The organism is Roseateles sp. (assembly GCF_052436255.1).
Classification (GTDB): Bacteria; Pseudomonadota; Gammaproteobacteria; order Burkholderiales; family Burkholderiaceae_C; genus Pelomonas.
The window spans coordinates 1-50,924 of sequence record NZ_JBQVNP010000020.1; the positions used below are offsets into that span (position 1 = coordinate 1).

The following is a 50,924-nucleotide window of genomic DNA, read 5'->3' on the forward strand; positions in this document are numbered from 1 at the left end:
CTTCCCGGCGCTGGACGAAGGCCTGCAGCGCCGGGAAGTCTGGAATGCAGATGTTGCGGCGGCTGCGCTCGTTGAAGGCAATCAGCCGTTCGCGCACGAGCTTGGACAACACGCGGCTGACCGTCTCCAGCGTCAGCCCGAGGTAGTTGCCGATCTCGGCGCGCGTCAGGCGCAGGCTGAACTGGTCGGCGCGCAGGCCGCGCACGGCCAGCGCGTCGCCCCAGTAGTGCAGGAAGGCCACCACGCGGGCGTCGGCCGGCAGCGTGCAGATCGAGGTGACCGAATCGCGGTCGCGCATGATCTGGCTGCTCATCGCCTCGTGCACGATCTCCAGCAGCGCAGGATGCTTGGCGCAGGCGCGCAGCAGCTCGTCGTAGCGAACGGCCCACACTTCGGCCGTGTCCATGGCGACGGCGTCGCAGGCATAGGCGTTGCGGGAGATGGCGCCGAAGCCCAGCCAGTCGCCGCGGAACTTCAGGCCCACCACTTGCTCGCGGCCCTCGGCCGACACACTGATCAACTTGAAGAAGCCGGAGTTCAACACGTAGAGGTGCGAGAAGGCCTCGCCCGAACGATAGATCACGTCGCCTGCATGCACGATGCGGCGCGTGGGGCTCAGCACCGCCTCCAGCAGCCGTAGCCGGTCGGCAATGCGCTGGCCCCCGCCAACGCCCATGCCCGGCGCCGCTGCGGCAGCGACGATGACGTTGTCATGCGGCTTGGTGAAGGGAGCGGCATGAGGGGCTGCGGTCGTGTGCATGGTGTATTCCGTGAGAGCTGTGGCTGGATGCAGCCATGCTAGGAAGGCCCTGGCAACGCAGTGGCAATGCCGCCGCTCGTTGCGTCGCGGTGCGTAACACTGCGTGAACGGACGGTCGCATGTGTTCCCTCGCCGGTCATGGTGGGCTCACCCCCGCCCAGGTAGACCAGCGTGACGTTCACGACATAGGCCGCCACCAGCCCGACGCTGACCCAGCTGACCACGCGCAGCCTCCGGCCGTGCGGCCGCATCACCAGCCCGATGATGACCATGCCCGTCATCACCAACGCCGTCACCGCGGTACTGGCATGCACGCCCGCCGCTTCGGCCAGCAGCGGACCGCGCGCGTAGAAGGCATCGTCCACCGCGAGGATCGTGATGTTGAACAGGTTGCTGCCCAGCAGGTTGCCGATGGCCATGTCGAGCGCGCCCAGGCGCAAGGCACCGAGGGTCACGGCCATCTCCGGCAATGTGGTCACGATGGCCATGAAGACGGTACCGGCGAAGCTGCGCGAGATGCCCAGCGCCTGTGCCAGTCCGTCGGCCACGCTGGGCAGCCAGCTGCCGGCCGCCAACACCAGCAGCGCGGCCAGGCCGAAACGGCGCCATTCGCGCCGGCACTGTGGCGGCGCGGCGGCTGTCCCCGCCCCGGCCGGGGCGGTTGCGGCTGCCATGGCGCGGCGTTCGTGCCCATGCACGTTCTTCAGCGCCAGCAGGTACAGCGCCAGCAGGATCGGGCTGTAGACACCGACATGCAGCACCGCCGGGGCGCGTGCACCGGCAAGCAGGCTCACGGCGACAAACCCCAGCATCACGACCCCGAAGCCGGCCGACAGCAGGTGCGTCGCGCTGGCCTCGCGGTACATCGGCTGCCGGCGCTGAAGCGCGTCGACGACGACAAGGAACAACAAGTTCACCAGGCAGGCGCCGAGTGCGTTGCCCACGGCCAGGTTGGGTGCGTCGACGAAGGCCACCGCGCTGATGCCCGAGGCCAGTTCGGGCAGTGAGGTCACGGTGGCCAGCAGCGCCAGCCCGACCCAGCCGCGCCCCCAGCCATAGGCGCCGGCAAGGGCGTCGGCGCTGCGGCTGAGCACGTAGCCCGCCCGCGCAATCAGCACCGCACAGACGGCGAACTGAACCAGCTGCCAAACCGGCGTCATGGCCGAGCGCGGCGCCTGGCACGCACCCACAGCTTGCGCAGCTCCTCGGCCCACAGCACCACGCTGGCCAGCGCCAGCAGCGGCAGCAGCGAGGCCGGTGGCAGCGGCACGGTGTGGAACAGCGCGTTCAGCGGCGGCGCGTAGAGCACGAGTGCCTGCAGCAGCATCGACAGCGCCAGCCCACCCAGCAGCCAGCGGTTGAGCAGGATGCGCGGGCCCAGCGCGGAGGCGCTGGCCGACTGGCAGTTGAGCACGTTGAACCACTGGCACATCGCCAGCACGGTGAAGGTCTCTGTGCGCACCAACTCCAGCGCCGCGCCCTGGCCCAGCCGCCAAGCGAACCAACCGAAGGTCACGGCCGCGATCAGCGGTGTCATGAGCGCCACGCGGCGCAGCATGTCGGCGCCAAGCAGTCGGTCGTCACGCGGCACCGGCGCGCGCCGCATCTCGTCGCCGTCGGCCGGGTCCATCACCAGGTTCACCGTCACCGTGCCTTCGGTGACGATGTTGATCCAGAGGATCTGCACCGCCACCAGCGGCAGCGGGAAGCCGCCGACCAGCGCCAGCAGCAGCACCAGCACCTCGGCCATCGACGTAGCGAAGAGATACAGGATCACCTTCTTCAGGTTGGCGTAGACCATGCGCCCCTGCTGCACGGCGCCCACGATGGTCGAGAAGTTGTCGTCGGTGATGACGATCTTGGCCGCGCTCTTGGCCACCTCGGTGCCGGTGATGCCCATCGCCACGCCGACATCGGCACGCGCCAGCGCCGGTGCATCGTTGACGCCGTCGCCGGTCATCGCGACGACCTCCCCACGGGCCTGCAGCGCCTGCACGATGCGCAGCTTCTGCGCCGGCTGCACGCGGGCGAAAACGGCGATCGAGGGCAGTTCGTGGCACAACGCGGCCTCGCCCATGCGTTCGAGTTCGGGGCCGTCGACGGCGCGTTCGCCGTCGCGCGCGATGCCGAGTTCGCGCGCGATCGCCAGGCCGGTCAGCTTGTGGTCACCGGTGACCATGATCGGGCGGATGCCGGCGGCGCGGCAGGCGGCGACCGCGACCTTGACCTCCTCGCGGGGTGGATCGATCTGGCCGACCAGGCCGAGCAGGCGTGTCCGACCGGCCAGCGCGTCGAAACCGGCGGAGGCCTCCAGCGGGTCATCGTCGAGCGTGGCGAAGGCGAGCACACGCAGGGCCCGCGTGGCCATGGCTTCGGCGGCCCGGCATGCGTCCAGAAGCACGGCCAGCTCAGGGGCGCTGCCCTGGACCGTGCACAGCCGCAGCACCGCCTCGGGTGCGCCCTTGATCCACACGCGGCGCGGCGCGTCGGCCGCGGCGTGGCGCGTGGCCATCAGCTTGGTGTCGGCGTCGAAGGGCAACTCCGCTTCGCGCGGCGCGGTGCGGCGCAGCGCCTCGGCCATGAGGCCGGCCTTGCGCACCAGCACCAGCAGCGCGCCTTCAGTCGGGTCACCCAGCACCGTCCAGCCGGTTCTTTCATCCTCCGGCGGCAACAGTTCGGCGTCGTTGCACAACGCCGCCGCGACGAGCAGTTCGCGCAGCGCGGGATCGGCGTCGTCAGCGGGGGCTCCACCCTCCACCAGCGCCCCTTCGGGCACGTAGCCGATCCCGCCCACGGCAATCTCGCGACCGCCGGGCAGCCAAACGGCCACGGCCGTCATCTCGTTGCGGGTCAGGGTGCCGGTCTTGTCGCTGCAGATGACGGTGGTGGAACCCAGCGTCTCCACCGCCGACAGGCGCCGGATGATCGCGCCGCGCCCGGCCATGCGCTGCATGCCGACCGCCAGCGCGATCGTCATGGCCACCGGCAGGCCTTCGGGCACCATCGAGACCATCTGGCTGATGGCCACCATCAGCACCTCGGCCAGCGGCAGCTCACGCCACAGCCCCAGCAGCACGACCAGCACGAACAGGCCCAGCGCCGCGGCCACCAGGGCGCGGCCGAACTGTTCAAGGCGAAGCTCGAGCGGTGTCTTCGGTTCCTGGGCCCGTTCGGTCAGTCCGGCGATGTGGCCCACCTCGGTGCGCACACCGGTGGCGACCACCACCGCACGCGCACGGCCGGCGGTGACATGGGTGCCCGAATACACCATGCAGCGGCGGTCGGCCAGGCCGGTCGTCTCGGGCACTGCGGCCACCGACTTCGACACCGGCACCGACTCGCCCGTGAGCGCTGCCTCGGCCACCTGCAGCTGGACCTCCTCGATCAGGCGCGCATCGGCTGCGACCGCATCGCCCGCGGCCAGCAGCACGGTGTCGCCGGGCACCAGCTCACGCGCCTCGACCACCATCTCGCCGCCGTCGCGCAGCACGCGCACGCGCAGTGCCGCGAGGCGCCGCAGCGCCGCCATCGACCGCTCGGCCCGGCCTTCCTGAAAGCTGCCGATCAAGGCGTTCACCAGCACCACCGCGAGGATGACCATCGCATCGCCGTGATGCGCCAGCGCCACCGCGAGCACCGCCGCAACGAAGAGGATGTAGATCAGCGGGCTCTTGAACTGGCCGGCAAAGACACGCCACAGCGGCCTGGGTGGGGCTTCGGGCAGCGCGTTGGGGCCGTGCCGGGCCTGCGCCTGCTGCACCTCGCCGGCCGAAAGCCCCCCGTGCCCCTCCAGCCTGAAATGCTGCAGCACCTGCTCGGCGGGCAGCGCGTGCCACACCGGCTCGGCACCGTGGTCGGTCAGGCCCGCAAGCGGGCTGGCCTGCGGCCCCGGTCCGCAGCGCAACGCATCATTCACCGCGAACGACCAGCGTGTCGCAGTCGAGGTTGTGAAGCAGGTCCTCTGCCGTGCTGCCCAGCAGGGCCCGGGCAATGCCGCTGCGCCCGTGCGATCCCAGCACGACCAGGTCGACATCGCTGGCGGCGACATAGTCCGGCAGCAGGGTTTCGGGCTGCCCGCGCTCGATGACACGCTGCAGGGCGGCCACGATCGCCTCGGGCAGGTTGGCCCTGGCCAGGTGCGCAGCGCATTCCTCCATCACCACCGCACGCCAGGAGTCGTCGGCACCAGTGCCCGTGGTCAGCGTGGAGCCCGGCGGCGTGTAGGCGTGGAAAAGCGTCAGGCGGGCGCCCTCGAACCACCGCGCGGCAAGGCGCAGCGCCCGCAACGACGGCTCTGAGAAGTCGGTCGTCACCACCACATGGCGATAGGCAGTGTTGACGCGACCCCGCACATTCAGCACCGGTACGCGCGCGTGTCGCACCAGCGCGTCCACGGTGCTGCCCAGCTGGATACGGTCCATCCGCGCGTCCTTGGCGATCCCGAGCACGACCAGCCCGGCGTCGTCGTCCGTGACGGCTTGCTGCACCGCCTCTGCCGGCGAGCCCACCACCACGCGCGGCGTCGCCGTGATGCCCACTGTTTCGAGGTCGGTCCGCAGCCCCTGCAGCAATGTCTGCTCCCAGGAGGCGGGGCGGCGCCACGAGGGCGCGGCGGCCGTGAAGCGGTCACGGCGAGCCATTTCGGCGGCTTGAACGACATGTGCCACGATGAGCTGGCTGCGCCACGCGCCAGCCAGCTGCGCCGCCCTGGCAAGGGCGCGGTCGCACCGCGCACTGAGGTCGGTGGCAAGGAAGATTCGTGTCGGAAGGGCGGATTTGGTCATCGGGTCATGTCCTTCGGGCGACGCACGGTGAATGCGGATGCAGTCGGTGCAGACGCCGCGCGCCGGCTGGTGCACGGCGTCGCGCGGCAAACGCAGGTTAACGATGCGCACCCGAGCCCGGCTTGACGCCGATCAACGCAGGCAGGCGGGCACCGGCGATCCGGTGCAGGCTCCTGGCCCACAGGTCGCGCAAGAACGCCGCAATGCCAGCGCACTGCGGCTCGGCACCGCTCTGGCGCCGGACTCCCGTCGCGCCGATGCCCCCAACGCAGGCCCGCTCCACCGAGGTGTCCATGACGTCTCCGATCCGGCCCCTGTTGCAGGACCGGGGTACCGTCATGGGGTCAGACGGTATCGCCGCAGACCTGCCAGCAAGGTGTCCAGATACCGTCAGGTCGGATTCAGTGGGGAATGTCGCGACACCAAGGCCTTGTCCCTACGCAAAAATCAGATCTTCCGATCTTGGCTCATTCCCACTCGATCGTCGCCGGCGGCTTGCTGCTGACGTCGTAGGTGACCCGGTTGATGCCGCGCACCTCGTTGATGATGCGGCCGGACACCTTCTTCAGCAGCGCATAGGGCAGCTCGGCCCAGTCGGCGGTCATGAAGTCGCTGGTCTGCACGGCACGCAGCGCGACGACGTAGTCATAGGTGCGGCCGTCGCCCATGACGCCGACGCTCTTGACCGGCAAGAAGACAGCGAAGGCCTGGCTGGTCAAGGCGTACCAGCTCTTGCCGGTGATCGGGTCGAGCGTGCCGCGCAACTCCTCGATGAAGATCGCATCGGCACGGCGCAGCAGGTCGGCAAAGTCCTTCCTCACTTCGCCCAGGATGCGCACGCCCAGGCCGGGGCCCGGGAAAGGATGGCGGTAGACCATGTCGGGCGGCAGGCCCAATGCCACGCCAAGCGCCCTCACCTCGTCCTTGAATAGCTCGCGCAGCGGCTCCAGCAGCTTCAGGCCCAGCGTCTCGGGCAGGCCGCCGACGTTGTGGTGGCTCTTGATCGTCGTGGCCTTCTTGGTCTTGGTGCCGCCGCTCTCCACCACGTCGGGGTAGATGGTGCCTTGCGCCAGCCACTTGGCGTTCTTGAGCTTGCTGGCCTCGGCCTGGAAGACCTCGACGAACTCGGCGCCGATGATCTTGCGCTTGCGCTCGGGGTCGGTCACGCCGGCCAGCTTGCCGAGGAAGGCATCGCTGGCGTCGACGCGGATCACCTTGGCATGCAGGCGGCCGACGAACATGTCCATCACCATCTGGCCCTCGTTCAGGCGCAGCAGGCCGTGGTCGACGAAGACGCAGGTGAGCTGGTCGCCGATGGCGCGGTGAATGAGCGCCGCGGCCACGCTGGAGTCGACGCCGCCGGACAGGCCGAGGATGACCTCCTCGTCGCCGACCTGCTCGCGGATGCGGGCGACGGCCTCGTCGATGTAGCTACCCATGACCCAGTCGCCCTTGCAGCCGGCGATGTCGCGCACGAAGCGGGTCAGGATGGCGGCGCCCTGCAGGGTGTGTGTGACCTCGGGGTGGAACTGGAAGGCGTAGAAGCCGCGCGCCTCGTCGGCCATGCCGGCGATGGGGCAGCTGGGCGTCGAGGCCATCAGCGTGAAGCCCGGTGGCAGCACGGTGACCTTGTCGCCATGGCTCATCCAGACCTTGAGCATGCCGTGCTTCTCGGGCGTCTCGAAGTCCTGGATCGCCTCCAGCAGCTTGGTGTGGCCGTGGGCCCGCACCTCGGCATAGCCGAACTCGCGGTGGTCGCTCCACTCGACCTTGCCGCCCAGCTGCACGGCCATGGTCTGCATGCCGTAGCAGATGCCCAGCACCGGCACGCCGGCATCCCACACGGCCTGCGGTGCGCGCAGCTCGTGGTCCTCGTAGGTGGACGCGTGGCTGCCGCTCAAGATGATGGCCTTGGGCGCGAACGACTTGATGAAGTCGTCCGAGACGTCGTTCGGATGGATCTCGCAGTAGACGGCCGCCTCGCGCACGCGGCGCGCGATGAGCTGGGTGACCTGGGAGCCGAAGTCGAGGATGAGGACTTTGTCGTGTTGCATGGGGTTCTCAGGCGGTTTGCAAGGCGAGGCGCTGGCGATGGAAGAAGCGGTAGGCGAGGACCAGGCCGATCAGTTGCAGCGCGGCGCAGGTGAAGAAGGGCAGGCCCATGCGCGGATCGTCGGCGGGCAGATGCGAGACCCAGCCGAGCAGGCTCAGGCCGATGACCGGGGCGAGCACGGCCGTGACGCTGTTCAGCGATGACACGGCGCCCATGGCCTGGCCCTGGTGGTTGGCGCCCGCGGCGTTGGAGATGATGCTCTGCACAGCAGCGGCCGCGACGCCACCCAGCAGGTTGAAGCTGATGACGGCGTACATCATCCAGCCCTCGGTGGCCAGGCCGAAACCCAGATAGGCCAGCGACGCCGAACCCATGCCGATGAGGGCCAGGCGCTGGGGGCTGAAGCGGGCCAGCAGCGGCTTGAGCAGCACGCCCTGGCTGATGACCGAGACGATACCGACGGCGAACAGCGACCAGCTCACCTCGAGCGGGCCCCAGCCGAACTTGAACTTGGTATAGAGCACCCAGGTCATGTGCAACATGAACTGGGCCAGCGAGGCCAGCGCGATGACGACGACGAGCGAGCCGACGCCCTTGAGCGCCGCCAGGCCACGCAAGGCGCTGACCGGGTTGGCCTTGCGCCAGTTGAAGTCCGTGCGCCTTTCCTTGGGCAAGGATTCGGGCAGCACGAAAAAGCCATAGCACCAGTTCAGCACGGCCATGCAGCCGGCGGCAATGAACGGCCAGCGCACGTCGAAGTGCCCGAGCCAGCCGCCGATGACAGGCCCGAGGATGAAGCCGACGCCGAACATGGCGCCCAGTTGGCCGAAGCGACGCGCGCGGTCCTCAGCCGGCGTGATGTCGGCAACGTAGGCGTTGGCGATCGCGATGTTGGCCTGCATCGCACCCGAAAACAGCCGCACCACCACCAGCATCCACAGGGCTGTCGCCATCGCCGTCACGAAGAAGCTCAGGCCCAGGCCGGCAAAGCCGATCAGCAGCACCGGGCGGCGGCCATGGCGGTCCGACAGCGCGCCGAGGATGGGCGAACCGACGAAGTTGGCGATGCCGAAGGCGGTGGTCACCCAGAGCAGCGCCGCGGTCTGCTGGTCGTTGCTCGACGTGAACGTGCCCACGATGTGCGGCAGCACCGGCACCATCAGCCCGATGGAGATCATGTCGATCAACACGGCCGCCATGATGAAGCCCATGGCCGGGGTGCGTTGCGGGGATGGGCTCATCGCGTCTTCATTTGCGTCTCTGAAAAGCGAAACGGGGCGACTGGCATCGCCCCGTTTGGCTGTGGTCCGCTCACTCGCTGCGGTAGTTGGGTGCTTCCTTCGTGATCTGCACGTCGTGGACATGACTCTCGCGCATGCCCGCCGTCGTGATCTCGACGAACTCAGCCTTCTCCTGCATGTCGGCGATGGAGCCGCAGCCGCAGTAGTGCATCGACGCCTTCAGGCCGCCGGCCATCTGGAAGATGACCTGCACGACCGAGCCCTTGTAGGGCACCTGGCCCTCGATGCCTTCGGGCACCAGCTTGGAGGTGTTGGGATTGTTGGCCGAGGTGTCCTGGAAATAGCGGTCGGCACTGCCCTTGGCCATCGCGCCCATGGAGCCCATGCCGCGGTAGCTCTTGAAGGTGCGGCCCTGGTAGAGGATGACCTCGCCGGGTGCCTCCTCGGTGCCGGCGAAGGCGCCGCCCATCATCACGCAGTCCGCGCCCGCAGCGATGGCCTTGGCCAGGTCGCCCGAGTAGCGCACCCCGCCATCGGCGATGACCGGCACGCCGGTGCCCTTGAGCGCCGTGACGACGTTGTCGATGGCGGTGATCTGCGGCACGCCGACACCCGCGACGATGCGGGTGGTGCAGATGGAGCCAGGGCCGATACCGACCTTGACGCCGTCGGCGCCGGCTTCCACCAGCGCCAGCGCTGCGGCGCCGGTGGCGATGTTGCCGCCGATGACATCGACACTCGGATAGTTGCTCTTGACCCAGCGCACGCGCTCCAGCACGCCGGCGCTGTGGCCGTGGGCGGTGTCGACGATGAGGGCATCGACGCCGGCCTTGACCAGCAGTTCGACGCGCTGCTCGGTGTCGTCGCCGAAGCCGACCGCTGCGCCGACGCGCAGCTTGCCGTGGCTGTCGCGCGCCGCGTTCGGGAAGCTGGTCTGCTTGGTGATGTCCTTGGTGGTCATCAGGCCGCGCAGCTCGAAGGCGTCGTTGACGACGACGACGCGCTCCAGCTTGTGCTTGTGCATCAGCGCCTTGGCTTCATCGGTGGACGCGCCGTCCGTGACGGTGATGAGCTTTTCGGCGGGCGTCATGATCTCGCTGACGCGCGCCTCCATGCGGGTCTCGAAGCGCAGGTCGCGCCCGGTGACGATGCCGATGACGCGCTTGCCCTCGACGACCGGGAAGCCCGAAAAGCCGTGCAGGCGGGTCAGCTCCATCGCCTCACGCACGGTGGCGTTGGGGCCGATGGTCAGCGGCTCGCGCACGACACCGCTTTCATAGCGCTTGACCCGCGCCACTTCACGCGCCTGCGCTTCGGCACTGTGGTTCTTGTGCACGATGCCGATGCCGCCTTCCTGGGCGATGGCGATCGCAAGGCGGGCTTCGGTCACGGTGTCCATCGCGGCGGACACCAGCGGCAGGTTCAGGGGGATGTTGCGCGACAGTCGGGTCGCAAGGCTGGTGTCGCGGGGCAACACCTGGGAGAACGCTGGCACCAACAGAACGTCGTCGAAGGTGAGCGCTTTGCCGAGAAGGCGCATGATGGAGAAGCTCCAGACGCAAAGCGGCATTATACGGAGGGGCCCACGGCTACACTGGCCGCATGCGTTCCAAGCCCCTCTTCATCGCGCTGATTGGCCTGGCTCTGGCCGCGTCCGCCCAGGCCCAATGGAAGTGGCGCGACGCGCGCGGCAACGTGCAGTACAGCGACCTGCCGCCGCCGCCCGGCACACCTGACAAAGACATCCTGCAGCGCCCCCAGGCGCCCAACCGCCCGACCATCGTCGTTGCGCCGCCCGGCCAGCAGGGGGTTGCCGCCTCGGCACCCAAGCCGGCCGCCAGCGGGCCGACCAAGGCCGAGCAGGAAGCGGCCGCGCGCCAGAAGCAGGAGCAGGACAGCGAGGCCGCCAAGCGCAAGGAAGAAGAGCGCCGCATCGCCGCCCAGCGCCGCGAGAACTGCACGCGGGCTCAGGCCAATCTGCGCGACCTGCAGAGCGGCCAGCGCATCACGCGCACCAATGACAAGGGCGAGCGCGTCTTCATGGACGAGGCTCAGCTCGCGGTCGAGGTCGCGCGTGCGCGTGACGTCATCACCAGCGAGTGCCGCTGAGCGGAATCAGCCCGAGTGCTTGGGCCGGTGGCGCGACACGATGCGCTCGCCGCGCTTGGCATAGCGCAGCCGCCGCGCCTCCATCGGGTCGACGGTGAGCGGGCGATAGACCTCGATGCGGTCGCGCTCGCGCAATGCGGTCTGCAGTGGTCGCATGCGGCCCCAGATCCCGATGCGCAACGCGTCGAGCGGCTGGCCGGTGGCCAATCCGTAGGCGGCCATGAAGTCGGCGCAGCCCTGCAACGCGGACTCCAGCGTCGCGCCCTCCTCCACCTCCAGCCAGCGTTGCTGCACATCGCCTGCTGCCAGGCTCCAGACCAGCTCAACGCGCACCGTAGAGGCTTTCCGCGCGCTGTACGAAGCTGTCGACAAAGGTGTTGGCGATGCGGTCGAACACCGGACTGACGACGGCTTCGAGTGCGCCGCTGCTGAAGGCGTACTTCAGCTCGAAGACGATCTTGCAGGCGGTCGGCTCGCCTTCGGTGCCGGGCTTGTTCAGTGGGACGAACTGCCAGAGCCCGTCGAGGTGCGAGAAGGGGCCGTCGACCAGCTCCATGTCGACGCTGAGCGCCGCCTCGTCATTGCGATTGCGCGTGGTGAAGGCATGGCGCACGCCTGCATAGGCCAGGTGCAACCGGGCCGTGACCGCGTCGCCATCCCGCCCCAGCACATCGACCTTGTCGCACCAGGGCAGGAACTCGGGATATCGCGCCACCGCGGTGACCAGCTCGTACATCTCGCGCGGCGTGTACCAGAGCAGAACTGACTTTTTGACCTGCTTCATAGAATCCACAAATTGTATTGAGGGGCATCGCCCCCATTTGCGACCCCATGTCCATCGCCGAGAACCGCCGCGCCCGTTACGACTACCACATCGAAGAACAGTTCGAGGCCGGCGTCGTGCTCTCGGGCTGGGAGATCAAGGCCATTCGCGCCGGCCAGGTCCAGCTGACCGACGGCTACGTGATGATCAAGAACGGTGAGCTGTTCCTGATCGGCTGCCGCATCAACGCGCTGCGCAGCGCCTCGACCCACGTCACGCCCGAGGCCGACCGCACCAAAAAGCTGCTGATGCACAAGGCCGAGATCAAGCGCCTGGTGGGCAAGGTCGAGCAGCGTGGCTTCACCCTGGTGCCGCTGAACCTGCACTACAAGGGCGGCCGCGTGAAGGCCGACATCGCGCTGGCCAAGGGCAAGGCCGAGCACGACAAGCGCAACACCGAGAAGCAGCGCGACTGGGAAAGAGAGCGCGGCCAGCTCATGCGGCACAAGGTGTCAAACAAGAGCTGACAGCGCCTGCTCGATGTCGGCCATGAGGTCGGCGGCGTCTTCCAGGCCAATCGCAAAGCGCACCAGCGTGCCGCCGTCGAACGGCAGCGGCAGGTCGCGGCTGCGGCTCATGTCATAGGGAACCGCCAGGCTCATCGGGCCGGCCCATGAATAGCCGATGCCGAACAGCTGCAACGCGTCCACGAAGTCATCCACCTGGGCCGCGGTGTATTCCGGCTTGAAGACGGCCGAGAACAGGCAGGCAGCGCCGGCGCCGCCCACCGCCAGCCAGTGCTCGTGGCCGGGAGAGTCCGGCAGCGCCGGGTGGAAGACCCGGGCCACTTCCGCCCTGCCGGCCATCCAGCTCGCCAGCCGGCGCGTCACGCGGTCCTGGGCCTCGTAGCGCAGCTGCAGCGTCGGCAGGCCGCGCAACACCAGCTCCACATCGTTCTGGCCCAGGCCGTAACCCAGGTGTTCATGCGCATGGTTGAGCTTGTCGTGCAAGCGACGGTCACGCGTACAGACCGAGCCCATCAGCACGTCGGCACCGCCGCTGGGGTACTTGGTCAGCGCCTGCATGACGATGTCGGCGCCCAGGCCCGGGTGGGTTCCCGGCGCCGGTTCGAAGCCGTTGAAGGCCAGGCCCGCGCCCCAGGTGTTGTCGAGTGCGGTTGTCACGCCGCGCGCCCGGCAGGCGGCCAGCGTGCCGAGCAGGTCGGGGAACTCCAGCGTGATGGAGCCCGCCGCTTCCAGCCAGACCAGTTTGGTGTTGTCACGCAGTTCGGGCACGGTCAGCGGGTCGTAGAAGCGGTGCGTGACGCCCCACTGCGGCAGCCAGGATTCGGTCAGATAGCGGTTCTGGCCGTAGACGTTGTCCGGCACCAGCACCTCGTCCCCGGGGCGCAGCACGGCCAGCGAAGGCAGCGTCACGGCCGCCAGACCGCTGGGCACGAGCAGGCAGTGCTCGGCGTGCTCCAGCGTCGCAATGCGGGCGGCCAGTGTGTAGCTGGTCGGCGTGCCATGCAGGCCGTAGCGGTAGGTCAGGCCATCGCGAGGACGCGGCTTGTGCAGGTCGGCCGTGTCCTTGAACAGCACGGTCGAGGCCTTGGCCACGGGCACGGGCACCGCGTCCCAGCCTTCGGGCGCGCGGTAGGGGTGGTGGATCAGCTCGGTCGCCGGCCTACGCTTCATAGCAGCGAGGCGACAAGGTCGTGCCCATCGGCGGCAACGACGCGGGCGCGCACGAAGTCGCCCACCTTCATCGTCTTGCTGGCCTTCTCGGGCGGCAGGATCTTGACGGTGCCATCGATCTCGGGTGCGTCGGCGTAGGAGCGGCCCACGCCACCCTTGCGGCCCAGGCCCGGCGCGGAGTCGACCAGCACCTGCAGCGTCTGGCCGACACGGCTCTGCAGCTTGGCGGCTGACACCTGTTCAGCCACCGCCATGAAGCGCGCGCGGCGCTCTTCGCGGACTTCGGTGGGCAGCGCGCCCGGAATGTCGTTGGCGCTGGCGCCTTCCACCGGCGAATAGGCGAAACACCCCGCGCGGTCGATCTTCGCTTCCTGCATGAAATCCAGCAGATGCTGGAACTCCGCCTCGGTCTCGCCGGGGAAGCCGGCGATGAAGGTCGAGCGGATGACCAGCTCCGGGCAACTCTCGCGCCAGCGCAGGATGCGCTCCATGTTCTTTTCGCCGTTGGCCGGGCGCTTCATGCGCTTGAGCACGTCCGGGTGGGAGTGCTGGAAGGGCACGTCGAGGTAGGGCAGCACGAGGCCCTCGGCCATCATCGGCAGCACCTCGTCCACATGCGGATAGGGGTAGACGTAGTGCAACCGCACCCAGGCGCCAAAGGGCTTGGCGATCTCGCCGAGCTGGGCGACCAGATCCAGCATGCGGGTCTTGACCGGCTTGCCGTCCCAGAAGCCCATGCGGTACTTCACGTCAACGCCATAGGCCGAGGTGTCCTGGCTGATGACGAGCAATTCCTTCACGCCGCTCTCGAACAGCGCACGGGCCTCGTTGAGCACATCGCCGATGGGGCGAGACACCAGGTCGCCGCGCATGCTCGGGATGATGCAGAACGAACAGCGGTGGTTGCAGCCCTCGCTGATCTTGAGATAGGCGTAGTGCTTGGGCGTCAGCTTGACGCCGTAGCTGGGCACCAGGTCGACGAAGGGATCGTGGGGCTTGGGCACATGGATATGCACCGCGTCCATGACCTCCTGGGTCGCATGCGGGCCGGTGACGGCCAGCACGCTGGGGTGCATCTCGCGCACCAGACTGCCGGCATCGCTGCTGCCGGCACCGGCCTTGGCGCCCAGGCAGCCGGTGACGATGACCTTGCCATTCTTGGCCAGGGCCTCGCCGATGGTGTCCAGGCTTTCCTTGACGGCGTCGTCGATGAAGCCGCAGGTGTTGACGATCACCAGGTCGGCGCCGGCAAAGGTCTTGGAGGTCTCGTAGCCCTCGGCGCGGAGCTGGGTGAGGATCAGTTCGCTGTCGGTCAGGGCCTTGGGGCAGCCGAGCGAAACAAAGCCGATCTTCGGCGCGGTGGCCGGCGCGACGGCGAGGGTGACAGGTTCATTCATCGCCGCATTTTCGGCGATGTCACCGCATCAGGGCTTTTTGGTGCCCGGCGGCGCGACGAAAGGAAAGATCACGCCGGCATTTTTCAGCTGTTCCTGCCACTGCGTCATCAGCGACTTGCTCTGCTCGGCATAGCCGCCCATCAGGCCCGTCCAGGCCTCGGGCGTGAAGGGCATGCCCGGCGTCTGCTCGGTGAAGCGCTGCTGCATGTCGGTGAAAGCCTGCATCTGGCGCTCCAGCAGGCCGCCCATGACGCCCTGCATCGCATGGCCGTACAGGCGGATGATCTGCGCCAGCGAATTGGCCGAGAACATCGGTACGCCGCCGGTCTCTTCTTCCAGGATGATCTGCAGCAGGATGGCGCGGGTCAGGTCTTCCTGCGTCTTGGCGTCGTGCACCTCGAAGGCGGTGCCGTCCAGCACCATCGTCTTCACGTCGGCGAGCGTGATGTAGCTGCTGGTCTGCGTGTCGTAGAGGCGGCGATTGGGGTATTTCTTGAGGATGCGCAGGCCGGGCGTGGCATCGCCGGCTTGGTCAGTCGTCGTTGCCGCTTTCTTGCGGGCAGTCGCCATGCGGAAATCTCCTGTGCAGTGCAGCAAATTCTGGCAGACGCCTGGTCCCACTGTCGGACGGGTTTACCTTGAGCCTAGGGGGCCAAGGGCGATTGCGGCCGGCCGCTGCGCTCGCGGGCAATGCCCTGCAGCGGCAGCCGCACGCGCGCATCGAGGCCGGCGACGCGGCTGCCGTCGATGCGATTGCTCAGATCGATCTGCCCCCCCAGCGAATGCACCAGCGCCTGGCAGATGGCCAGCCCCAGCCCGGAGCCGCCGCCCGCCTCCCCGGTGGAAAACGGCAGGAAGAGCCGGTCGCGCTGCTGCGGCGTCAGCCCCGGTCCGCCATCGGCGATGACCAGCCGCGCCCAGCCGGCTTCCGCGGTGAGCGCAATGTCCAGGCGCCCTCCCGCCGGCGTGTGCTGGATGGCGTTGTGCAGCAGGTTGCGGGTCAGCTCGCGCAGCGCCCATTCATGACTGGCGATGGCCGCCGGCTCGGTGCGGATGTCGAAGTCCAGGCCCTGCTTGGCGATCAGCGGCGCCAGGTCCAGCGCCACCGCCCGCGTCAAGGCGGCCCAGTCCTGCGTGGGCATGGCCTGGCCGGGCTGGCGCATCTGCTCGGCGCGCGCCAGGGCCAGCATCTGGTTGGCAAGCTGCGTGGCGCGAGCCACCGTGGTGTCGATCTCTGCCAGCGCCTGCATGGGTTCGACGTCGCCCTGGCGTGCCGACTGCACCTGCACCTTCAGCACGGCCAGCGGCGTGCGCAGCTGGTGGGAGGCGTCGCGCACGAAGCGCTTCTGGTGCTCCAGCAGCCGCGCCTGGCGGGCCAGCGCGTCGTTGGTGGCGGCGATCAGCGGCGTCAGCTCCGCCGGCATCTCGGGCGCCTGCAAAGGGCTGAGGTCGTCGGCGTCGCGTGCCTGCAGCGCCGCGCTGAGCTCGCGCACCGGCCGTGTCGCGCGCTGCTCCACGGCCCAGACGACGATGGCGATGACCGCGAGCAGCGCCGCCTGCCGCCACAAGGTGTCCAGCAGCACCTGGCGCGCCAGGCCGCGGCGCAGGTCGAGCGTCTCGGCCACCTGGATGGTGGCCAGGCCCATGCCGGTCTGCCCCGACACGGGCTGCAACAGCACGGCCATGCGCACCGGCTCGCCGCGGAACCGGTCGTCGTAGAAGTCGACGAGGGCCGCATAGGCGCTCTGGTCGGGCAGCTTGCCCTGCCAGTCGGGCAGGTCTTCGTAACCCGAGACCATCTCGCCCTTGAAGCCCCGTACCTTGAAGTAGAGGCGGCTGCGGCTGTCGGTCTCGAAGGCCTCCAGCGCGGCGTAAGGCACGGCCGCCATCAGCCGCGCCTGCTCGCCGTCGCCCTGCACGCCCAGCAGCTCTCCGATGGCCTTGGCCGACGCCAGCAGCGTGCGGTCGTAGGCGGTGTCGACGGCGCGCAGCGTCTCGCGGTAGAGGCTGATGGTGTTGATGGCCACGAGCAGGCCCACGGGCAGCAGGATGCCCCACAGCAGGCGGCTGCGCATCGACAGCCCCGACAGGCGCCTGGCCAGCTCAGTCATCGGGCTGCAACAGATAGCCCAGGCCGCGCAGCGTGACGAGCTTGGCGCCCGTCGACGCGAGCCGCTTGCGCGGGCGGTAGGCCACCACCTCGATGGCGTCGGGCTGGGCGTCGGCGGCATCGGCAAACACCAGGTCGAACAGCTTGTCCTTGGCGACCGCCTGGCCCGGCCGCGCCAGCAGGGCACGCAGCAGCGCGGCCTCGCGCGGCGGCAGGTCCAGTGGCTGGCCGTGGTGGTAGACGGCGCCGCTCTCCAGGTCGGCGCGCAGGCCGCAGAAGCTGGGCGCCTCCGGCGGCTTGAAGCCCTCGCTCGCCTGCCCCTGCCGGCGCACCAGGGCACGGATGCGCGCCTCCAGCTCGTCGAGGTCGAAGGGCTTGGGGAGGTAGTCGTCGGCGCCGGTGTTCAGGCCCAGGATGCGGTCGCCGAGCGTGCCGCGCGCCGTGATGATGATGACCGGCGTCGTCAGGCCTTCGGCGCGTGCCAGGCCGAGCACATCCAGGCCGTCCAGCCCGGGCATGGACAGGTCGAGCAGCACGACGTCCGGCACGCTGGCGCGCCAGCGGCTCAGCGCCTTGGCGCCGTCGTCGCAGATGACGATGCGAAAGCCACGCCGCTCGAAGGAGCGCTGCAGCGTGGTCTGCATCGCGGCGTTGTCTTCGATGACCAACAGCTTCATGGGCCGGCAGGCTAGCACCGGCGCGGGCCACCGCCGTGGCTGAGGTTTACCCCGACGGATTCGACAGCCGATTGACAGCCTGGCTTCCGAGCATCGGCATTCCAACCCATAAGACAGGAGACAACCATGAACTTCACAGTGAAGCCGCTCGCCGCTGTCGCCCTGGCCGGCGCCTCGGCGCTGGCCGCCGCCCAGACCTCCGGCGTGACCCTCTTCGGCGTGCTCGACGTGGGCGTGCAGCGCCTGAAGAACGGCAGCAAGACCCTGAACCTCGAAAGCATCGACGGCATGCAGACCAGCCGCATCGGCTTTCGCGGCCGCGAGGACCTGGGCAACGGCCTGAGCGCCAGCTTCCATCTCGAAGGCGCCATCGGCCCGGACGTCGGCGCGGGGGGCGACTGGCGCCGCCGCGCGACGGTCAGCCTGGCCAGCAAGGCCGCGGGCGAGCTGAGGCTCGGCCGCGACTACACGCCGACGTTCTGGAGCATCAGCCGCTTCAACGCCTTCGGCACCAACGGCGTCGGCGCGGCCAGCAACCTGGTCTATGGCTTCGACGGCGTGTCGGGCACGTCCAAGACGGTGATCCGCTCGGACAACTCGGTGGGCTACTTCCTGCCCGACGGCCTGGGCGGTGTCTACGGCCAGGCCATGGTCGCCGCCGGCGAGGGCACCACCGGCCGCTACGTCGGCGGCCGCATCGGCTATGCCGGCAGCGGCGTCGACGTCGCCCTGGCGGTGTCGGAGACGGTCAACACGAATGCCGGCGACAAGTTCAAGGTCACCAATCTCGGCGGCAGCTACACGCTCGGCGCCTTGAAGCTGCTGGGGCTGGTGCATATCAGCAAGCTGACGACGCGCGAGCAGAAGAACTATGTCGTCGGCGCCCATTACGCCGTCGGCGCCGGCCTGATCCGCGCCAGCTTCGTCAACGCGCAGTCCACCAACAGCGCCAACGGCGAGAACTACACGGGCAAGCTGTTGGCGATCGGCTATGTGCACAACCTGTCCAAGCGCACCTCGCTCTACACGACGCTGTCGCAGGTCAACAATAGCCGCACGGGCCGCTTCCTGATTCCTGGCGGCTCGGCGATTGCGCGGGGTGAGGATTCCAGCGGCGTCGAGGCCGGCATCTATCACTCGTTCTGAGCTGACAAGACCAAGGAGACAACCATGCGTCGCGACACCTTCCTCAAGACCATCGCGGCCCTGGCCGCTACCGGCACCTTCCCGCTGGCGGCGCAGGCCGCCGGCGTGCCGATGAAAATGATGATCCCCGCCAACCCCGGCGGCGGCTGGGACACCACCGGCCGCGCCTTCGGCAAGGCGCTGCAGGACGCGGGCGCCGCGTCGTCGGTGCAGTACGAGAACAAGGGCGGCGCCGCCGGGGCCCTGGGGCTGGCCCAGTTCGTCAACGCCAGCAAGGGCGACCCGCATGCGCTGCTCGTCATGGGCGCCGTCATGCTGGGCGGCATCATCACCGGCAAGCCACCGGTCAGCCTGTCGCAGGCCACACCGATCGCGCGGCTGATCAGCGAATACAACGTCTTCGTCGTGCACGCGGCCTCGCCGCTGAAGACGATGAAGGACGTCGTCGAGCAGCTCAAGAAAGACCCCGGCAGCGTCAAGTGGGGCGGCGGCTCGCGCGGCGCCACCGAACACATCGCCGCAGCCATGATCGCCCGCGACGTGGGCGTGGACGCCGCCAAGATCAACTACGTGCCCTTCCGCGGCGGCGGCGAGGCCACCGCCGCCATCCTGGGCGGCAACGTCACCATCGGCGGCAGCGGCTTCAGCGAGTTCCAGCCCTACCTGCAGAGTGGCAAGATGCGCGCGATTGCCGTTACCGCGCCGTCCCGCATCAAGGGGCTGAACGCGCCGACGCTCAAGGAGCTGGGCATCAATGTCGAGATCGGCAATTGGCGTGGCCTGTATGCGCCGCCCGGCATCAGCGCCGAGCAGCGCAAGGCGCTGACCGAGATTGTCGTGCAGGCGACCAAGAGCAAGAGCTGGGCTGAGTCCATCGAAAAGAACGGGTGGACACCGGCCCTGCTGGCGGGCGCGGAGTTCGACAGCTTCGTCGACCGCGAGTTCGCCACATTGCGCGCCATCATGGTCAAGTCCGGGATGATCTGAAGCCCCTCGCCCAGTCTTGCTTCGGCTGAACGCCGGCAAGCCTGATCGGTCCCCCGAGGGGACGGCAATGCTTGGCGGATCGACCGCCAAGCAAATCGCCAGACGGCCCGGCTTGGGGCGGCCCGGCGCTCGGCCCGAAACCAAATACGGAGGCGGCTCCATGAGCAGCAGCAATCCTTTCTCCTTCGGCCAGACGCTGGTCGGCATCGGCGTGCTGCTCGTCGGCGCCGTGATGGCCTGGGGCGCCACCTTCATTTCGTCCGAGGCGGGGTATGCCGGCGTCGGCCCCAACGCGCTGCCCTGGCTGGTGTCGGTCGTGCTGATGGTCTGCGGCGCCTGGCTGGTGTGGGAGGCGCGCAGCGGCGGCTACCGTGAGATGGACGCGCCCTCGGGCGCGCCCAGCGGCGACTGGCGGGCGGTGGCCTGGGTGGTGGCCGGCGTGGTGGCCAACGCCAGCCTCATCACGACCATCGGCTTCATCCTGTCCTGCGGGCTGTGCTTTGCGCTCGCGGTACGGGGCCTGCGCATGGCGGAGGGCGAGGCCGGCGGTGGGTTGAGGCGCAGCCTCACCGACTTGCTGACCGGGGTTGCGATCTCGGCCCCGGTGTTCTGGATGTTCAGCAAGCTGCTGGCCATCAACCTGCCCGGGCTGATGACGACCGGCTGGCTGTAAACAAGGCACCCCCATGATGGATCTCTGGAACCAACTGATGGGCGGCTTTGCCACCGCCGGCACGCCCGTCAACCTGCTGTGGGCCTTCCTCGGCTGCGTCATCGGCACCGCCATCGGCGTGCTGCCCGGCCTGGGCCCGGCGGTGACGGTGGCCATGCTGCTGCCCATCACGTCGCAGGTCGAGCCGACGGCCTCGATGATCTTCTTCGCCGGCATCTATTACGGCGCGATGTACGGTGGCTCGACCACTTCCATCCTGCTCAACACCCCCGGCGAAACCGGCACCATGGTGACGGCGCTGGAGGGCTTCAAGATGGCCAAGAGCGGCCGCGCAGGTGCGGCGCTGGCGACGGCGGCCATCGGCTCCTTTGTCGCCGGCACCATCGCGACCGTGCTGGTCACGCTGTTCGCGCCCGTGGTCGCAGACTTCGCCGTCACGCTGGGCCCGCCGGAGTACTTCCTGCTGATGCTGCTGGCCTTCACCACCGTCAGCGCGGTGCTGGGCAAGAGCACGCTGCGCGGCATGACCTCGCTCTTCATCGGCCTGGCCCTGGGCCTGGTCGGGCTGGACCAGATCACGGCCCAAGTGCGCTACACGGCCGGCGTGCCGGAGTTCATGGACGGCATCGAGACCGTGCTGGTCGCCGTGGGCCTGTTCGCCGTCGGCGAGACGCTCTACATGGCGCTCTACGAGGGCCGCAGCAAGGCAGAGGTCAACAAGCTCAGCAGCGTGCACATGACGAAGAAGGAATGGAAGCGCTCCATCCCTGCCTGGCTGCGCGGCACGGTCATCGGCTTCCCCTTCGGCACCATTCCGGCGGGCGGCTCCGAGATCCCGACCTTCCTCAGCTACGCGACGGAGCGCAAGCTCAGCGACCACAAGGAAGAGTTCGGCACCACCGGTGCCATCGAGGGCGTGGCCGGCCCGGAGGCCGCGAACAACGCCGCCGTGACGGCCACGCTGGTGCCGCTGCTGACACTCGGCATCCCGACCTCGGTGACGGCGGCCATCCTGCTCAGCGCGCTGCAGAACTACGGCATCCAGGCCGGGCCACAGCTGTTCACGACCTCGTCGACGCTGGTCTGGGCGCTGATCGCCTCGCTCTACATCGGCAACGTGATGCTGCTGGTGCTGAACCTGCCGCTGGTGGGCCTGTGGGTGAAGCTGCTGAAGATCCCCAAGCCGCAGCTCTACGCCGGCATCCTGATCTTCGCGACCGTCGGCGTCTACGGCATGCGCCAAAGCGCCTTCGACCTTTTCCTGATGCTGGGGCTGGGGTTGATGGGCGTCGTCATGCGGCGTTTCGACTTCCCGACCGCGCCCGTCGTCGTCGGCATGATCCTGGGGCCGCTGGCCGAGGCACAGGGGCGCAACGCGCTGTCCATCGGCAGCGGCCACTGGGGCGTGTTCGTCGAGCGGCCGCTGTCGCTGGGCCTGCTGGTAGTGCTGGCTGCCGTGCTGGCGCTGCCGCGCCTGTGGCGCTGGCGCAAGGCGGCTCGCATCTAACCGCCAGTCAGCGGGCAGCGGCGGAAACCACCCCCTCCGGCGCGCCGTGCAGTCCGACGGTATGACGTCGCCCTCGTTCACCGATGGAGGTGGCCAATGGCAGCCCCGCCAGCCAGTCCTTCGCCGTCGCGTGGGGCAGCGGCGTCGTCCAGGCGCCGAGCTGAGCCGGGCCGGCTTTGTCGAATTTTTGTCGGCTCCCCGCCATAACAGGTTTTGGCTCGCCGTGCGGCCTCGGCGCAGCAGATCACCCGCCAATGTTCTTCGCCCGAACCGTGGGCAAGTCTGTTGATAACTGCGCTGACTGGCGGGTAAGCCCTTGTTCTCAAAGGCCAGTCATCTCAGTGCCATAAAACGAGGCAGGCCGCCGACCCGAACCGCGGGGCACCCGCGCTGGCGTCAGCCAGAGGCCCGGATCAGGTTCACCGGCAGCGGCTGGCGTCCATCCAGGATGTCCGTCGTCACTTCACGCAGCACGATGACGGCGTGTTGTCGCTGCCAGGACGCCCACAGGGCCGCCACTTCGCTGTCGACGCCGGGTGCGCCGCTGAACGCATAGGTGCGGCCGGTCTTGGTGGTCACTTCCTCGGTGTCGGCGTGCACGAAGGCAACCGCCGACGACACCTTGGCGCAGTGCTCTTCGGCCAGGTAGCCCACCAGATGCCAGGTCGGCGCGTCGTAGTTCGGCACCTGGACCTCCCAGGCCCGCCATCGCACCAGGATGATCCTGGGCTCCTGGGAGAACGGCGTGGAAATCCAGAAGCTCATGCCTGCCCCGCCGGATCGCGCCAGGGCTCAGCCAACCTTGGGCTGGGCATGGCTCGGCGCACGGGGGCAGAACCATGACGCACGTGTGCGTCCCACGGCGCGACGCCACAGCGGACGCGGCACGGCGCGCTGGCCGACCACGCCGGAGTCCGACTCACCGAACCAGTTCGGCACTGCAAATCTGAAGGGAAATCTCATACCAGCGGCTCGACTCGCACGACCGTGTGCGCCAACGCAACGATGCAATGACGCTGCAGCCGAAAATGTAGGACGTTGTCCCGCTTACATGCCCGTCGCCGTGAATCTGGACGAGGTAAAGAATTCCGTCCCGCCATGCTGTTACGGCCAGCCGCCGCCTGCGGTGGCCCGCTGATTGCCCGCACACTGGCGCACCGCTCATGGCAGAGGCTCCCATGCAAAGTTTCGGCTTCGACAACACCTACGCCCGCGAACTGCCGGGTACCTACGCACCGGTCAAGCCCGCCACGGCGCCCGCGCCGCGCCTGCTGTTCGCCAACCTGCCGTTGGCCCAGGAGCTGGGCCTGCCGGCGGCTGTGCTGCAGGGCGCTGACGCCGCGGCGCTGTTTGTCGGCAACCTGCTGCCGCCCGACGCCGAGCCCATCGCCCAGGCCTATGCCGGACATCAGTTCGGCGGCTTCTCGCCGCAGCTCGGCGACGGTCGCGCGCTACTGCTAGGTGAGCTGGTCGACCGTGCCGGCCGGCGCCGCGACATCGCCTACAAGGGCTCAGGCCGGACCCCCTTCTCGCGCGGTGGCGACGGCAAGGCCGCCGTCGGCCCGATGCTGCGCGAGGTGCTGATGGGCGAGGCCATGCACGCCCTGGGCATTCCCACGACGCGGGCGCTGGCTGTGGCGGCCACTGGTGAGCTGGTGCGCCGCGACACAGTGCTGCCGGGCGCCGTGCTGACCCGCGTGGCTGCCAGCCACCTGCGGGTGGGCAGCTTCCAGTTTTTCGCGGCGCGCGGCGAGCTGGAGATGCTCAGCCGCCTGGCTGACTACACCATCGCGCGCCACGACCCCGGTCTCATCGGAGCGCGCGACCGCCACCTGGGGTTGCTGCGCGCGGTGGCCGAGCGCCAGGCGCTGCTGGTGGCGCAATGGCTGAACGTGGGCTTCATCCACGGCGTGATGAACACCGACAACATGGCGCTGTCGGGCGAAACCATCGACTACGGCCCCTGTGCCTTCATGGAGGCCTACGACCCGGCGGCCGTCTTCAGCAGCATCGACCACAACGGCCGCTACGCCTATGCCAACCAGCCCGCCATCGCCCGCTGGAACCTCGCGCGCTTCGCCGAAACCCTGCTGCCGCTGATGGCAGACGCCGACGACGAGCCGGCCATCGAGCGTGCGGTGGCGGACGCAATGGCCGTCATCGACGCCTTCCCGGCGGCGCTGGACGGCGCGCTGCTCGCAGGCCAGCAACACAAGCTCGGCCTCACCGACGCCGGAACGGCCGACGACGCGGCCGACGCCGCCCTGGCAGCCGACTGGCTCACGCTGCTGCACACCCAGGCGGTGGACTTCACCTTGGCCTGGCGCCACCTGGCGTCGGCAGCCGAAGGCCGGCCCGAGCCACTGCGGGACCGCTTCGCCGACCGGGCCGCGCTGGACGCGTGGCTGGCGCGCTGGCAGGCGCGCTGCGCCCGCTATGGTCTGCCGGGCGCCGAGCGCGCGCAGCGCATGCGCCGCGCCAGCCCGGCCGTCATCCCGCGCAACCACCTCGTCGAAGAAGCCCTGACTGCCGCCACCGCAGGCGACCTGGCGCCTTTCGACGTGCTGCTGGCCGCGCTGCGCCAGCCCTGGGACGAGGCCGCGCTGTCGACCCGCTTTGCCGAGCCCGCCGCCACGGACGTGACCGCGGGCTACCGCACCTTCTGCGGCACTTGAGCTGCCGGATACGGTGGGAGAGTCGTCAGACGGCGGCTTCGTCCGTCTCGCCGGTACGGATGCGCACGACCTGCTCGACCGGCAGTACGAAGATCTTGCCGTCGCCGATCTTGCCGGTCTTGGCAGCCTTCAGGATGGCGTCGATGCAGCGGTCAACCTCATCGTCCTTCACGACGACCTCGACCTTGACCTTGGGCAGGAAGTCGACGACATACTCGGCGCCACGGTAAAGCTCGGTGTGGCCCTTCTGGCGGCCAAAACCCTTGACTTCGGTGACCGTCAGTCCCGAAGCGCCCACCTCGGCCAGCGCCTCGCGCACCTCGTCGAGCTTGAAGGGTTTGATGATGGCGGTGATCTGCTTCATGGGGGCTCCGGTTGACTGGCTTCGAGTTTACGCACGGAACTTGGAGGTGATGGGGTAACGCCAATCCCTGCCAAAGCCGCGGTGGGTGATGCGGATGCCCACCGGGGCCTGGCGCCGCTTGTATTCATTGACCTTGATCAGGTGCGTGACGCGCTCGACGTCCTCGGGCTTGAAGCCAGCCGCGACGATCTCCGCGATGGACTGGTCCTGCTCCATATAGCGCGCCAGGATGGCATCGAGCACGGCGTAGGGCGGCAGGCTGTCCTCGTCCTTCTGGTCGGGGCGCAGTTCGGCCGAGGGCGGGCGCGTGATGATGCGCTCAGGAATGATTTCCCGGCCCTGCGCGTTGCGCCAGCGGGCGAGGCGAAAGACCAGGGTCTTGGCGACATCCTTGATGACCGCGAAGCCGCCCGCCATGTCGCCATAGAGCGTGCAATAGCCGGTGGCCATCTCGCTCTTGTTGCCGGTCGTCAGCACGATGCTGCCGAACTTGTTGGACAGCGCCATCAGCAGCGTGCCGCGGATGCGCGCCTGGATGTTCTCCTCGGTCGCGTCGAGCGGCAGCCCCTTGAAGTCCTCGGCCAGGGTCGCGTTGAAGGCATCGAACTCCGGCACGATGGACAGCTCGTCGTAGCGCACGCCCAGGCGCTCGGCCATGTCGCGCGCGTCGATCCAGGAAATGTCGGCCGTGTAGGGGGAAGGCATCATGACCGTCCTCACCCTGTCCGCGCCGAGCGCATCCACAGCGATGGCCAGCACCAGCGCCGAATCGATGCCGCCGGACAGGCCGATGATGGCGCCGGGGAAACCGTTCTTGCCGAGGTAGTCCCGCACGCCGACGACCAGGGCCTGCCAGACCTGGGCCTCGAATGACAGCTCGGGGGCGACGGAGCCGCTGAGGCGCCTGCTCGCAACGTCGATCTCGACGACCGTCAGCGCTTCCTCGAACATCGGTGCGCGTGCGGCCAGCGTGCCATCGGCCTGCATCGCGAAAGAGGCACCGTCGAAGACCACCTCGTCCTGGCCGCCCACGAGATGGGCATAGAACAGCGGCAGGCCCGACGAGCGCGCGCGCTCGGCCATGCGCTGCTCGCGCTCCTCGAGCTTGCCGACGTGAAAGGGCGAGGCGTTGATGACGCAAAGCACTTCAGCGCCGGCGGCCTTGGTGGCCAGCGCGGGCTCGTCGAACCAGGCGTCTTCACAGATCAGCAGGCCAAACCTGACCCCGCGAACGTCGAAGACAACAGGCCCCAGCCCGGCGTCGCGGCCGGAGTAGAAATAGCGGCGCTCGTCGAAGACCTGGTAGTTGGGCAGCTCGCGCTTGACATAGGTGTGCCGGACATGGCCGCCGGCCAGCACCGAGGCCGCGTTCAAACAAGGTGGCAGCGCCCAGCTGCGTTCACGCACGATGCCGTCCTCGCGCATCATCGGGTGGCCGACGACCACATGCAGGCCGTCGCAGCCCGCCAGTTCGGTGGCGATGCGCATCAGCTGCACGCCACAGGCGGCCAGGAAGGCTGGGCGCAGCAGCAGGTCCTCGGGCGGGTAGCCGCACAGCGCCAGCTCCGGCGTCAGCAGCAGATCAACCCCAGCCGCGTGCGCCTGGCGTGCTTGCGCAATGATGCGGTCCGCATTGCCCTGCAGGTCGCCGACGACGACATTGATCTGGGCCAGCGCGACTTTGACGGACGGCGATTGCATGGGATTCACTTCAAGCGGAGCGGAAAAAAATTATGTCATCCGGGTCGATGCCGACCCGGCAGCATTGCCTCTGGCCGCGTGGGACGCGCTGCTGGCCCGCCAGGCTCGGCCGACGCCCTTCATGCGCATGGCCTATCTGCGGGCGCTGCACGACTCGGGCAGCGCGGTGCCAAAGACCGGTTGGCAGCCGCAGTTCGTGTCGATCTGGGCGGGCGCGGAGCTGGTCGCGGCCTGCCCGGCCTACCTCAAGTCGCACAGCTATGGCGAATACGTCTTCGACTGGGCCTGGGCCGACGCCTACCGTCGGCATGGGCTGAGCTACTACCCCAAGCTGCTGGTGGCCGTACCGTTCACGCCGGTGCCGGGCAGCAGGCTGTTGGCCGTCGATGACGAAGCGAGGCTGTTGCTGGCGCAGGCGCTGCGCGCGCTGGCCAGCCAAACGCAGGCCTCGTCGCTGCACGCGCTGTTCGGCGACGAGGCCGACCAGCGGGCGCTCGCCGCGACCGGCTGCACGGCGCGCGCGGGCGTGCAGTTCCACTGGACGGCTGAAGGCGACGCCGACTTCAGCGGCTTCCTCGCACGGCTGCAGCGCGACAAGCGCAAGAAGATCCAGCAGGAGCAGCGTCGCGTTCGAGAGGCGGGCGTTGTCTTCGAGGCGCTCCCGGGCCGGGACATCGGCGCGGATGACTGGACCTTCTTCTACCGCTGCTATCAGCAGACCTATCGCGAACATCACAGCACGCCCTACCTCAGCCGGGACTTCTTTGCGCGCATGGCAAGCGACATGCCCCAGCACTGGCTGATGTTCACGGCGCGTCGCGCGGGTGAGCGCATCGCCACATCGTTGATCGCGCTCGACCCCGAACGCCGCGCCGCCTTCGGCCGCTACTGGGGCGCCACCGAGCACATCCCCAACCTGCACTTCGACGCCTGCTACTACCAGCCGCTGGCCTGGTGCATTGCCAACGGCTACCGGCGTTTCGAGGGCGGCGCCCAGGGCGAGCACAAGATGGCGCGTGGCCTGATGCCCACGCCGACCGCGTCCAGCCACTGGCTGGCGCATCCATCCTTTGCCGACGCGGTGAACGACTTCCTGGCCCGCGAGGGCGAGGCTATCGCCGGCTATGTCGATGCGCTCGGAGAACACGCGCCCTTCAAGCAAAACAGCCGCAGCGGTGAGACTGCGGCTGCTGGCGGTTCAGGCGACTGAGGGGTCAGGCCTTGACGAAGTTCGCCATGCCCTCGGTGATTTCGGACTTGGCCTTGTCCGGACCTTCCCAGCCCTTGACCTTGACCCACTTGCCCTTTTCCAGGTCCTTGTAGTGCTCGAAGAAGTGCTGGATGGCCGCCAGGCGCGCCGGGTTCACGTCCTCGATCTTCTGCCAGTGGTCGTACATCGGCAGGATCTTGCTGGTCGGCACGGCCAGCAGCTTGGCGTCGCCACCCGCCTCGTCGTCCATCATCAGCACGCCCAGCGGCCGGCAAGTCACGACGACACCCGGCGTCAGCGCGAAGGGGGTGATGACCAGCACGTCCACCGGGTCGCCGTCATCCGCCAGCGTCCTGGGGATGTACCCGTAATTGCACGGGTAGTACATAGGCGTCGTCAGGAAGCGGTCCACGAAGATGGCACCGCTCTCCTTGTCAACTTCGTACTTGATCGGGTCGGCATTCATCGGAATTTCGATGATGACGTTGAACTCGTCGGGCACCTTGGCGCCGGGGGTCACGTTGTGCAGGCTCATGGTCGATTTTTGTGTGATGGAAAACCCGCATTCTAGGTTTCCCGAACACCACTGGTAAACGCGCAACCGGCGTGTCGAGGCGGCCCGTAAGCTCCGCCGCGCAAAGCCCGCCAGCAGTCCGCACGGGCCTCAGCTGACACGCTAAACAGGAGACTCATACATGTCGACGGAAATGGCGCTGTATTTCGCGCTGGCCTGCGGCCTCGCGGCCGTTCTCTATGGCTTCATCCAACGAAGCTGGATCCTGAGCCAAGACGCGGGCAATGCCCGCATGCAGGAGATCGCCGCGGCGATCCAGCAAGGTGCCGCCGCCTACCTCGGCAGGCAGTACCGCACCATCGGCATGGTCGGCGTCGTGCTTGCCATCGCGATTGCCGTGGTGCCGGGGCTCGGCATGACGACGGCCATCGGCTTTGTCATCGGCGCGCTGCTGTCGGGTATCTGCGGCTTCATCGGCATGAACATCTCGGTGCGCGCCAACGTGCGTACCGCGCAGGCCGCTTCCAAGGGCATCGGCCCGGCGCTGGACGTGGCCTTCAAGGGCGGCGCCATCACCGGCATGCTGGTGGTGGGCCTGGGCCTGCTGGGCGTCGGCGGCTTCTATCTCGCCATCGGCGGCGGGCATGACAGCACCGCGCTCAAGCCCATGCTCGGCCTGGCCTTCGGCTCGTCACTGATCTCCATCTTCGCGCGCCTGGGCGGCGGCATCTTCACCAAGGGCGCCGACGTCGGCGCCGACCTGGTGGGCAAGGTCGAGGCCGGCATCCCCGAGGACGATCCGCGCAATCCGGCCGTTATCGCGGACAACGTCGGCGACAACGTCGGCGACTGCGCCGGCATGGCGGCCGACCTGTTCGAGACCTATGCGGTCACGCTGATCGCCGCAATGGCACTCGGCGCGCTGATGATCACCGGCAGCAACGCACTGGCCGGCGTCGTCTACCCGCTGGCGCTGGGCGGCGTGTCCATCATCGCGTCCATCATCGGCTGCTACTTCGTCAAGGCCAGCCCCGGCATGAAGAACGTGATGCCGGCGCTGTACAAGGGGCTGATCGTGGCCGGCGTGCTGAGCCTGATTGCCTTCTTCTTCGTCACCAAGGCGATGTTCCCCGGCACCATCGAGCTGACCGGCGGCGGAACGACCAACGCGATGGCCCTGTTCGGCGCCTGCGCGATCGGCCTGGTGCTGACGGCCGCCATGGTCTGGATCACCGAGTACTACACCGGCACCCAGTACCACCCCGTGCAGCACGTGGCGCAGGCGTCCACCACCGGCCATGGCACCAACGTGATCGCCGGCCTGGGCGTGTCGATGAAGTCCACCGCCTGGCCGGTGCTGTTCGTCTGCGCGGCCATCTGGTCGGCCTTCGAGATGGCGGGGCTGTACGGCATCGCCGTCGCGGCGACTTCCATGCTGAGCATGGCCGGCATCGTCGTGGCGCTGGACGCCTACGGTCCCATCACCGACAACGCCGGCGGCATCGCCGAGATGGCCGAGCTGCCTGAGAGCGTGCGCGACGTCACCGACCCGCTGGATGCGGTGGGCAACACGACCAAGGCCGTGACCAAAGGCTATGCCATCGGCTCGGCCGGTCTGGCGGCGCTGGTCCTGTTTGCCGACTACACGCATGCGCTGGAAGCGCGCGGCATGCACGAGGTGTTCTCGCTGTCCGACCACAAGGTCATCCTGGGCCTGTTCCTCGGCGGCCTGATTCCCTTCTTGTTCGCCGCCATGGCGATGGAAGCCGTGGGCCGCGCCGCAGGCGCGGTGGTCGTGGAAGTGCGCAAGCAGTTCGCCGACGGCGCCATCATGGCCGGGCTGCGCAAGCCCGACTACAGCGCGGCCGTCGACATGCTGACCACGGCGGCCATCAAGGAAATGATCGTGCCGTCGCTGCTGCCGGTGGTGGCCCCCATCCTCGTGGGGCTGATCCTCGGCCCGGCAGCGCTCGGCGGCCTCTTGATGGGCACCATCGTCACCGGCCTGTTCGTCGGCATCTCCATGTGCACGGGCGGCGGCGCATGGGACAACGCCAAGAAGCTGATCGAAGAAGGCTTCACCGACAGCAACGGCGTGCTGCACAAGAAGGGATCGGAGGCGCACAAGGCCGCCGTCACCGGCGACACCGTGGGCGACCCCTACAAGGACACCGCCGGCCCGGCCGTCAACCCGCTGATCAAGATCATCAACATCGTCGCCCTGCTCATCGTGCCGCTGCTGCCGATACCGGCCGGCAGCCAGGCGCCCGAGCCCACCCAGGCCGCCGCGGTAGCCCCGGCTGCGAGCGTCGCGGAGACGCCAGCCTCGGCGGCTTCCCAGTAACCTGGGGAAGTCCCCGGTACGACGGCCCGAGAAATCAGACTTCTCGGGCCGTTTGCACATCTGGCGCACGGCAGAATCGCAGCTCATGGCGAGCATGGCGATCACGAGGCACGAACTCACGCGGCGACGCGAGCAATTGCAGGATCTGCAGCGCTATCTCGCCGTGCTGGAAGCCGACCACGACGGCGCGCGCGCCAAGCTGCTGGGATTTCGCCAGCGCTACCTCGAAGCGCTAGGTCCGCTGATGCGCGAGCTCGACGAGCTCGAAGCCCAGCTCCACCAGGCCACGGCCCTGCTGTCCGATGCGCTCAAGCGCCAGGGCGTTGATGCGCCATTGCCTGCAACGCCCGCTGCCAAGCCCTGGCCCGACATCGCCGCTCTGCCCAGCGCTACACCGCTGCCGCCCGAGCCCGTCGGCCCGACGATGGACCTGCCGCCGCCCAGCCTGAAGACCTTGTACCGGCGCGCTGCCATGCGCTTCCACCCCGACCTGGCCCCGCACGGCCCGGAGCGCGAGGTCTGCGAGCAGCGCATGATGATCGTCAACGACGCCTATGCCAGCGCCGACCGCCACAAGCTCGAGAGCATGCTGCTGGCCGCCGGTGAAGCGCCCGAGAAGGTCATCGGCGGCCCCGCCGACGCCGTGCGCGCCTGGCTGGGCCTGTGCGAGCACCTGGTGCAGGGCCGCATCCGCGTTGTGCAGGCGCAGACCGCCCTGCTGCATTCCCTGCAGATGCATCAGTTGCGCATCGCCATCGAGCGCGCCGAGGCCGGTGGCATGCGGCCGCTGGACATCATGGCCGCGCGGCTGCGCGCCCAGATCTCGGAACGCCGCCAGGAGCTCTACATCGGCGAACGCGTCGGTGGCGATGTCAGCCTGGCCGCCGACTTTCTGCGCAAGCGTTATCAGCGCGTGACGGGCCGCTGACGGCCTGAGCCTGCCGCTCGGCGCAGGCCGCCATCCAGCAGCCGAGCAACGCCGGCCAGCCAGCTGCTCAACCCCGCCACGCCCAGCATCGGACAGGCGCGGGAGGTGGTGTCAGCGGCTCGCATGGCCCTTGCAGATCAGCAGCCTTGTACCGAAGCCCCGCCCAACGCTTACAAAGTATTCCTAGTAGATTCCAAGTGGATGGTTGATGATGCGGCATGCCTGCCACCCCACTGCTGTCGCCCAAAGCCGCCAAGCCGGTCGATGAGAAGCTGACCCTCAATATCGGCTGCGTCGACCTGGGCCAGATCGACCTCCTCGTGCAGGAAGGCTTCTATGCCAACCGCAGCGACCTGATCCGCACGGCCATCCGCAACCAGATTGCCACGCATGCCGACGTCGTCAGGCAGGTGGTCACGCGCAAGAGCATCGTGCTGGGCATCCAGCAGTTCAGCGTGGCGGACCTCGAACAGGTCCGCGCGGCGGGGCAGAAGCTGCAGATCCGCGTGCTCGGCCTGGCCGTCATCGCGGCCGACGTGACGCCCGAATTGGCGCTGGAGAGCATCGAGTCCCTGACGGTGCTCGGCGCCCTCCATGCCAGTCCCGCCGTGAAGACGGCCCTCGTTGGACGGCTGTTGTAGCCCCCCACGACCATGAAAGCCTCCATGTATCCACAGTTCGGTCAGCTGATGAAAGACGCCACGGCGCACACGCGCGCCGGTGATCTCGACGCCGCCATGGCGGCGCTTCGTCAGGCGCTCCAGCACACCGCCGACGCCGCCGCACCGGCCGCGCAGAACGCCGACCTGGTCATCGACATTGACGCACGCGTCGTCGACAGCGACGCGCCGCCCCAGCCCACCGCAGGGCAGGCACAGCACGCCCCCGCGCAGTTCGTCTCCGGCCACTTCGTGCATCGGGCCGGCGCACGCGACTACCGCCTCTTCACGCCGTCGGCGCGAGCCGAGCCGCCACGCGCCCTGGTCCTCATGCTGCACGGCTGCACGCAGGACCCCGACGACTTCGCCAGGGGCACGCGCATGAACGCACTGGCGGAGGTGCACAACGTCGTGGTGCTCTACCCGGCCCAGTCGCGGCAGATGAACGCCCAGGGCTGCTGGAACTGGTTCAAGCACAACCACCAACGCCGCGACAAGGGCGAGCCGGCCATCCTGGCAGACATGGCCCGGCAGATCGCCCACCGTCAGGGTGTCGACCCGGCACAGGTCTACGTCGCCGGCCTGTCGGCGGGCGGTGCGATGGCGGCCATCCTGGCAACCACCTATCCAGATGTCTTTGCCGCAGCCGGCGTGCACTCGGGGCTGCCCGCCGGCGCGGCGCGCGACCTGCCGGGTGCGTTGGCGGCGATGCAGGGCAATGGCCAGCGCGCCACAGTGGCGGCCTCGCCGAGCACGCGCGTCATCGTCTTCCATGGCGATGCCGACGCCACCGTCCACCCCAGCAATGCCGACCACGTGGCCGACACCCACCGCGCCGGCACCGCGTCCCGGCAGGAGACGCTGGACAGCGGCGGGCGCCGCTGCACGCGGCGTGTCCACAAGGACGGCAACGGCCGGGTCGTGACCGAGCAATGGGTCATCCACGGCGCCGGCCATGCCTGGTCGGGCGCCAATGCTGCGGGCTCATACGCAGACGCCAAAGGACCGGACGCGAGCGCGGAGATGCTGCGCTTCTTCTTCAGCTGAGGATCGAAGGCGATAAACGGCCCGCTGGCCCGGCTATGACGAGTCCGGACCGGTCGCGCCCGGCGCGCGCTCCGGCGAAGGGGTCTGCGTCGTGATGTTCTGGTCGATCGCATAGCGCACCAGCTCCGCCAGGTTTGCACAGCCGAGCTTGCTCAGCACGTGCGTCTTGTGCGTGCTGACGGTCTTGACGCTCAGGTGCAGCTGCTGGGCGATGGCTGACACCGACTCACCATTCACCAGCGCATGCATCACCTGGAACTCGCGATCGGACAAGCTCCGGTAGGCCGGCTTGTCCGTGTGGGGCTGCACCTCCTGCGCCAGCAGCTCGGCCACGCTGTCGCCGATGAAACGCCCACCCGACGCCAGGCGCCGCAGCGCCTGTTGCAACACTTCGGCGCGGCTGCCCTTGGTCAGGTAGGCCGAAGCACCGGCAGCCAACGCCCGGACCGCGTACTGGTCCTCGGCATGCATGGACAACACCAGCACCGGCAGCGCAGGCCGTTCGGTCTTGACCTGCCGGACGAGATCGACGCCGCTGCGGCCGGGCATGGCCAGGTCGAGGATCAGCACGTCGAAGACCTGCATGCGCACGCAGTGCATGGTCTCGGCGGCGCTGCCGGCCTCGCCGACCACCTCAAACTCGCCGCTGCGCGTGAGCAACTGGCGCAGCCCCTCGCGGAACAGCTGATGGTCGTCGGCGATCACCAGGCGCGTCACGCGCGATCCCCCTCGCGTGCGGCCTGCACCACGCCCGTTACGGGCAGGCGTACTCGCACCGATGTGCCCCCGCCCTCGCGAGGTCCGATGGCGGCATGCCCGCCAAGCAGCCTTGCCCGCTCTTCGATTCCCATCAGACCGAGGCCGTGGTGCACCGCACCGGCGTCGAGGCCACGGCCGTCGTCGCTGACGCTCAGCGTCACGCCCTGGCCGTCAATCACGAGACGGATCCCGACCCGGCTGGCCCGAGCATGGCGCATCACGTTGGTCATGCTTTCCTGCGCGATGCGAAACAGCGCCGTGGCCAGCTCGTCGGGCATCGCGCTCGCATCACCCTCCAACTCGAGCTGGCCCTCGATTCGGCAACGTGAACGGGCCTGGGCCAGCAGCCACTGCAGCGCCGCAGCCAGACCCAGGTCGTCCAGCACCAGGGGGCGGAGGTCGCCGGCGATGCGGCGCGTCATCTCCAGCGCCGAGTCCACATGCGCTCGCATTGCGGCTATGCGCTCGCGCACGCCCGTCGGGGCGGTGCCCAGCTCGTCGGCGAGCATCTCGACGTCCATCTGCTGCACCGTCAGCATCTGGCCGAGTTCATCGTGCAGTTCGCGCGCGATGCGGATCTTCTCGCGCTCACGCGCCGCCTCCGACGCCAGCGCCAGCGTTTCGAGCTTGCGGCGGTTCGCGTCGAGTTCATCCTGCAGGCGCTTGCGTGCGCTGATGTCGCGCACCAGCACATGGAAGCCACGCGGCTGTTCATCCTCGTCGGCCAGTGGCGACAGCACCAGGTGCGCCCAGAAGCGGCCGCCCTCCGTGCGACGACACCAGCCCTCGCGATCCTGCGGCGCCTGGGCGGCGCGCGCCTGGCGCAGCATGCGCATCGGCTCGTCCCTGGCGGTGGCATCGAGCGTGAACAGCGTGCCCAGCGGGCGGCCGAGCAAGTCGAGGCGGCGGCCCAGCACGACCTGACTGGTGATGGGCTTGACGTCTTCGATCACACCGTCCATGTCGAGCAGCAGGAAGGCGCAGTCGGGCGCACCTTCGACCATCAGCCGGTAGCGCTCCTCGCTGTCGCGCAAGCGGCGATGCGCCTGCTTGCGTGCGGAGATGTCGCGCACCACGATCTGCAGCGAGTCGTCATCGCCCGGCGCACCGTCGGCAATCACGGTCTCCACCTCGATCGAGCCGCCGCCGACGGGGTGCAGCCAGTGCTCCACGCTGATGGCGCGGCCTGGCGGCGGGCCGTCGAACTCGTCGGTGGCATGGCGCGCGGTATTGCCACCCAGCAGCGTGTCGACGCGGCGGCCCACCAGCTGCGAGGCGTTGCCCACCTGTGCCAACCGGGTGATCGCGGCATTCGCGTACTCGATGACGCCGCCGCGCGCGATCAGGATGCCGTCGGGGCTGCTCTCCACCAGCGAGCGGTAGCGCGCCGTCGACGCGCCGAGTGAACGCGACAGGCCGCGCGTGCGGCGCAGCGCGCCCGCACCAAGCCAGGACAACCCCATCACGCCCGCAGCGGCGGGCAAGGTGATCGACAGCAGCGCGAGGGCACGGCGGCGCCAGGGCGCGACCACCGTGGCAGCGTCGACCGACACCGCCACCAGCAGCGGCCAGGCGCCGACGCGACGCAGGCCGACCAACACCTGCGCATCCTCAGCCGGGCGCCAACGCACCAGTTCACCGGTCTCGTCACCGAGGGCGAACCGGCCCTGGCCGGCGATACCGCTCGTCGGACGCCACTGCGTGCCCGGCGCAGCGCCGGTCAGCACCATGCCATCGTCGCGCAGCAACGCGACCTGCCAGCCCTGCGACAACTGCATGTCGTGATGGAAGGCCTGCAGCTGATCGAGGCCGAGTGCCGCAACGACGACCCCGCGAAACGCCTGGGTCCTGCTGTCGGTCAAGGGCCTGGCCAGCGGCACCACGCGATGATTGCTGGCGCGCGAGGCCAGCGGCAAGCCGACCTGCAATGCCTGGCCCGACCCGCGCACCTCGCGCAGCCAGGCATCGTCCAGGTGCAGATCGGCAGGCGCAGTCGCCCGGTCGGAGGCGCCGCGAAAGCGCCCGCGCTCGTCCAGCGCCACGACACGAACCAGGTAGGGGCCGACGGTGGCGAACGGCCGCATCAGCTCGTGCACCTGCAGCGGCGTCATCAGCGCACCCTGCTGACCGGCCTCCTCCAGCGCACTGTCGATCTCGCGCAACGTGTGGTCCACCGGCTCGATCACGCGCGCCGCATGCTGCGACAGCAGCCGCACCGTGCGCTGGACCTCGGCTTCCGCGTTGCCGATCAGGTCGCGCCACAGCAGCACCGCCGACAACCCGCCCGCCACGACCAGTGCCAGGGCCAGGGTGCCGCCGGCCCACAGGATGGCCCGCGGCTCGATGCGCGCCAGCCAACGGTTCGCAAGCGACGTTTCCAAAAACAGGTTTCCTCGTCGAGACGACCTCGACACCAGCCGCCGTTTGTACCGCCTGCCGCGCAGCATCGCTTTCGCGCAGCCACGAATCGGACGAATCCGAGCCGCGAATCGGAATCGCGCCGTGGGCGCCGCCCCCGCCTGTGGGCAAGATCGGCCAGCCGTGGCGTCATTCGACAACGCTTCGAGCCCTACCTCCGCATGCCCACCAAGTCCGCCCTTGCCGCACTTCCTGCAGCCCTGCCCGTGAGCTCCCGTGCGCCGACACATGGCGAACAGCGCGGCGTACGCATGCGCCTGCCGCTGCAGCGCATCCTCGCCCGTCTGGACATGCAGCTGGAGGGCCCGCCGGCCGGCCTGCCCGACTGCGAGTTGCGTCACTTCGAGCCGGGGGCGCTGATCTGTGCAGAGGCGGCGCCGCTGCAAGCCTGCTTCATCGTCTGCAGCGGCCTGGTGCTGCGCCGCGGGCCCGATGGCGAGGTGCGACCGGCCACCGCAGTGGCCGGTCCGGATGAGGCCCTCGCCCTGCACGACAGGCGGACGACGCGACATACCGAAGCCCTGACCGCCATCACCCGGGCGGAGTTGGCAGTCATTGCCGCGCCTGCGCTGTGGGCCGGCGAGGCCAGACAAGCCCTGCTCAGCCGCCTGGTCGCGGGGCCGCAGAGCCTCGCCTGCATCCGCAGTTGGGCCCGCTTCGGCTGGATCGCCCGGGCGCAAGGCGCCGAGCGCCTGCGGCGGGCGCTGGTGACACTGGCACAGCGCCTGGGCGACGGGTCGCCGTTGCTGGCCGATGTCCGCCTCGAACTCGATGCGCTGGCAGCCTGGCTGAGGATGCCCCTGGCCGACGCCATGACGGCAGCGACGCTGTTGCAGGCGCAGGGGCTGATCAGCGTGCGTGACGATGGGCTGCGCGCCATCCATCCGCGCGCCACCGGGCCGGCGCCGTGGTGATGCGCCGCCGGCTGCAGCGCTGGCTGCCGACCGAAGAGCGGCTGCGCGACTCGCGCTCGCTGCGCTGGCTGCGCCCTTTGCTGCAGCGGCCCTGGCTGTGGCAGCTGACGCGGCGGCGTGTGGCCAACGGTGCGGCCATCGGCGTCTTCTTTGGCCTGCTGATCCCGCTGCTGCAGATCGCCGCGGCGGCGGCGGGGGCGCTGCTGCTGCGCGCCAACCTGCCGGTGGCCGCGGCCGCGACCCTGGTCTCCAACCCGGTGACCTATGTGCCGATCTGGGTCGCCGCCCACCAGACCGGCAGCGCGCTGCTGGGCCATGCGACGAGCACCGAGCAAGCCCGCTCCCAGGCGAGCGCGCTGGCCGATCAGCTCGATGCCGGTGAAGCCGACACGCGCAGCTGGGCGCAGCGGCTGCTCGGCATCGGCAAGCCCCTGATGTTGGGCCTGAGCCTGTTCGCCTGCATCGGCGCCGCACTCACCTGGGCAACCGTACACCTGGCATGGATCGCCGCGACGACGGCGCGTCGACGCGGCCGATCCGTGCGCCGACGCACAAGCACGCCTCCACGGGCAGGGTAGGAGCAACCATGCGAATCGCACGGCAGGCAACGCTCGCAACGGCACCGAGGGCGGCGGCATGACCCTGTCCAAACTCAAAGGGCTGGCCAGCGCAGTGCTGGTCGCCGTCGGACTGGCGGGGCTGCTCGGCCACTTCGCGGCCGCCCAGGCACCTGCCAAGCCGATCATCTATGTGCTGAAGATCGACGGCGTCATCGACTTGGGCCTGGCGCCCTTCGTCAAGCGCGTCGTCGACGAAGCCACAGGCGCCGGCGCTGCGGCGGTGGTGCTCGAGATCGACACCTTCGGCGGCCGCGTCGATGCTGCCGTGCAGATTCGCGACACCCTGCTCGATGCCAAGGTGCGCACCATCGGGTTCGTCAACAAGCGCGCGATTTCCGCCGGCGCGTTGATCGGGCTGGCCACGCAGACCCTCGTGATGGCGCCCGGCAGCACCCTCGGCGCTGCAGCGCCCGTGCAGTCCGGGGCACCGGGCGCAGCCGCCCTGCCCGCCGACGAGAAGACGGTGTCCTACGTGCGCAAGGAGTTCCGCGCCACGGCGGAGGCCCGCCAGCGCCCACTGCTGCTGGCCGAGGCCATGGTCGATGCCGACGTCGCCGTGCCCGGCGTGGTGGACAAGGGCAAGCTGCTGACGCTGACCACCGACGAGGCGCTGTTGCACAAGGTGATCGATCGCCGCGCCGACACGCTGGATGGCGCACTTGCGCAGCTCGGACTGCAGGACGCCGAGCGCCGCAACGCCTCGCCCCACTGGGCCGAGAAGCTGGTGCGCTTCCTGACCCACCCGGTGCTGAGTTCGCTGCTGATCAGCATCGGCCTGGTCGGCATCATGGTCGAGTTGCGTACGCCCGGCTTTGGCATCCCCGGCGGCCTGGGCCTGGTCAGCCTGGGACTGTTCTTCTGGGGCCACTGGCTGGTGCAGTTGGCGGGTTGGGAAGAGCTGTTGCTCGCCGCAGCCGGGCTGGCGCTGCTGGCTGCGGAGGTCTTGCTCATCCCGGGCTTCGGCATCGCCGGTGTGCTGGGCATCGCGGCGCTGCTCGGCGCACTGGTGCTGGGCATGACGGGCGCTGGCGACACGCCGGCCGTCATCGCGGCGACTGTGCAGCGCGTCGTCATCGCCCTGCTGGCTGCCTTGCTCGCCGCAGCCGCGTTGTTGCGCCTCTTGCCACGGCTGCCACTGGCGCGCCGCCTGGTGCTCCAGGCCAATCTCGGCACAGGCCCGTCCCATGGCTCCGCGCCGCTGTCGGATCAGCGCTGGTTGGGCAGGCGCGGGCGCGCTGCGTCGGTGCTGCGGCCGGCCGGCATTGCCGAGATCGACGGCGAACGGGTGGACGTGGTGTCCGCCGGCGAACTCATCGAAAGCGGCGCGGCCATCGAGGTGGTGCGTGTCGATGGCAACCGTGTCGTCGTGCGGCGCGTGCCGCAACCAGGCCCAGAAACACCAACGCAGAAGGACGAACCATGAACGACAACCTGCTCTTCAACCTCGGAGGCAGCCTCGGAATCCTGGTCGCCGTGATCGCCTCGCTGGCGGTGCTGCTCTACCTGATCCCGATCCCGCTGTGGATTGCCGCCTGGGCATCGGGCGCCTATGTCGGCTTGTTCACATTGATCGCGATGCGCCTGCGGCGCGTGCCCCCGGCCACCATCGTGACGGCGCGCATCAGCGCAGCCAAAGCGGGCATCGAGATGTCGATCAACGACCTTGAGGCGCACTTCCTGGCCGGTGGCAACGTGACCCGGGTGGTCAACGCGATGATCTCGGCCGACAAGGCCAACATCCCGCTGCCCTTCCAGCGCGCAGCGGCCATCGACCTGGCGGGGCGCAACGTGCTGGAGGCGGTGCAGATGTCGGTGCTTCCCAAGGTCATCCAGACCCCGCGCATCGCCGCCGTCGCCAAGGACGGCATCCAGCTCATCGCGGTGTCGCGCGTGACCGTGCGCACCAACATCGACCGACTGGTGGGCGGCGCCGGTGAAGAGACCATCATGGCGCGCGTCGGCGAGGGCATGGTCAGCACCATCGGCTCGGCCAAGAGCCACAAGGACGTGCTGGAGAACCCGGACCACATCTCCAAGCACATCCTGGCCAAGGGCCTCGACGCGGGCACGGCCTACGAGATCCTGTCGATCGACATCGCCGACGTGGACGTGGGCGACAACATCGGCGCCAAGCTGCAGATCGACCAGGCCAACGCCGACAAGCAGATCGCCCAGGCCAAGGCCGAGGAGCGGCGTGCCATGGCGGTGGCGCTTGAACAGGAAATGCGCGCGCGGGTCGTGGAGGCCGAGGCCGAGGTGCCGCGTGCGATGGCAGAGGCGTTTCGCGCCGGCAACCTGGGCATCATGGACTACTACCGCATGAAGAACATGCAGGCCGACACGGCCATGCGGGAGGAAATCGCTGGCACGGACAGCGAACCCGCAGGAGGTCAGAAGAAGTAGCAGGGGAACGACATGCGCGACTTTCCACAGGAACTGTTCATCGTTCTGATATTCGGCGCTGTCTGGCTGGCGCAGCTCGTGTTCAAGCAATTGCGCACAAAAGCTGCGGCCCTGCAGGCCGAAATGCAGGCGCGCGCCCAGGCCCAGGTCGAACCTGCAACGGTTCTCCACACGACGGGCGCGCGCCTTGGCGCCGACGAGATGCCAGAAGACGTCGATGCGGCCGAAATCCAACGACCTTTGCAGATGCCACGGTCGGCCATGGTCACGCGCGCGGTCACGTTGGACCGCCCTCGAACGCCACGATTCTCCAGGGCCGCGCTGATGCGCGACCGGCGCGCGGTACAAGACGCCATCGTCATTTCAGCCATCCTGCAGCCCTGCCACGCGCATCGACCGCATGACCTCGGTTGATCGGCGTTGCGGGCAAACCACCAGCCCTGAGAGCACGACATGAACTTAGCGCCGACGCCGCAAACAGTTGTTCTGGCCACCGACATGAGCGGGCGCTGTGACCGCGCACTCGCGCGGGCGGTGCAGCTCAGCGGCACATGGAGGGCCCGGCTTCTGGTCGTGCACGCGCTGGAGGACGATGAAGCCGGTCAGGCCGCCGAGGCGGCGCGCCGCCCGCCGTCCTGGCGCCAGCCTGAGTCCCACGAAGCTGCGGTGGCGCAGCGCCTGCGCGACGATCTGGCTGGCGAGGGCATCACCGCCGATGTTCAAACCGCCCGGGGCGCGCCAGCCGCGGTGGTGCTCGAAGCTGCGCGCCGGGAACAGGCCCAGCTGGTGATCACGGGCCTGGCGCAAGATCAGCCCGGCGTTCGCCGTCGCGTCGGCACCATGGCCGATACGCTACTTCGCGACCCGCTCGATGTACCACTGCTGGTGGTCCGCGCTCGCTCGAGCGGGCCGTATCGCCATGTCCTGGTGGCGACGGACTTCTCACCCGCCTCGCGCGCAGCGTTGGCAACGGCAGCGCACTGGTTCAAAAGCGCGGGCTTGACCCTGTTCCACGCATTCGAGGTGTCCGCCTCAGATCCCACAGGGCTTGGGTTCGGCGACGAATCCCGCGCGCAGACGGCGTCGAGGGCCTGCGAGCAGATGCTTGCCGAGATGGCGCTCGGCCCCGAAGTGACGGATCGGCTGCACCCCGTCTTCGAGGGGGGCGAAGCGGCGGCACTGCTGCCCGACCACCTCAGAAACTCGGATGTCGACCTGGTGGTGCTGGGTTCGAACGATCGAACCAGTTTCATGAAGAAGCTGCTCGGCAGCACGACCGAGACACTGCTGCACGCCATCGACTGCGATGTGCTGGTGGTGCGAGGTGGCAAGTAGTCAGCGCAGCAGTCAACCAGCGGGAGCCACAGCCCGCATTGCGCTGCCGACGGCATGCCACTGCCGCACCACGGCGCAAGCGGCCCGCGAAGTCCGCGCCACACAAGAACCGCTGGTAGGCTGACGGGCTTGCATCCCCGCGCGCTTTCCGCCCCGAGAACCACCTGCTTCCTACAATGACAACGTCGGGCTCGCCACCCATGTTCAGGGCTCCATGAATGCCCTTCTTCTGACCGTCCTGCTGCCATTGGTGCCAGGCACGCTGCTGTGCCTGTGGAGCGGGCAAAGCAATACGCCGCGACGTCGGCGCCTGACGGCATGGCTAGCGGCGCTTGTCACGGCCGCCGCGCTGGTCGCCACCACATCGCTCAGCGGCGAGGTGTTCGCTGGCCAGACCGTTCTGGCTCCACTCGAATGGATCCCCGCGCTCGGGCTGAACGCCAACTTCCGCCTCGATGGCCTGGCGCTAATGTTCGTCTGGCTGATCACCGGCATCGGCCTGCTGATCATCCTGTATGCACCGTATTACCTCGGCAAGGACGACTCGCTGGGCAAGTTCTATGCGCAGCTGATGCTGTTCATGGCCGGCATGCTGGGGGTGGTGCTCGCCGACAACCTGCTGTTGCTGGTGGTGTTCTGGGAGCTGACGAGCCTGTCGTCCTTCCTGCTCGTCGGCTACTGGGGCCACAAGGCCGAGGCCCGGGCAGGCGCGCGCATGGCACTGGCCGTCACCGGTGGCGGCGGGCTGGTGCTGCTGGCCGGCGTGCTGGTGCTGGGGCGCATCGCCGGCACCTACGACCTTTCCGCGATGCTCGCGCAGCCAGGTCTCGTCGCCGCCATCCAGGCCCATGCGCTGTACCCGCTGGCGCTGGGCCTGATCCTCGTCGGCTGCTTCACCAAGAGCGCGCAATGGCCCTTCCACTTCTGGCTTCCCGAGGCCATGGCAGCGCCCACGCCGGCATCTGCCTATCTGCATTCAGCCACCATGGTCAAGGCCGGCATCTTCCTGCTGGCGCGGCTGTACCCGGTGATCGGTGGCACCGATCTGTTCGGCGCCATCGTCGCGCCGGTGGGCCTGGCGACAATGGTTTTCGGCGCCTACGTGGCCGTGTTCAAGCACGACCTCAAGGCACTGCTGGCCTACTCCACCATCAGCCACCTGGGGTTGATCGTCTTCCTGCTCGGCCTGAACTCGCCGCTGTCGGCGGTGGCGGCGATGTTCCACATCCTCAACCACGCCACCTTCAAGGCGTCACTGTTCATGACCGCCGGCATCATCGACCACGAAACCGGCACACGCGACATGCGCAAGCTCGGCGGGCTGATGAAGCTGATGCCGTGGACGGGCACGCTGGCGATGATCGCGGCCGCCTCCATGGCCGGTGTGCCGCTGGTCAACGGCTTTTTGTCGAAGGAGATGTTCTTCGCCGAGGCGGTGGACGGCCAGGCGGGCTTTGCGCTGGGCCCGCTGGTGCCGCTGGCAGCGACGCTGGGCGGCATCTGCGCCGTGGCCTATTCCCTGCGGTTCATCCACGACGTGTTCTTCAACGGCCCGCCCAAGCAGACGCCCAACCCGCACCCGCACGAACCGCCGTTCTTCATGAAGGCGCCGGTGGCACTGCTGGTGGCGCTGTGCGTGGTGGTGGGCCTGCTGCCCGCGCTGACCTTCGGCCCGCTGGTGCAGGTTGCCGCCACGGCCGTGCTGGGCGCACCGCCGCCCGAGTACCACCTTGCGCTGTGGCACGGCCTGAACCTGCCACTGTTGATGAGCGCGCTGGCGTTGGTGGGCGGCGTGGCGATGTACTTCGCGTTGAAGCAGCGCTTCGATCTGCATCTTGACCATCCACGCGGCTGGACCGGACGGCTGTTCTTCACGCATGCCATCGACGCGCTCTACGCCGTGGCAGCGCGTGTCACGGCCAGGCTCGAGAACGGCTCGCTGCAGACCTACGCCGCGCTGCTGATCGGCTCGGCGATCGTGCTGGCTGCGGCACCGTTCGTTCTGGGCGCGGCCCCGCTACCAGGCGCTGGCGGCCGCGGCTTGCTGCCGGCACCGCCGATGGCCATGATCGTGTGGCTGCTGCTTTTGATCACCGGTGCCGCGTTGGTCGCGACGCACCGCCATCGCTTCACTGCCGTGGTGCTGCTCAGTGTGGTCGGCGTGGCGGCCACGCTCACGTTCGTGATGCTGTCGGCACCCGATCTGGCGCTGACCCAACTGTCCGTGGACATCGTTTCCACCGTGCTGCTGCTGATGGCCCTGGCGCTGCTGCCGCAGACCAGCCCGCGCGAATCCACGCACTGGCGACGCGGCCGCGATGCGGTGCTGGCGCTGGCCGGTGGTGGCGGCGTCGCCTGGCTGGCATGGTTGGTGATGACGCGCGACCACGACTCGATGTCCTGGTACTTCTTGCAGCAGGCCGTTCCCGGTGGCGGCGGCACCAACGCGGTGAACGTGATCCTGGTGGACTTCCGCGGCTTCGATACCTTTGGCGAGATCACGGTGCTGGGCATCGCCGCGGTGGGCGTGCTGGCGTTGCTGCAGGGCATGCGCACAGGCCGGGCCGAGCGGGATGCGCAAGACCGCGCCTGGACCTTCGCGCAGACGCCGCTGATGCTGCGCGTGGCGGCGCGTGTCCTGCTGCCGCTGGCGCTGGTGGTCAGCCTTTACATCTTCTGGCGCGGACACAACTTGCCGGGCGGGGGCTTCATCGCCGGCCTCATCACCGCAGTGGCGCTGGTGATGCAGTACATGGCGCTGGGCCACGTGCGGGCCGAGGCGCTGCTGCGTGGCGCCGAGGGAAGGCGCTTCACGCGCTGGATCGGCGCGGGCCTGGCCATCGCCGGGCTCACCGGCGTGGCGGCATTCTGGTTCGGCCGGCCCTTCCTCACCAGCGCCCATGGCCATCCCAATGTGGCGCTACTGGGCGAGCTGCCGCTGGCCAGCGCCGCACTGTTCGACCTTGGCGTGTACATCACGGTCGTGGGGGCAACGCTGCTGATGCTGTCGGTGCTCGGCGCCGCCAGCAACAAGCCGGCGGGGAAGGAGGAGGTTTCCGCATGAGCATGGAGTTCCTGGTCGCCACCGGCATCGGCTGGGTCACCGCCTGCGGCATCTACCTGCTGCTGCGCGGGCGGACTTTCACCGTCGTGCTGGGCCTGAGCCTGTTGGGCTACGCCGTCAACGTCTTCATCTTTGCGATGGGACGCTTGTGGAATAACGCGCCGCCGCTGCTGACTGCGGGCAGCGCCGTGGCTGACCCCCTGCCACAGGCACTGGTGCTGACCGCCATCGTGATCGGCTTTGCCACCACCGGCTTCGTGATCGAACTGGCGCTGCGCAGCCGGCATGAGAGCGGCAGCGACCATGTCGATGGCAGCCAGGACGATCGCGTCGACCCGGGCGGCCCCAAGGCATGAGCAGCGTCATCGCCGCCCACCTGCCCGTGCTGCCCGTCGTGCTGCCGGCTGCTGCCGCCGTGCTCCTGCTGGTGCTGGGCGACGCGGGCCTGCAGCGCGCCCGCAGCGTGGCGCTGGCGAGCGCAGCGCTGATGGCACTGGTCGCCTGCATGCTGCTGCTTCGGGCCGATACAGGCGCACTCACCGTCTACCGGCTCGGCGACTGGCCCGCGCCTTTCGGCATCGTGCTGGTGGTGGACCGGCTGGCGGCGCTGATGCTGTTGTTGACGGCCTGCACCGCCTTGCCGGTGCTGCTGTATGCCAGTGCAGGCTGGGATGGGCGCGGGCGCCACTTCCACGCGCTGTTCCAGTTCCAGCTCATGGGCCTGAACGGCGCGTTCATCACCGGCGACCTGTTCAACCTGTTCGTGTTCTTCGAGGTGCTGCTGGTCGCCTCGTATGCACTGATGCTGCACGGCCAGGGTCGCGAGCGGCTGCGTGTCGGCCTGCACTACGTGGTGCTCAACCTGGCGGCGTCGGCGCTGTTCCTGATCGGCGTGGCGCTGGTCTATGCCATGACAGGCACGCTGAACCTGGCCGACCTGGCGCTGCGCGTACCCGCAGCGACTGGTTCGGAGGCGCTGGTGCTGCAGGCCGGCGGGCTGATCCTGCTGGTGGTGTTCGGCTTCAAGGCCGCACTGATGCCCCTGTCGATGTGGCTGCCGGCCACCTACGCGGCGGCGAGCGCACCGGTTGCCGCGCTGTTCGCCATCATGACCAAGGTCGGCGTCTACGCCATCCTGCGCGTGCACGGCGTCGTGTTCGGCGGCGATCAGAGTGCGGCCGTGCTCGATGTGCAGTCGCTGCTGCTGCCGCTGGCACTGCTGACCGGCGTGGTCGCCGTGCTCGGTGCCTTGGCTGCGCAAACGCTGCCGCGGCTGCTGGCCTGGTTGACCGTGGTTTCGGTGGGAACGGTGCTGACCGCACTCGGCGTTGGCGGGGCGGCGGCCTGGTCTGCCGCGCTTTACTACCTGGCGCAGAGCACGCTTGTGACTGCCGGGCTCTTCTTGCTTGCGGAACTGATCAGCGCGCAACGGGGCGAGACCGGTGGGCGGCTGGACAGCGCGCCGGCCGTGGCCCAGCCGCAGCTGCTGGGCATCCTGTTGCTGCTGGGCGGGGCCGCGGTGGCCGGGTTGCCACCGCTTCCCGGCTTCGTCGGCAAGCTGATGCTGCTGCAGGCCTCGGCAGGCCATGCCTGGGTGGCGACGGTGTGGGCGGTGGTGCTCGCGGTGGGCTTTTGCACCCTGCTCGCACTGGCGCGCGCCGGCGCCGTGCTGTTCTGGCAGGTGCAGTCACCCTTGCCGGCAGCGCCGCTGGCGCCTGCGGCAGGCGCCCGCCCGCAGCAGCTGCTGGCTGCACTGGTCCCCCTGGCTTTGGTGTTCGCGATGTCGATCTTCGCGGCGCCGTTGCAGCGCTATGCCGATGCCACTGCCTTGCAGCTCGGGGACCGTGGCGCCTATGCGCGCGCCGTGCTGGGCGAATCCAACGGCCAGCCGATCAACAGCACCCGGCCTTACCGGGTGGTGCCCGCGGGAGGCCGGCCATGACGCCCCGCTGGCTCGCGCATCCCGCCCTGTCGGCGCTGCTGGCCGCCGCCTGGCTGCTGCTGCAGCAGAGCCTGGACTTGCCACAGCTCATCACGGCGGCCGCTCTGGGCATCGGCCTGCCCTGGCTGCTGCGCGGCTTTTTGCCCGCAGGGGGGCGTCTGCGCCACGCCGGCATGGCGGTGCGTCTGCTGGGCGTGGTGTTGTCGGACATCGTCACGTCCAACCTGACCGTGGCGCGCATCGTGCTGACGCCGGGCTCGAACCCAAGGCCGGCCTGGGTGCTGCTGCCACTGGATCTCACGCATCCAGCAGCGATCGCGCTGCTGGCCACCATCATCACCACCACGCCGGGCACCGTCTCCTGCATCGTCGATGAGACCGGCCGCCGGATCATCGTGCACGCCCTCGACTGCGCCGACCCGGCTGCGATGGCGGCGCAGATCAAGCAACGTTACGAGCGCCCGCTCAAGGAGATCTTCGAATGATCGAATGGGCATTGAACTTCGCGCTGGCCGCCGTGGGCCTGGCGACCGTGCTGTGCGGCTGGCGCCTGCTGCGCGGGCCGTCGGCCATCGACCGCGTGCTGGCGCTCGACACGCTCTACATCAACGTCGTTGCCCTCGTCATCCTGCTGGGGATTCAACGCCGCACCACGTTCTTGTTCGAGGCGGCATTGATCGTGGCGATGCTGGGTTTCGTGTCCACCGTGGCGCTGGCGCGCTACCTCAGCCGCGGCGACGTCATCGAGTAAGGGGAATGCAGATGAACGAGATTCCACTCTGGGTGCAAGCACTGGTGGCCGCGATGCTGGTCATCGGCGGCGCCTTCATGCTGATCGGCGCCATCGGCATGACCCGGTTTCCCGACTTCTTCATGCGCCTGCACGCGCCCACCAAGGCGACCACGCTCGGCGTCGGCGGCGTGCTCCTGGCCAGCATGCTGTTGGCCTGGGCCAGTGGACTGGCCGGCGCGCATGAACTGCTGATCACGCTGTTCCTGTTCATCACCGCGCCCGTCTCGGCAAACCTGATGGCGCAGGCGGCCCTGCACCTGAGGGTGCCCTCGAAGGTGGCCGCCGACGACCTGCCGGTGGACTGAAGAACCGACAACGCCGCTGAAGCGATCAGGGACCCTCGTCTTGCCGGTCGACGGCGCCGAGGCCACCGCCGCGCTCGGGCCGCACGGCCGTCAGGTCGGCTGCTTTGGGCGGTAGCGCGCACCGGGCCCACCTGGCCGGCGACGGCGGGCCTCGAGCTCGCCCAGTGGCGGGGAAGCGCACCATCCAGTGGATCGGACTTTTCTGATTTGTCGGGAATGCCTCGTCGTGGCGCGCACAGCAAGTGCTCGATGGTTGAGACTGCACAAGGCGTCTGCCGGCCTGCGCCGAGATCAAGCGATGCCCATCATTTCAGTCCCCGCCATGCTCGCGTCATGGCACCTTTGGGGGTGAACGCGACGCTGTCCAACAGACCAGGAGTAGCTGCAATGGCCCATCAAATCACGCCTGAACCCGAATCCAGCGCGTCGCTTTTGGCACTGGTGGTCGCATCCAACGGCCGCGTTGATCCGCGCGAGCTGGACATGCTCGACAAGCTCGACGCATTCGAGCGGCTGGGCGTCAAGCGGGCGCAGGTCGTCGACCTGGCATACGGCAGCATCGATGGGCACCCCGAGCAGGCAGGACCGCGGCTGTGGCTGTCGCTGGACGAGATCTCGCAGCTTGACCACCTGCTCGACGATGTGTCCGACAGGGCCCAGCGCCTGCTGCTGTGCCGGTTGGCAGCAGCCGTGGTCACGGCCGACGGCTGCGTCACCAGCGATGAGCGCCTGGTGTACGCGCACATGCTGGCGCGCTGGCGCATCAGCAACACGATGGTGACGCAGGCCATCTTGGCCGATCACCGCGCTTGAGGCGATTAGGCCTCGTCGGCCGCCTCCGCAGCCGCCAGCGGGGCAAGCAGCATGTCCAGCTCCAGCGCGCTGAACTTGCTCAAGCCACCGCCGTCGTCGCGCCCCAGCAGGCCGTCGGCCAGCGCCTTCTTGCTGGCCTGCAACTCCAGCATGCGCTCCTCGATGCTGCCCTGGGCGACGAGCTGGTAGACGAAGACCGGCTGATCCTGGCCGATGCGGTGGGCGCGCGCGCTGGCCTGGGCCTGCACGGCCGGGTTCCACCAGGGGTCGACATGGATCACGGTGTCGGCCGCCGTCAGGTTCAGGCCCACGCCGCCGGCCTTCAGGCTGGCCAGCAAGACAGGCACCTCGCGGGCCTGGTAGCGCCTGACCACGTCGCCACGCTGCGCCGCCGCCGTTTCACCGGTCAGCCGCAGATGGGACAGCCTCAAACCGTCCAACTCAGCGGCGATCAGGTCCAGCATGCCGGTGAATTGCGAGAACACCAGCAGCCGCCGGCCCTGGGCAACGAAATCCGGCACATGCTCGCGCAGCCATTCGAGCTTGGCACGGCCAACGCCGTGAGGGATCTCCACGCCCTTGAGCAGCCAGGGATCGCAGCAGACCTGGCGCAGCTTGAGCATCGCGTCCAGCACGCTGATGAGGCTGGTCGCGCTGAAGCCGTCGCGCGCCAGGATGCGCCTCACCATGTGGTCGGCGGCGACGCGCACGCTTTCGTAGAGCTGCTTCTGCGCGCCGACCAGCGTGACGCGTTTGACCAGCTCGGTCAGCGGCGGCAGCTCGGCCGCCACCTCGGTCTTCATGCGCCGCAGGATGAAGGGCCGCACGCGGGCGGCCAGCAGCCGCGCGCGGGCGCCATCGCGGTTGATCTCGATCGGCTTGCGCCAGTGGCGGGCGAAGGTGCGCGAGTCGCCGAGGAAACCCGGCATCAGCAGGTCGAACAATGACCACAGCTCGCCGAGGTGGTTCTCCAGCGGCGTGCCGGTCAATGCGAGGCGGTGGCGACTGTCCAGGCGCCGCAACGCGCGGCCTGCGCGGGCCTGCGCGTTCTTGACGGCCTGGGCTTCGTCGAGGATCAGCAGGTGCCAAGGCTGGGCCGCCAGCGCGCGCAGGTCGCGCCAGACGAGGTTGTAGGTGCTGAGCACGACGTCGGCGCCGGCCAGGCCGACGCTCGCGCGGTCGGCGCCATGCCAGGTCCGTACCACCAGTCCGGGCGCGATGCGCGCGGCCTCCTGCTGCCAATTGAAGAGCAGCGAGGTCGGCACGATGACCAAGGCCGGGCGGTCCAGGCGGCCGGCCTGCTTCTCCATCCAGATGTGAGCCAGCGCCTGGGCCGTCTTGCCCAGGCCCATGTCGTCGGCCAGGATGCCGGCGAGCCCTTGCTCGCGCAGGTATTGCAGCCAGGCCAGGCCGTGCAGCTGGTAGGGGCGCAGTGCCAGGCCGAGCCCGGACGGCTGCGCCGTCGCGGCAGGCGCGCCGGCGGCCAGCAGGCGCAGGCCCAGGGCCTTCAGGCCCGCATCACCGTGGATCTGCCAACGGCCGCGCGACTCGTCTTCGATGCAGCGGATGCGGTCCGCATCCCACTCGCCCAGTTGCAGCGGCTCGCCCTTCTCCAGCTGCGCCGGCTTCAGCAGGTCCAGCAAGGCCAGCATGACGGCCTTGAGCGGGGCCGCCTGCGCGTGATAGCGCCGGCCGCCAGGCGCGCGCAGCGAGACGATGGCGTCATCCTCGATGGCAGCGATGGCCGCGGCGTCCAGCCAGCGCTTGTCGCGGCGCAGCAGGTTCGCGATCAGCGGCGCGAGGTCGATGCGCTCGCCGTCCACCTCCATGCCCAGGCTGACCAGCCAGGCACCCTTGCGGCGCTCCAGGCCGACGCCTCCGACACGGCGGCTCGGCGGGGGCGCGTCCTCGGCCTCGCTCAGGCCGAGCTGCCAGCCACTGACCGCGCGGCTGTGATGGGCAAAGCCGGGCGCGGTGGTGATCTGCCAGCCCAGGGCCAGCAGCTCGGGCACCTTGTCGGCGTGGAAGTCGCCGAAGAACTCTTCCTGCACCAGCGTCCACAGCGACGCGCCCAGCGGCTGGGGATCACCGCGCCACTGCAGCAGGCGGGTGTCCAGCGGCACGAGCCCGCGCGCCAGCAGCGCCGCCTCGGCCTGCACGTCGGCCGCGCCAAGCACGGCCACCGTCACCTGTTCGCCACGCGGCCCGAGCG

General features: G+C 68.8%; 47 protein-coding genes. 25 read left to right on the forward strand and 22 right to left on the reverse strand.

The genetic code is table 11. The features are described 5' to 3' along the window. The 8 genes from ACT6S0_RS07150 to guaB all read right to left on the reverse strand — a co-directional run. The coding region (locus ACT6S0_RS07150) for a Crp/Fnr family transcriptional regulator (RefSeq protein ID WP_444763203.1) at positions 1-760 on the reverse strand (760 nt) is incomplete at its 3' end. A gap of 38 nt (positions 761-798) precedes the next feature. Further along, on the reverse strand, positions 799-1,920 hold the full coding sequence (locus ACT6S0_RS07155) for a sodium:calcium antiporter (protein WP_444763204.1): 1,122 nt from the start codon (positions 1,918-1,920) through the stop codon (positions 799-801). Continuing rightward, on the reverse strand, positions 1,917-4,676 hold the full coding sequence (locus tag ACT6S0_RS07160) for a cation-translocating P-type ATPase (protein ID WP_444763205.1): 2,760 nt from the start codon (positions 4,674-4,676) through the stop codon (positions 1,917-1,919). Before ACT6S0_RS07160 ends, ACT6S0_RS07155 begins: the two co-directional genes overlap by 4 nt. Further along, on the reverse strand, positions 4,669-5,544 hold the full coding sequence (locus ACT6S0_RS07165; protein WP_444763206.1) for a universal stress protein: 876 nt from the start codon (positions 5,542-5,544) through the stop codon (positions 4,669-4,671). The genes ACT6S0_RS07160 and ACT6S0_RS07165 overlap by 8 nt, the downstream gene beginning before the upstream one ends. A gap of 97 nt (positions 5,545-5,641) precedes the next feature. Then, complete coding sequence (locus tag ACT6S0_RS07170; protein WP_444763207.1) at positions 5,642-5,839, reverse strand: hypothetical protein; 198 nt, start codon at positions 5,837-5,839, stop codon at positions 5,642-5,644. Positions 5,840-6,011: 172 nt separating this feature from the next. Beyond that, positions 6,012-7,598, reverse strand: a complete 1,587-nt coding sequence (gene guaA, locus ACT6S0_RS07175) for a glutamine-hydrolyzing GMP synthase (RefSeq protein WP_444763208.1) — start codon at positions 7,596-7,598, stop codon at positions 6,012-6,014. 7 nt (positions 7,599-7,605) lie between these two features. Further along, a complete protein-coding gene (locus ACT6S0_RS07180) occupies positions 7,606-8,838 on the reverse strand; it encodes a TCR/Tet family MFS transporter (RefSeq protein ID WP_444763209.1) in 1,233 nt (410 codons plus the stop codon). Between the two features lie 70 nt (positions 8,839-8,908). Then, positions 8,909-10,378, reverse strand: coding sequence for an IMP dehydrogenase (gene guaB, locus ACT6S0_RS07185; protein ID WP_444763210.1), 1,470 nt, complete (start codon positions 10,376-10,378; stop codon positions 8,909-8,911). A gap of 62 nt (positions 10,379-10,440) precedes the next feature. On the opposite strand from guaB, the gene ACT6S0_RS07190 reads away from it, so the two are divergent. After that, complete coding sequence (locus ACT6S0_RS07190) at positions 10,441-10,947, forward strand: DUF4124 domain-containing protein (RefSeq protein ID WP_444763211.1); 507 nt, start codon at positions 10,441-10,443, stop codon at positions 10,945-10,947. Between the two features lie 6 nt (positions 10,948-10,953). Here ACT6S0_RS07190 and ACT6S0_RS07195 read toward each other — a convergent pair whose 3' ends face one another. Together ACT6S0_RS07195 and ACT6S0_RS07200 are read right to left on the reverse strand one after the other, a co-directional pair. Continuing rightward, complete coding sequence (locus tag ACT6S0_RS07195; protein WP_444763212.1) at positions 10,954-11,280, reverse strand: RnfH family protein; 327 nt, start codon at positions 11,278-11,280, stop codon at positions 10,954-10,956. After that, positions 11,270-11,731, reverse strand: a complete 462-nt coding sequence (locus ACT6S0_RS07200) for a type II toxin-antitoxin system RatA family toxin (protein WP_444763213.1) — start codon at positions 11,729-11,731, stop codon at positions 11,270-11,272. The genes ACT6S0_RS07195 and ACT6S0_RS07200 overlap by 11 nt, the downstream gene beginning before the upstream one ends. A gap of 47 nt (positions 11,732-11,778) precedes the next feature. Here ACT6S0_RS07200 and smpB point away from each other — a divergent pair, with 47 nt between their 5' ends. Then, a complete protein-coding gene (smpB, locus tag ACT6S0_RS07205) occupies positions 11,779-12,237 on the forward strand; it encodes an SsrA-binding protein SmpB (protein ID WP_444763214.1) in 459 nt (152 codons plus the stop codon). Here the strand turns inward: smpB and ACT6S0_RS07210 are convergent. The 5 genes from ACT6S0_RS07210 to ACT6S0_RS07230 all read right to left on the reverse strand — a co-directional run bounded on the left by ACT6S0_RS07210 (position 12,223) and on the right by ACT6S0_RS07230 (position 17,591). Further along, positions 12,223-13,407 carry a PLP-dependent transferase gene (locus ACT6S0_RS07210; RefSeq protein ID WP_444763215.1) on the reverse strand — a complete coding sequence of 395 codons (1,185 nt, stop codon included), beginning with the start codon at positions 13,405-13,407 and terminating at the stop codon, positions 12,223-12,225. The genes smpB and ACT6S0_RS07210 overlap by 15 nt on opposite strands. Further along, positions 13,404-14,804 carry a 30S ribosomal protein S12 methylthiotransferase RimO gene (gene rimO / locus ACT6S0_RS07215; RefSeq protein ID WP_444763216.1) on the reverse strand — a complete coding sequence of 467 codons (1,401 nt, stop codon included), beginning with the start codon at positions 14,802-14,804 and terminating at the stop codon, positions 13,404-13,406. Before rimO ends, ACT6S0_RS07210 begins: the two co-directional genes overlap by 4 nt. A gap of 27 nt (positions 14,805-14,831) precedes the next feature. Continuing rightward, positions 14,832-15,374, reverse strand: coding sequence for a polyhydroxyalkanoate synthesis repressor PhaR (gene phaR, locus ACT6S0_RS07220; RefSeq protein WP_444763217.1), 543 nt, complete (start codon positions 15,372-15,374; stop codon positions 14,832-14,834). A 74-nt stretch (positions 15,375-15,448) separates the two neighbouring features. Next, entirely contained in the window at positions 15,449-16,915 is a 1,467-nt protein-coding gene (locus tag ACT6S0_RS07225) for a sensor histidine kinase (RefSeq protein WP_444763218.1), read from the reverse strand. Beyond that, entirely contained in the window at positions 16,908-17,591 is a 684-nt protein-coding gene (locus ACT6S0_RS07230; protein WP_444763219.1) for a response regulator transcription factor, read from the reverse strand. Before ACT6S0_RS07230 ends, ACT6S0_RS07225 begins: the two co-directional genes overlap by 8 nt. 126 nt (positions 17,592-17,717) lie before the next feature. On the opposite strand from ACT6S0_RS07230, the gene ACT6S0_RS07235 reads away from it, so the two are divergent. From ACT6S0_RS07235 to ACT6S0_RS07250, 4 genes are all read left to right on the forward strand, one after another. Then, the gene (locus tag ACT6S0_RS07235) at positions 17,718-18,737 is read left to right on the forward strand and encodes a porin (RefSeq protein ID WP_444763220.1); all 1,020 of its coding nucleotides are present in this window, start codon (positions 17,718-17,720) and stop codon (positions 18,735-18,737) included. 24 nt (positions 18,738-18,761) lie between these two features. Beyond that, complete coding sequence (locus tag ACT6S0_RS07240) at positions 18,762-19,724, forward strand: Bug family tripartite tricarboxylate transporter substrate binding protein (RefSeq protein ID WP_444763221.1); 963 nt, start codon at positions 18,762-18,764, stop codon at positions 19,722-19,724. Between the two features lie 160 nt (positions 19,725-19,884). Then, entirely contained in the window at positions 19,885-20,397 is a 513-nt protein-coding gene (locus ACT6S0_RS07245) for a tripartite tricarboxylate transporter TctB family protein (protein WP_444763222.1), read from the forward strand. A 16-nt stretch (positions 20,398-20,413) separates the two neighbouring features. Then, on the forward strand, positions 20,414-21,904 hold the full coding sequence (locus tag ACT6S0_RS07250) for a tripartite tricarboxylate transporter permease (RefSeq protein ID WP_444763248.1): 1,491 nt from the start codon (positions 20,414-20,416) through the stop codon (positions 21,902-21,904). Positions 21,905-22,300: 396 nt separating this feature from the next. Here the strand turns inward: ACT6S0_RS07250 and ACT6S0_RS07255 are convergent, their stop codons facing one another. After that, positions 22,301-22,669 carry a hypothetical protein gene (locus ACT6S0_RS07255; protein ID WP_444763223.1) on the reverse strand — a complete coding sequence of 123 codons (369 nt, stop codon included), beginning with the start codon at positions 22,667-22,669 and terminating at the stop codon, positions 22,301-22,303. Positions 22,670-23,082: 413 nt separating this feature from the next. Here ACT6S0_RS07255 and ACT6S0_RS07260 point away from each other — a divergent pair, with 413 nt between their 5' ends. Next, the gene (locus ACT6S0_RS07260; RefSeq protein WP_444763224.1) at positions 23,083-24,579 is read left to right on the forward strand and encodes a protein adenylyltransferase SelO; all 1,497 of its coding nucleotides are present in this window, start codon (positions 23,083-23,085) and stop codon (positions 24,577-24,579) included. A 25-nt stretch (positions 24,580-24,604) separates the two neighbouring features. On the opposite strand, the gene ACT6S0_RS07265 is transcribed toward ACT6S0_RS07260, so the two are convergent. Together ACT6S0_RS07265 and ACT6S0_RS07270 are read right to left on the reverse strand one after the other, a co-directional pair. Continuing rightward, a complete protein-coding gene (locus ACT6S0_RS07265) occupies positions 24,605-24,943 on the reverse strand; it encodes a P-II family nitrogen regulator (RefSeq protein WP_056198291.1) in 339 nt (112 codons plus the stop codon). 27 nt (positions 24,944-24,970) lie between these two features. After that, a complete protein-coding gene (locus ACT6S0_RS07270; RefSeq protein WP_444763225.1) occupies positions 24,971-26,644 on the reverse strand; it encodes an NAD+ synthase in 1,674 nt (557 codons plus the stop codon). Here ACT6S0_RS07270 and ACT6S0_RS07275 point away from each other — a divergent pair. Then, complete coding sequence (locus tag ACT6S0_RS07275) at positions 26,643-27,854, forward strand: GNAT family N-acetyltransferase (RefSeq protein ID WP_444763226.1); 1,212 nt, start codon at positions 26,643-26,645, stop codon at positions 27,852-27,854. The genes ACT6S0_RS07270 and ACT6S0_RS07275 overlap by 2 nt on opposite strands. A gap of 4 nt (positions 27,855-27,858) precedes the next feature. On the opposite strand, the gene ppa is transcribed toward ACT6S0_RS07275, so the two are convergent. Continuing rightward, entirely contained in the window at positions 27,859-28,389 is a 531-nt protein-coding gene (gene ppa, locus ACT6S0_RS07280; protein WP_444763227.1) for an inorganic diphosphatase, read from the reverse strand. A gap of 160 nt (positions 28,390-28,549) precedes the next feature. Here ppa and ACT6S0_RS07285 point away from each other — a divergent pair, with 160 nt between their 5' ends. From ACT6S0_RS07285 to ACT6S0_RS07300, 4 genes are all read left to right on the forward strand, one after another. Beyond that, entirely contained in the window at positions 28,550-30,712 is a 2,163-nt protein-coding gene (locus ACT6S0_RS07285; RefSeq protein WP_444763228.1) for a sodium-translocating pyrophosphatase, read from the forward strand. Between the two features lie 85 nt (positions 30,713-30,797). After that, the gene (locus ACT6S0_RS07290; RefSeq protein WP_444763229.1) at positions 30,798-31,640 is read left to right on the forward strand and encodes a hypothetical protein; all 843 of its coding nucleotides are present in this window, start codon (positions 30,798-30,800) and stop codon (positions 31,638-31,640) included. A gap of 218 nt (positions 31,641-31,858) precedes the next feature. Then, on the forward strand, positions 31,859-32,281 hold the full coding sequence (locus ACT6S0_RS07295; RefSeq protein ID WP_444763230.1) for a CopG family transcriptional regulator: 423 nt from the start codon (positions 31,859-31,861) through the stop codon (positions 32,279-32,281). Between the two features lie 24 nt (positions 32,282-32,305). Then, positions 32,306-33,346 carry an extracellular catalytic domain type 1 short-chain-length polyhydroxyalkanoate depolymerase gene (locus ACT6S0_RS07300; RefSeq protein WP_444763231.1) on the forward strand — a complete coding sequence of 347 codons (1,041 nt, stop codon included), beginning with the start codon at positions 32,306-32,308 and terminating at the stop codon, positions 33,344-33,346. Positions 33,347-33,379: 33 nt separating this feature from the next. On the opposite strand, the gene ACT6S0_RS07305 is transcribed toward ACT6S0_RS07300, so the two are convergent. Then, on the reverse strand, positions 33,380-34,063 hold the full coding sequence (locus ACT6S0_RS07305; RefSeq protein WP_444763232.1) for a response regulator: 684 nt from the start codon (positions 34,061-34,063) through the stop codon (positions 33,380-33,382). Then, positions 34,060-36,486 (reverse strand): sensor histidine kinase, encoded by a 2,427-nt coding sequence (locus ACT6S0_RS07310; RefSeq protein WP_444763233.1) that lies wholly within the window; start codon positions 36,484-36,486, stop codon positions 34,060-34,062. Before ACT6S0_RS07310 ends, ACT6S0_RS07305 begins: the two co-directional genes overlap by 4 nt. A gap of 198 nt (positions 36,487-36,684) precedes the next feature. Here ACT6S0_RS07310 and ACT6S0_RS07315 point away from each other — a divergent pair, with 198 nt between their 5' ends. The 13 genes from ACT6S0_RS07315 to ACT6S0_RS07375 all read left to right on the forward strand — a co-directional run bounded on the left by ACT6S0_RS07315 (position 36,685) and on the right by ACT6S0_RS07375 (position 48,712). Beyond that, positions 36,685-37,437, forward strand: coding sequence for a hypothetical protein (locus tag ACT6S0_RS07315; protein WP_444763234.1), 753 nt, complete (start codon positions 36,685-36,687; stop codon positions 37,435-37,437). Continuing rightward, positions 37,437-38,015 carry a DUF2062 domain-containing protein gene (locus ACT6S0_RS07320; RefSeq protein WP_444763235.1) on the forward strand — a complete coding sequence of 193 codons (579 nt, stop codon included), beginning with the start codon at positions 37,437-37,439 and terminating at the stop codon, positions 38,013-38,015. The genes ACT6S0_RS07315 and ACT6S0_RS07320 overlap by 1 nt, the downstream gene beginning before the upstream one ends. A 58-nt stretch (positions 38,016-38,073) precedes the next feature. Then, positions 38,074-39,480 carry an NfeD family protein gene (locus tag ACT6S0_RS07325; RefSeq protein ID WP_444763236.1) on the forward strand — a complete coding sequence of 469 codons (1,407 nt, stop codon included), beginning with the start codon at positions 38,074-38,076 and terminating at the stop codon, positions 39,478-39,480. Continuing rightward, the gene (gene floA, locus ACT6S0_RS07330) at positions 39,477-40,460 is read left to right on the forward strand and encodes a flotillin-like protein FloA (protein WP_444763237.1); all 984 of its coding nucleotides are present in this window, start codon (positions 39,477-39,479) and stop codon (positions 40,458-40,460) included. Before ACT6S0_RS07325 ends, floA begins: the two co-directional genes overlap by 4 nt. A gap of 12 nt (positions 40,461-40,472) precedes the next feature. Further along, positions 40,473-40,874, forward strand: a complete 402-nt coding sequence (locus ACT6S0_RS07335; protein WP_444763238.1) for a hypothetical protein — start codon at positions 40,473-40,475, stop codon at positions 40,872-40,874. 39 nt (positions 40,875-40,913) lie between these two features. After that, positions 40,914-41,795: a universal stress protein gene (locus tag ACT6S0_RS07340; protein WP_444763239.1), complete on the forward strand. Its 882-nt coding sequence runs from the start codon at positions 40,914-40,916 to the stop codon at positions 41,793-41,795. A 214-nt stretch (positions 41,796-42,009) separates the two neighbouring features. After that, complete coding sequence (locus ACT6S0_RS07345; RefSeq protein ID WP_444763240.1) at positions 42,010-44,859, forward strand: monovalent cation/H+ antiporter subunit A; 2,850 nt, start codon at positions 42,010-42,012, stop codon at positions 44,857-44,859. Further along, positions 44,856-45,215, forward strand: coding sequence for a Na+/H+ antiporter subunit C (locus tag ACT6S0_RS07350; protein ID WP_444763241.1), 360 nt, complete (start codon positions 44,856-44,858; stop codon positions 45,213-45,215). Before ACT6S0_RS07345 ends, ACT6S0_RS07350 begins: the two co-directional genes overlap by 4 nt. Beyond that, on the forward strand, positions 45,212-46,801 hold the full coding sequence (locus ACT6S0_RS07355; protein WP_444763242.1) for a monovalent cation/H+ antiporter subunit D: 1,590 nt from the start codon (positions 45,212-45,214) through the stop codon (positions 46,799-46,801). Before ACT6S0_RS07350 ends, ACT6S0_RS07355 begins: the two co-directional genes overlap by 4 nt. Beyond that, a complete protein-coding gene (locus ACT6S0_RS07360) occupies positions 46,798-47,286 on the forward strand; it encodes a Na+/H+ antiporter subunit E (protein ID WP_444763243.1) in 489 nt (162 codons plus the stop codon). The genes ACT6S0_RS07355 and ACT6S0_RS07360 overlap by 4 nt, the downstream gene beginning before the upstream one ends. Next, positions 47,283-47,552 carry a K+/H+ antiporter subunit F gene (locus tag ACT6S0_RS07365; protein WP_444763244.1) on the forward strand — a complete coding sequence of 90 codons (270 nt, stop codon included), beginning with the start codon at positions 47,283-47,285 and terminating at the stop codon, positions 47,550-47,552. Before ACT6S0_RS07360 ends, ACT6S0_RS07365 begins: the two co-directional genes overlap by 4 nt. Before the next feature lie 11 nt (positions 47,553-47,563). Then, positions 47,564-47,899, forward strand: coding sequence for a Na+/H+ antiporter subunit G (locus tag ACT6S0_RS07370; RefSeq protein ID WP_444763245.1), 336 nt, complete (start codon positions 47,564-47,566; stop codon positions 47,897-47,899). A gap of 387 nt (positions 47,900-48,286) precedes the next feature. Then, positions 48,287-48,712 (forward strand): hypothetical protein, encoded by a 426-nt coding sequence (locus tag ACT6S0_RS07375; RefSeq protein WP_444763246.1) that lies wholly within the window; start codon positions 48,287-48,289, stop codon positions 48,710-48,712. Positions 48,713-48,717: 5 nt separating this feature from the next. On the opposite strand, the gene ACT6S0_RS07380 is transcribed toward ACT6S0_RS07375, so the two are convergent. Further along, a partial coding sequence (locus ACT6S0_RS07380) for a DEAD/DEAH box helicase (RefSeq protein WP_444763247.1) occupies positions 48,718-50,924 on the reverse strand: 2,207 nt, incomplete at its 5' end.

What these genes read in the sequence shown, in the direction of transcription:
- ACT6S0_RS07295 (WP_444763230.1), top strand. Translation starts at nt 31,859, where the DNA reads ATGCCTGCCACCCCACTGCTGTCGCCCAAAGCCGCCAAGCCGGTCGAT.
- ACT6S0_RS07210 (WP_444763215.1), bottom strand. Translation starts at nt 13,407, where the DNA reads ATGAAGCGTAGGCCGGCGACCGAGCTGATCCACCACCCCTACCGCGCG.
- ACT6S0_RS07335 (WP_444763238.1), top strand. Translation starts at nt 40,473, where the DNA reads ATGCGCGACTTTCCACAGGAACTGTTCATCGTTCTGATATTCGGCGCT.
- ACT6S0_RS07325 (WP_444763236.1), top strand. Translation starts at nt 38,074, where the DNA reads ATGACCCTGTCCAAACTCAAAGGGCTGGCCAGCGCAGTGCTGGTCGCC.
- ACT6S0_RS07340 (WP_444763239.1), top strand. Translation starts at nt 40,914, where the DNA reads ATGAACTTAGCGCCGACGCCGCAAACAGTTGTTCTGGCCACCGACATG.
- ACT6S0_RS07285 (WP_444763228.1), top strand. Translation starts at nt 28,550, where the DNA reads ATGTCGACGGAAATGGCGCTGTATTTCGCGCTGGCCTGCGGCCTCGCG.
- ACT6S0_RS07245 (WP_444763222.1), top strand. Translation starts at nt 19,885, where the DNA reads ATGAGCAGCAGCAATCCTTTCTCCTTCGGCCAGACGCTGGTCGGCATC.
- ACT6S0_RS07275 (WP_444763226.1), top strand. Translation starts at nt 26,643, where the DNA reads ATGGGATTCACTTCAAGCGGAGCGGAAAAAAATTATGTCATCCGGGTC.
- guaB (WP_444763210.1), bottom strand. Translation starts at nt 10,378, where the DNA reads ATGCGCCTTCTCGGCAAAGCGCTCACCTTCGACGACGTTCTGTTGGTG.
- ACT6S0_RS07315 (WP_444763234.1), top strand. Translation starts at nt 36,685, where the DNA reads ATGCCCACCAAGTCCGCCCTTGCCGCACTTCCTGCAGCCCTGCCCGTG.
- floA (WP_444763237.1), top strand. Translation starts at nt 39,477, where the DNA reads ATGAACGACAACCTGCTCTTCAACCTCGGAGGCAGCCTCGGAATCCTG.
- ACT6S0_RS07170 (WP_444763207.1), bottom strand. Translation starts at nt 5,839, where the DNA reads ATGGACACCTCGGTGGAGCGGGCCTGCGTTGGGGGCATCGGCGCGACG.
- ACT6S0_RS07355 (WP_444763242.1), top strand. Translation starts at nt 45,212, where the DNA reads ATGAGCAGCGTCATCGCCGCCCACCTGCCCGTGCTGCCCGTCGTGCTG.
- ACT6S0_RS07375 (WP_444763246.1), top strand. Translation starts at nt 48,287, where the DNA reads ATGGCCCATCAAATCACGCCTGAACCCGAATCCAGCGCGTCGCTTTTG.
- ACT6S0_RS07370 (WP_444763245.1), top strand. Translation starts at nt 47,564, where the DNA reads ATGAACGAGATTCCACTCTGGGTGCAAGCACTGGTGGCCGCGATGCTG.
- ACT6S0_RS07225 (WP_444763218.1), bottom strand. Translation starts at nt 16,915, where the DNA reads ATGACTGAGCTGGCCAGGCGCCTGTCGGGGCTGTCGATGCGCAGCCGC.
- ACT6S0_RS07155 (WP_444763204.1), bottom strand. Translation starts at nt 1,920, where the DNA reads ATGACGCCGGTTTGGCAGCTGGTTCAGTTCGCCGTCTGTGCGGTGCTG.
- ACT6S0_RS07200 (WP_444763213.1), bottom strand. Translation starts at nt 11,731, where the DNA reads ATGAAGCAGGTCAAAAAGTCAGTTCTGCTCTGGTACACGCCGCGCGAG.
- ACT6S0_RS07290 (WP_444763229.1), top strand. Translation starts at nt 30,798, where the DNA reads ATGGCGAGCATGGCGATCACGAGGCACGAACTCACGCGGCGACGCGAG.
- ACT6S0_RS07165 (WP_444763206.1), bottom strand. Translation starts at nt 5,544, where the DNA reads ATGACCAAATCCGCCCTTCCGACACGAATCTTCCTTGCCACCGACCTC.
- ACT6S0_RS07250 (WP_444763248.1), top strand. Translation starts at nt 20,414, where the DNA reads ATGGATCTCTGGAACCAACTGATGGGCGGCTTTGCCACCGCCGGCACG.
- ACT6S0_RS07365 (WP_444763244.1), top strand. Translation starts at nt 47,283, where the DNA reads ATGATCGAATGGGCATTGAACTTCGCGCTGGCCGCCGTGGGCCTGGCG.
- ACT6S0_RS07240 (WP_444763221.1), top strand. Translation starts at nt 18,762, where the DNA reads ATGCGTCGCGACACCTTCCTCAAGACCATCGCGGCCCTGGCCGCTACC.
- ACT6S0_RS07300 (WP_444763231.1), top strand. Translation starts at nt 32,306, where the DNA reads ATGTATCCACAGTTCGGTCAGCTGATGAAAGACGCCACGGCGCACACG.
- guaA (WP_444763208.1), bottom strand. Translation starts at nt 7,598, where the DNA reads ATGCAACACGACAAAGTCCTCATCCTCGACTTCGGCTCCCAGGTCACC.
- ACT6S0_RS07180 (WP_444763209.1), bottom strand. Translation starts at nt 8,838, where the DNA reads ATGAGCCCATCCCCGCAACGCACCCCGGCCATGGGCTTCATCATGGCG.
- ACT6S0_RS07235 (WP_444763220.1), top strand. Translation starts at nt 17,718, where the DNA reads ATGAACTTCACAGTGAAGCCGCTCGCCGCTGTCGCCCTGGCCGGCGCC.
- ACT6S0_RS07350 (WP_444763241.1), top strand. Translation starts at nt 44,856, where the DNA reads ATGAGCATGGAGTTCCTGGTCGCCACCGGCATCGGCTGGGTCACCGCC.
- ACT6S0_RS07270 (WP_444763225.1), bottom strand. Translation starts at nt 26,644, where the DNA reads ATGCAATCGCCGTCCGTCAAAGTCGCGCTGGCCCAGATCAATGTCGTC.
- smpB (WP_444763214.1), top strand. Translation starts at nt 11,779, where the DNA reads ATGTCCATCGCCGAGAACCGCCGCGCCCGTTACGACTACCACATCGAA.
- ACT6S0_RS07360 (WP_444763243.1), top strand. Translation starts at nt 46,798, where the DNA reads ATGACGCCCCGCTGGCTCGCGCATCCCGCCCTGTCGGCGCTGCTGGCC.
- ACT6S0_RS07260 (WP_444763224.1), top strand. Translation starts at nt 23,083, where the DNA reads ATGCAAAGTTTCGGCTTCGACAACACCTACGCCCGCGAACTGCCGGGT.
- ACT6S0_RS07265 (WP_056198291.1), bottom strand. Translation starts at nt 24,943, where the DNA reads ATGAAGCAGATCACCGCCATCATCAAACCCTTCAAGCTCGACGAGGTG.
- ACT6S0_RS07230 (WP_444763219.1), bottom strand. Translation starts at nt 17,591, where the DNA reads ATGAAGCTGTTGGTCATCGAAGACAACGCCGCGATGCAGACCACGCTG.
- ppa (WP_444763227.1), bottom strand. Translation starts at nt 28,389, where the DNA reads ATGAGCCTGCACAACGTGACCCCCGGCGCCAAGGTGCCCGACGAGTTC.
- ACT6S0_RS07320 (WP_444763235.1), top strand. Translation starts at nt 37,437, where the DNA reads ATGCGCCGCCGGCTGCAGCGCTGGCTGCCGACCGAAGAGCGGCTGCGC.
- ACT6S0_RS07255 (WP_444763223.1), bottom strand. Translation starts at nt 22,669, where the DNA reads ATGAGCTTCTGGATTTCCACGCCGTTCTCCCAGGAGCCCAGGATCATC.
- rimO (WP_444763216.1), bottom strand. Translation starts at nt 14,804, where the DNA reads ATGAATGAACCTGTCACCCTCGCCGTCGCGCCGGCCACCGCGCCGAAG.
- ACT6S0_RS07190 (WP_444763211.1), top strand. Translation starts at nt 10,441, where the DNA reads ATGCGTTCCAAGCCCCTCTTCATCGCGCTGATTGGCCTGGCTCTGGCC.
- ACT6S0_RS07345 (WP_444763240.1), top strand. Translation starts at nt 42,010, where the DNA reads ATGAATGCCCTTCTTCTGACCGTCCTGCTGCCATTGGTGCCAGGCACG.
- phaR (WP_444763217.1), bottom strand. Translation starts at nt 15,374, where the DNA reads ATGGCGACTGCCCGCAAGAAAGCGGCAACGACGACTGACCAAGCCGGC.